This is a genomic window from Micromonospora carbonacea (genome assembly GCF_014205165.1).
Lineage (GTDB): Bacteria > Actinomycetota > Actinomycetes > Mycobacteriales > Micromonosporaceae > Micromonospora > Micromonospora carbonacea.
Genome location: NZ_JACHMZ010000001.1, coordinates 7169014 through 7224971, shown reverse-complemented (window position 1 = coordinate 7224971; position 55958 = coordinate 7169014). Strand labels below are relative to the sequence as shown.

Below are 55958 nucleotides of genomic sequence, written 5' to 3'. Positions count from 1 at the left end.
ATCAGGCCCAGCGGCATGGCCGCCCCGCCGAGCACCGCGTCCCTGGGCAGGCGTACCCCGTCGAGGTGGACGTCGGCGTGGCCGGCGGCCCGGCAGCCGAGCGGGTCGGCCACCCGCTCGATGCGGACGCCCGGCGCGTCCGTCGGCACCAGCACGGCCGCGGCCTCGTCGCCGAAGCGGCCGAAGACCACCAGCAGGTCGGCGTACGCGCCGACGGTGATCCACACCTTCTGCCCGTCGACCCGCAGGCCGGTGCCGTCCTCGCTGATCCGGGTGCTCATCGCGGACAGGTCGCTGCCCGCCCCCGGCTCGCTGAAGGCGACCCCGGCGAGGCTGCCGCTGGACAGCGCGGCCAGGTGGGCACGCCGCTGGGCGGCCGAGCCGAGGCGCAGGATGGTCCACGCCGCCATGCCCTGCGAGGTGAGGACGCTGCGCAGCGAGCTGCACCGGGCCCCGGTGGCGGCGGTCAGCTCGCCGTTGTCCAGGCTGGACAGGCCGAGGCCGCCGTACTCCTGGGGGATCTGCGCGCAGAGCACCCCCTTGGTGCCCAGCTCGCGCAGGGTCTCCAGCGGGATCCGACCGGTGCGGTCCCAGGTCTCCGCGTGATCGCCGACGGCGGCGGCGACCAGCGCCGCCGCCTCCGACCACCGCTCAGCCATCGGAGTCCCCGCGCAGCCGCAGGACCAGCTCGGTCATCCGGTCGACCGTCCGGAAGTTGTCGAGCCGCAGGTCGGGCCCGCCGATGACGACGTCGAACGTCGACTCGATGTGCACCACCAGCTCCAGCGCGAACAGCGACGAGACCAGGCCGGCGGCGAAGATGTCGAGGTTCGGTTCGATGTCCTTCTTGGTCTGCCGCTCCAGGAACGCGGTGAGCTGGCCGCGGATCGATCCCGGGCTGAGGGTGTGCTGGTCGGTGGTCGATGAGCTCACTTGGTCCCCCTGTGCTCGTAGAAGCCACGCCCGGTCTTGCGCCCGAAGTCGCCGTCGGCGACCTTGGCCAGCAGCAGCGCGGATGGCTCGTAACCCTGGTCGCCCGTGCGGTCGCGGAGCACCTGCAGCGAGTCGACGACGTTGTCCAGGCCGATCAGGTCGGCGGTGGCCAGCGGTCCGGTGCGGTGCCCGAGGCAGCCGGTGAACAGCAGATCGATCTCCTCCGGCGTGGCGAGCCCCTCGTCCGCGATCCGGGCCGCCTCGTTGATCATCCGTTGCAGCACCCGGTTGATGACGAAGCCCGGCCCGTCCCCGACCACCACGACCTCCCGGCCCATGCCGGTCAGGAAGTCCCGGGCGACGGCCAGCGCGGCCTCGGAGCTGCGCGGCCCCCGGACCACCTCCACCGTCTTGATCAGGTACGGCGGGTTCATGAAGTGGGCGCCGACGGTGCGCTCGGGGTGCGCGACCGAGCCGGCCAGCTCGTCCACCGGGATGGCGGAGGTGTTGGTGAGCACCAGCGCCTCCGGCCCGACGAGCGCGGACACCTCGGTGAGCACCTTCGCCTTGACGTCGGCCAGCTCGGTGACGGCCTCGACGACCACGTCGGCGTCGGCCACGTCGGCCAGGTCCACGGTGGTACGCAGCTCGGCCACGTCCGCCCCGGTCTGCGCCCCCATCAGCCGGGCCAGCCGCAGGTGGCGGGTGACCTCGCCCCGGGCCCGGTCCAGCACGGCCCGGTCGACGTCGACCAGGGTGACCGGCAGGCCGTTGCCGACGGCGAGGGCGGCGATGGCGCTGCCCATCACTCCCGCGCCCAGCACGGCGACATGTCGCTGCTTCATACCCGCTCCTCGATCGCGTTGACGTCATCGCCCCGCCGTCCCGCCAGGTCGGGCAGGAGCGCGGCGAACTCCTCGTGGCGTCCGGCCAGGAACTCCAGGCCCCGGCGCAGCTGCTCGGGGGTGACGGCGGCGGAGAGGCCCTGCTTGCGCAGCCAGGGCTGCCAGCCCCGGACCTGCACGTCGTCCTCGGCCAGCTCGTGCCCCTCCAACTCGTAGAGGGCGACGGCCGACATGACCTCGCTGCCGCCGTCCAGCGCCCGCTCGGCCACCCGCCGCTGCCACTGCGGCAGCGGCATCGGCTCGGTCGGCAGCCCGGCCCGACCGAGCATGTCGAACAGCTCCCGGGTGCTGATCGAACGCTCGTCGGCCAGGTGGTAGACCCGGCCGACCGACGACGGCGACAGCGCCAGCGACACGACCGCCCGGGCGACCACGTCGACCGGGGAGACCGGCTCGGCGCGCTCGTCGGTGGGGTGGGCGCCGACCGCGATGCCGCTGGCGAGCATCCGCCACACCAGGTCCTTGTTGTTGCAGGCCCCGGTGTCCCGGGCCGCCATGATCAGGCCGGGCCGGAACACCCGGCCACGGAGGCCGGCCTCCTCGGCCTTCTCCAGCAGCCGCTCGCCGACCCACTTGCTGACCCCGTAGCCGCCCAGGTCGGAGTGCAGGGGCTGCCTGCGGGTCTCCAGCCGGGTGCCCGCCGTGCCCGACCCCGCGCCCGTCGCGGCCAGCGTCGACACGTAGCTGAAGTCGCGGATGCCGTGCCGGCACATCCAGTTCAGCAGGCCCGCCATCGGCAGGACGTTGTCCTCCCGCAGCGTTCGGTACGGCTCGGTGAAGACCACCCGGGCCGCGCAGTGCAGCACGTGCCCGACCTGGTCGGCGAGTTCGCCGTCGAGGTCCCCGGCGTCCGTGCCGGCGAAGGCCCGCAGGTCCGCCGGGACGACGCGGACCAGCTCGGGGTCCGGCTCCGGCAGGGCCAGACGCGCGGCGGTCTCCCGCAGCCGCCGCATGCCCGCCTGCTCGTCGGCCGCCCGCACGACGCAGTGGACGCGCCGGCCGGCGCGCTGCAACTCGTGCAGCAGGAACGCGCCGAGGTAGCCCGCCGCGCCGGTGAGCAGCACGTCCCGGCCCGGGGCGCGACGCGGGGCCAGCGGCCCGATCGGCAGCGCCAGGTCCGCGTCGATCAGCTCGCCGTCCCGGTCGGCCGCGCTCTGCCGGTCGGGGGTGACGCCGGCCCGGACGATCCCGGCGAGCCGGCGTACGGTGGCCCGGCTGCCGCCGGCCCGGTGCAGGTTGATCAGCACGCCGTACTGCTGCTGGATCCGCAGCACCATCTGCACGGACAGCAGCGACGTGCCGCCCAGCGCGCCGAACTCGTCGTCCATCCCGACGTCGCCCCGGTCGAACAGCTCCCGCCAGATGCCGGCGATGCTCTCCTCGATCGAGTCCCCCGCCGCCGCCGGCTCCGCGCCGACGGGCGCGGGCGTCGGTTGCCGGCGGAACACGTCGAGGTGGTCCAGCGGCCAGTACCGCTTGCGCTGGAACGGGTACGTCGGCAGGCGCAGCCGCCGACCCCGGCCGCCGCTGACCGCCTCCCAGTCCACCGGCACGCCGTGCAGCCAGGCGGTGCTCAGCGCCTCGTCCCAGCCGTCGTCACCGGCGGGCACCAGGACGCCCCGCGAGTCGGCCAGGCCGGCGTCGTCACCGGTCCCGCCCAGCACCACCGCGTACCGGTCCCCGGCGAGGTCGAGCCGGTCGACCACGGCCGCGCCGGGCAGCGCGGCCCGCAGCACGGCCAGCCTCGCGGGCGTCGCCTGCTCCCCCGCCACGATGACGGCGGTGCGGCGGTCGGCCCGCACGGTGCGCACGGCCGGGGGGCGGGGCAGCCGCAGCGCCGCCGCGAGCCGGTCGGCGGGGGCGGTCACCACCCGCCGCTCGTCGAAGACCGCCCGCCCGACCCGCAGCGTGTACGCGACGTCCGCCGCCTGCGCGGGGTCGCTGTCGATCCGGTCGGCCAGCGCCCGGCACAGCTGGTCCAGCTCCACCCGGTTGCGGGCGGAGACGTTCAGCCGGACGACGGGCGCAGCCGGCGCGGGCCGCCGGACCGGCGCGGGCGGCGCGGCCACCACCATCGTGGCGTTGGTGCCGCCCACGCCCATCGAGTTGACCAGCACCAGCCGGTCCGGTTCGGGGCACTCGCGGCGGGTGGTGGTGACGAAGAACGGGCTCTTCTCCAGCTCCGCCGGGTCGCGGGCCACGTCGAACGTCGGGTGCGGGGGCAGCGAGCCGGTGCCGGCCACGTGGATCGCCTTGATCAGCCCGGCGATGCCGGCGGCCGGGCCGAGGTGCCCGATGTTGGACATCACCGAGCCGAGGCCGCAGTAGCCCACCTCGTCGGTGCTGCGCCGGAACGCCTCGGTCAGGGCCAGCAGCTCGATGTGGTCGCCCAGCGGCGTGCCGGTGCCGTGGGCCTCGACGTAGCGGACCGCGTCGGCGGAGACGCCCGCGACCGACAGCGCCGCCGCGATCACGTCGGCCACCCCGTCGAGGTTCGGGGCGGCGTAGCCGAGGCGCGCGCCGCCGTCGTTGCCGACCGCCGAGCCGCGCAGGACGGCCAGCACGGGGTTGCCGTCGGCGAGCGCGTCGGCGAGCCGGCGCAGGGCCACCACCCCGACCCCGGAGCCGTACGTGGTGCCGCTGCTGCTCGCGTCGAAGGAGCGGACGTAGCCGTCCTCGGAGACCCACGCCCCGGGGATCGGCTGGTAGCCGAGCAGCGGCTCCACGACGGTCGCGCCGCCGGCGAGCACCACGTCGCACTCCCCGGCGAGCAGGCTCAGCATGCCGTAGTGCACCGCGTACAGCGACGAGGAGCAGCCCGTCTGGACGCTGACGGACGGCCCGCGCAGGCCGAGCTTGTAGGCCGTCCGCGAGGTCATGAAGTCGGCCTGCCCGCCGACGGTCAGGTCGAGGTCGCCGATCGCGGCGGCGAGCCCGTGGTCACGGACCTTGGCGGCGAAGACGGCCGCCGAGTAGTTGCCGGCGGCGCTGCTGGCGAACACGCCGGTCACCAGGCGGTCCGCGCCGGGCGCCAGGCCCGCCGACTCCAGCGCCTCCCAGCAGGACTCCAGGAAGATGCGCTGCTGCGGGTCGATGGCGTCGACCTCGCGGGGGGTGTAGCCGAAGAAGTCGGCGGCGAAGTCGGCCACCCCCGGCAGGGTCGCGCCGACCCGGACGAAGCCCGGCTGGCGCGTCTCCTCCTCGGTGTGGCCGGCCGCGCGCAGTTGCTCGTCGGTCAGCTCCCGCATCGAGACGACGCCGGTGTCGATGTTGCGCCAGTACTGCTCGGGGTTCCACGCGTCGGGGAAGCGGCAGGCCGTCCCGACGACGGCGATGTCGGTGTCGGAGATCTCGGTCATGACGGTCGGGGCACCTCCGCCGTGCGGGCCCGGCCGAGCAGGGCGCGGCGCTGGCTGGCCCCGGTCACCTGCTGCCGGGGCTCCTCGCCGCCGCCGGCCAGCAGCCTGGCCTGCGCCCGGATCGTGGCGTGCTGGAACAGGTCGGCCACCCGCAGCGACCGCTCGGTGAGCTCGTGCAGGTCCTCCCAGAGCATGATGAGCAGCAGCGAGCTGCCGCCGGCCTCCAGGAAGTTCTGGTCCGGGTCGAGGCTGCCCGGATCGTCGACGTCGAGCACCTCGGCCCAGGCGGCCCGGACCCGATCGAACAGTTGGTCCTCCGTCAGGGTGGTCAATGTCCCTCCAGTGGTCGAGCGGTGGGCTGCCGGATGAGGTCGTCCGCCGCGGCGGTGACCGCGTGCAGGACGGCGTGCGCGGTGGCGGGGTCGAACAGGGCGGCGGAATAGAGCAGCTCCCACCGCAGGTCCTGCCGCCGGTCGACGACGGTGAGTTCGAGCTCGTACTTGAGGTGCAGCGGGTCGAGCGGGCGGACCGTGGCGGTGACGTCCGGCCCGAGGTCGGGGGGTGCCAGTTCGCCGTCGGAGGCGCTGAGGTAGACCGGCGTCACCGGGGGGCGGCCGAGGTCACGGTCGGGATGCAACGCGGCGGCGACCGCGTCGAACGGGGCCGCGGAGTGCCGGAAGCTGAGGTTCGCCGCGTCCCGCACCCGGGCCAGCAGCTCCTGCCAGGTCGGCTCGCCGCTGGTGTCGGCGCGCAACACGAGCGTGTCGATGAACAGGCCCACCGCGTCGGCGCTGCGCGCCCCCGTCCGCTGCGACCACGGGAAGGCGAACAGGAAGTCGCGCTGGCCGCCGACCCGGGCCAGCGCCACCGCCAGCAGCGCGGCCGAGACCATGAACATCGTGCAGCCGGCGTCCGCCGCGACCTTGCGCAGCCGGTCGGCGCGGGTCGGGTCGAGGTCGTACGTCAGCCGGCCCGCCCGGGTCTCCTGGGTGTCGCCGCGGCCCCTGTCGTACGGCAGGGCCACGTCGACCGGCGCGCCGGTGAGCGCCTGCACGACCGCCCGGGTGTCGGCCTGCGCGGCGTCGTCGGGGTCGGTGTGTCCCGTCCCGGCCACCGGCTCGGGCAGGTCCTCGCCCCGGTAGGCCGCCGCGATCTGGCGCAGCACCAGTTGCCGCGACCAGCCGTCGAAGACGATGTGGTGGACGACGACGACGAGGGTGACGCCCCGCCCGCCCCGGTCCAGCAGGTGCGCCCGGGCGGGGGCGGCGCGGGCCAGGTCGAAGCCGGCCCAGCTCCACTCCGCGACGGCCTCGCGCGCCTGCTCGTCGGTCCAGTCGGCGGCGTCCACCACGGTGACGTCACCGGCCGGGCCGTCCGTGCGGTGGTAGACCCGCCGCTGCCGGCGGTCGAGCTCGAAGCGGGCCCGCAGCGCCGGGTGCCGGGCGAGCACGGTCCCGACGGCGGCGCGCAGCCGCTCGACGTCGACCGGGCCGGCGAGGTCCACCACCGTGGGCACCAGGTACGCCTGCCGCAGCCACGGCAGGCGGTCGACGGACCAGAAGCGTTGCTGCGCGGGGCTGGTGGCCTGCCGGCCGTCGCTTCCCGTGGGCGGCGCGGCGGCGGCCCGGGGCGGGGCCGCGAGGAGCCGGGCCAGCCCGGCCACCGTCGGGTCGGCCAGGAACTCCCGCGCCGACAGGACGGTGCCGTCCTGGCGTTCGATGCGGCGCAGCATCGTGACGACCAGCAGGGAGTGGCCGCCGAGGGCGAAGAAGTCGGCCGCCGGGGTCAGCCCGGCGGCGACGGCCTCCGGCGGCTCGTCGACGAGGTCGGCCAGCGCCACGGCAAAGCACTCGGCGGCGCGGCGCAGCGCGGCCTCGGGCACCGGGGCCGCCCCGGCCGTGGCGGCCGTGGCAGGCGTCGGGGGCGTCGCGTCCGGCGCGGCCGTCGTCGCCCACGCCGGGTCCGGCCCGAACCGGGCCAGCTCCGCCAGGGGCACGGCGTACCGTTCCGTCACGGCCCCGAGCAGCCCGAGGTACGCCTCGGCCAGCGCCGTCACCACCGGCCGGGGATAGCGGGCCAGGTCGTGCTCCCAGCGGGCGTACCAGCCGTCGGCCCGCTCCTCGACGGTGAGCATCAGGTCGAACTTGGCGGTGCCGTTGGGCAGCACCTCGGGCAGCGCCCAGCGCACCGGCACCTCGGGGCCGGGCACGGGGAAGTTCTGCAACGCGAAGGCGACCTCGACCAGCTCGGCCCGGGCCGCGGCGGTGAGCCGGTGGTACGGCAGGCGCTGGTAGAGCAGGGTGCGGAACGCCTCGCCCCGGGCCTGGGCGCACAACTGCGCGAAGTCGTCCGCGCCGCCCAGCGCCGCCCGCAACGGCACGGTGTTGACGAAGAAGCCGACGACGTCGTCGGCCTCGAGGCCGGGCCGGTTGGCGGCGATCACCCCGTAGCGGAAGGTGTCCCGCCCGGACCAGAGGCTCAGCAGCACCTGGAACGCGGTGCCGAACAGCACGAACGGCGTGACGCGGTGTTCGGCGGCCAGTGCGGTGGTGCGGTCCCAGAGCCCGGCGGGGAGGGCGGTGACGACCTCGCCGCCCGCCCGCTCCACCGCGCGGCCGGGGGCGGCGGGCAGCGCCCCGGCGAGGGTGAGCCCGGGCCCGGCGGCGAGGAGTTCCGCCGCCCGATCCGTCACCGCGGCGCGCGTGTCGGGTCGGCTGCCCGCCTCCCGGTCGCGCCGGGCCAGCTCGGCGAAGCGGACCCCGACGGCGGGCAGCCGGGGCGGCCGGCCGTCGACGCCGGCCGCGTAGGCCGTGGCGAGGTCGGCGCAGAGCCGCCCCATCGACCAGCCGTCGAAGGCGATGTGGTGCAGGACGAGCAGCACCGCGTCCCCGCCGCTGAGCCCGGTGAACGCGACGCAGCGCAGCACCTGGCCGGTGGCGAGGTCGAGGGGCTCGGCGCAGAGCCGGCGTACCTCGTCCTCGACGTCGGCCCAGGACCCGCCGGGGGCCCGGACCACCCGGACCGGGACGTCGGCGGCTGGGCCGACGAACTGCTCCGGCTCGTCGCCGCGCAGCCGGTAGCCGGTGCGCAGGGGCTCGTGCCGGGCCACCACCGCGGTCAGCGCGACGCCGAGCACCGCCGGGTCGACCCGGCCCTGCCAGCGCAGCAGCACGGGGACGAGGTAGGTGGCCGCGCCGGGGGCGGCGGCGTCGATCAGCCACAGCCGTTCCTGCGCGAGGGACAGCGGGGCGCACTCCGGGCTGTCGGCCGCCGGGTGGCCGTTCTGTGGGAAGTCCGCGCGTGGGATATCGGTCTCCCGCGCCGACCCGGGCGCTCGGGTGTCCATTCGGGTTCCTTCCGTTGGCTGCGCTCGCCGGGGTCGACCCGGCGATCGGCTCCGCGCGTCGGCGTGCTCCGGACGGTCGCTCAGTGCGTGTGGTCGCTCAGTGCGTGCGGTCGAGCGCGACCCTGATCTGGTCGGCCAGGTGGGCGAACGACTCGGCCAGCAGCACGTCGTGCGGCTCGGACCGGACGCCGAGGCGGTCCTGGACCCGCCCGGCGAGCTGGACGGCCATGATCGAGTTGCCGCCCATCTCCAGGAAGTTGCGGGTCGCGGTGGGCTCGCTGCCGACCACGTCCCGCCAGATCCCCCGGAGGGCGGCGGTCACCGGATCGGCCTCAACGCCGCCGTCGGCGGTGTCGGTGCCGGCCACGGCGGTGCCGGCCCCCGGCGCGGCCGGGTCGGGGGCTGCGGCGTCCGGGCCGGACTCCGCCAGCAGCCGGGCGATCGCGGCCCGGTCGACCTTGCCGGTCGGCCCGGTCGGCGGCCGGTCGAGCGGCACCCACCGCGACGGCACCATGTAGTCGGGGACCCGCTCCGCCAGCCGGCGGGCCAGCTCGGTGCGGTCCCACCGCCCGGCCGCCGGCACCACGGCCACGGCGAGCAGCGCCTGCGGCCCGTCGCCGAGCTTCTCGGCGAACGCCGCGTCGGCCAGGCCGGTGGCGGTGATCGCCAGCTCGATCTCGTCCAGCTCGATGCGGAAGCCCCGCACCTTCACCTGCCGGTCCCGCCGGCCCAGCACCTCGACGAGACCGTCGGGAAGCCGGCGGGCCAGGTCACCGGAACGGTAGAGCCGCCCGTCGTCGCCCGGCCGGGTGACGAACCGCTCGGCGGTCAGGTCGGGACGGCCCAGGTAGCCCAGGGCGACGCCGGGCCCCCCGATGCACAGCTCGCCAACCTCGCCCGGGGGGACCTCGGCGAGGTCCGGGCCGAGCACGTGCAGGCTGGTGCGCTGGAGGGGACGGCCCACCGGCACCCGTTCCCGGCCCGCGAGGCTCTCCAGGGTGCAGTCGTGGTACGCGGCGAAGGTGGTGGTCTCGGTCGGGCCGTACCCGTTGACCAGCCGCGCGGGCGGCGAGCCGGCGAGCACCCGGCGCGCGGCGGACAGGTCGAGCTGCTCGCCGCCGACGAGGACGGTGCCGACGGTCCGCAGCGCGGCCGGCCGTTCCCGGGCGATCATGTGGAACAACGAGGTGGTCAGGAACAGCACGTCGATCGACAGGCCGGCCAGGTGCGCCGTCCACTCGTCGAGGGGCAGGTCGGTCACCGCGGGCAGGGGCACCACGCAGCCACCGGCGGCGAGCGCGCCCCAGACCTCGAAGGTGCTGGCGTCGAACGCCGGATTCGAGGTGTGGGCGACGCGGTCGCCGGGCGCGACGGTGCAGAACAGCGGCTCGACCACCAGCCGGGCCACCGCCCGGTGCGGGACCACGACCCCCTTCGGCTCGCCGGTCGAGCCGGACGTGAACATCACGTAGACCGGATCGTCCGCGTCGACCACCGGGTCCGGGTCGTCGCCGGCCACGGCCGGGCCGATCGGGTCCGGACCGGAACCGGTCGGGTCGCCGGCCACGGCCGGGTCGACGCGCCGGGCGGTGCCGAGCCACGGCTCGTCCCGGTCGGCGATCACCACGAAGACGCCAGCGGTGTCCAGCGTCCGGCGCACCCGGTCCACCGGTGCCGCCGGGTCGACCGGCAGGTACGCCGCGCCGGCACGCGCCACCGCGAGCATCGCCACGATCAGCGACCGGCCGCGTGGCAGGGAAAGGGCCACCACCGCGCCCCGGCCGACGCCCAGCCGGCGCAGGTACGCGGCCAGCGCGCCGGAGGACCGCCACAATTGCGCGTAGCTCGTCGCTTCTTCGCAGGTCGGATCGATAATGGCCGGGCTGTCCGGTCGACGCTGGACCCAGCGCTCCACGAGTGACGGAACCGACCGCGGACATTCTGCTGGCAACACATTCCCCCCTGAATGCGCTAGCGACAACGAGCAGGGGGCATCACGGACGACAATTGCTCCCCGCAGCAGTCCCGCGTCACGTTACCAAGATGCCACGGAGGGCAATAGTGATCCACCTCACAGCACTCCGCGCGGCGCGAGCGGGCCACCCAGGGGGAAAATAGCCGAATCGCACCGGATTCGGTGACCCAGCGTGAATGGCTGGAGTCGCTACGCATCGCGCCGACCACAGGTTCCGTCGCGCCACAAGACCGCCCCGAAACGGCCATGACCAGTAATTGTCCGCCACCGAAGCCGCCCTGCCCGGGCACCTCGGAACACGCCGCCAAGCCACATTACGGAGGGTAACGGGCCTTCGGGACTGGCCAGAGTCCGTTATCATCGCGGACACTTCAATCGTGGAGCGCACCCCGACACCGGCAATTCCGGACCATCCTCGAATGGTTCGTCGCGCCACCTGCATTAATGCTGGCCAAACCCGGCCTTGCGCTGACGTGTCACATTCACTTCGGCCAACGGGTCGATCGCCCCGTGCCCGCCCCAGGTGATCGCGCGGGCCGGCGGCGACCGGAACGGGAGGACAGGCTCGTGAACCCATCCACGTCAACGATCGATACAGCCCACTTCCGCTACGTACTGGGGCATTTCGCCACCGGCGTCACGACGGTGACGGCCCTCGACCCCGCGTCCCACCGGCCGGTCGGCCTCACCGTGAACTCGTTCGCGTCCGTCTCGTTGCGCCCGCCGCTGGTCTCCTTCTGCGTCAGCCGGGACAGCGGGAGCTGGCCGGTCATGCGCACCGCCGACCGGCTCTGCGTGAACATCCTCGGCGTCGAACAGCGGGCCGTCTGCGAACGCATGGCCGCCCCCCGGGTGGACCGGTTCCAGGGCCTCGACTGGGAGCTGTCCCCCGGCGGCGCGCCGGTGCTGGCCGGCGTCGTGGCCTGGGTGGAGGGCGCGGTGGAGGCCGAACACGACGCCGGCGACCACGTCATCGTGGTGCTGCGGGTGCACCACCTGCACGGCCAGCCGGACGGGCAGCCCCTGCTGTTCCTCGGCGGCCGGTACGGCCGCTTCACCCACTGAGCGCGACCGCGCGCGCACCCCGGGCGGCGGAGGCCCGACCGCCTCCTGCCCGGGGAGGAGGCGCAGGTCGTCCCTGGGCGGGAGCGGCCGCTGGCCGGCGCCGGATACGGTCGGTACATGACTGATGAGCACCCCGCGCTCGCGCTGCGTGGCCTCGCCAAGCGGTTCGACGGCAAGGTGGCGGTGGCCGGCGTCGACCTCGACGTGCCGGCCGGCTCGTTCTACGGGCTGCTCGGCCCGAACGGGGCCGGCAAGACCACCACCCTGTCCATGGCGGTCGGGCTGCTGCGCCCCGACGCGGGGGGCGCCTGGGTGCTCGGGCACGACGTGTGGGCCGACCCGGTCCGGGCGAAGCAGCTCCTCGGCGTGATGCCCGACGGGGTGCGCCTGTTCGACCGGCTCAGCGGGGCGGAGCTGCTGGCGTATCACGGTCTGTTGCGCGGCATGGACCCGGCGATGGTCGACCAGCGCGCGGCGGAGCTGCTCGACGTGCTCGCCCTCGGCGACGCCGGCCGGACCCTGGTCGTGGACTACTCGGCCGGCATGAAGAAGAAGATCGGCCTGGCCTGCGCGCTGCTGCACGGGCCCCGGCTGCTGGTGCTCGACGAGCCGTTCGAGGCGGTCGACCCGGTGTCGGCGGCCCTGATCCGGGACATCCTGCACCGGTACGTCGTCGGCGGCGGGACGGTCATCTTCTCCAGTCACGTCATGGAGGTCGTCGAGCGGCTCTGCTCGCACGTGGCGATCCTCGCCGAGGGGACGATCAAGCGGGTCGGCACGCTCGACGAGGTGCGCGGCGACCGCTCGCTGGAGGACGTGTTCGTCGAGGTGGTCGGTGGGCGCACGGCGACCGGCGAGGAGCTGGCGTGGCTGTCCCGGTGACCGGTCCGCCGCAGCGGGAGGCGGGCCCGGCCATGGCGGTGACCGGGCCGGCGGGTCAGCCGGCCGGGCGCGCCCGGCCCGTCTCCGCCCGGCACTTCGTCCGGCTGAAGCTGCGGGTGATGGGCAACAACTTCCGGGGCCAGGGCTGGCGGATCGCCATGTTCGTGGGCGGGGTGGTCGCCGGGCTCTGGTTCGCCGCCACCGGCTTCTTCCTGCTGGCCGCGCCGGGGCTGGCCGACGAGCCGACGTACGCGATGATGGCCGCGGCGTTCGGCGGCGGCCTGCTGGTCCTCGGCTGGCTGCTGCTGCCGCTGGTCTTCTTCGGGGTGGACGAGACGCTCGACCCGGCCCGGTTCGCCCTGCTGCCGCTGTCCCGGCGCACCCTGGTCACCGGGCTGTTCGCCGCCGCGCTGGTCAGCGTCCCGGCCGTGGCGGCGCTGGTCGCGGCCGGCGGGCTGGTGCTCACCTCCGGCCTGCTCGGCGGCGCGGTCGCGGCGCTCGTCGCGGCCGTCGGGGTGGTCGCCGGGCTGCTGCTCTGCGTCGCCGCCAGCCGGGCGATGACCAGCGCGTTCGCGACGATGTTGCGGTCCCGTCGGGTACGCGACCTGGCGGCCGTGCTGCTGGCGGTGCTCGCCGCGCTGCTCGGCCCGTTGCAGATCGTGGTGCTCGCCGCCGTGCAGCAGGCCGACTGGGACCGGCTGGCCGGGGTGGCCCGGATCGTCGGCTGGACCCCGTTCGGCGCGCCGTGGACGGTCGGCGTCGACGTGGCCGAGGGACGGGCCTGGGCCGTGCCGGTGAAGCTGCTGATCACCGCGCTGACGATCGGCGCGCTGCTGTGGTGGTGGTCCCGGTCGCTGGAGTCGGCGATGGTCGGCGCGGCCAGCGGCGGCCGGACCAGGGCGCGCGGCGGCGCGGCGAAGACCGGCGACGGTCCGGCGGGGGCCGGAGCCGGTGCGGTCGGGCAGCTCTTTCCGTGGGCGGTCGGCTGGGCGCGCCGGGACCGGTTCGGCGCGCTGGTGGCCCGGGAGTGCCGCTACTGGTGGCGGGACGCCCGCCGGCGGGCCAACCTGATCACGATCGCCGTGGTCGGCATCTTCGTGCCGGTGATGGTCAACTTCGGCGGGGCGAGCTTCTCCACCGGGGAGGGCGTGGAGTTCGCCACCCCCGACTCGTCCCCCGTGCTGGTCAGCATCTCGATGGTGTTCGTCGGCCTGCTCGCCTCGGTGACCCTGGCCAACCAGTTCGGCTTCGACGGCAGCGCGTACGCGGCGAACGTGGTCGCGGGCGTTCCCGGCCGGCTGGAGCTGCGGGCCCGGATGGCCGCCTTCTCGGTGTACGTCCTGCCGATGCTCGCCGTCGTCACGGTGGTCCTGGGGGTGCTGCTGGGTCGGCCGGCGTGGCTGGGCGTGATGGCGGGCAGCCTCCTCGCCGCCTACGGGGCGGGGCTGGCGATCAGCGCGTTCGTCTCGGTGCTGGGGGCGTACTCGCTGCCGGAGACGAGCAACCCGTTCGCGATGAACAGCGGGGCAGGCGTCGCGAAGAGCTTCCTCACCCTGCTGTCGATGCTCGGCACGGCGGTGGCGAGCGTGCCGATGGTGGTCGCCGCGGCGCTGTTCGGCGACGCCTGGCTCTGGCTGGCCCCGCCGGTGGGGCTGGCGTACGGGCTGGGCGCGGCGCTGCTGGGCGCGTACCTGGCCGGTGACGTGCTGGACCGGCGGGCCTCCGAACTGCTGACGGCCGTGACCCCGCGCCGCTGAGCCCAGTTCAGCGGCGGCGCAGGAACGCGTAGAACAGGGCGCTGTTGCTGGAGGAGCTGACGTTGACCAGTTCCCACCCGTAGTGGGTGAGGTATTCGACGGCCTCCAGCAGCTGGGTGACGCCGCTGGTGCTGAGTCGCGGACGGGCGGCGACGGCGAGGTGCCGGTGGGGATAACCCCGGAAGTCCACCTCGTTGCGGAGCACGGCGTCGGCGGCCACGACGCGGGCCTGGGCGAGCTGCTGCGGCGTCACGGGACTCATGCCCGGCACGATAGGAGCCCCCCGCACCCACGCCTGCGCCGGGCTCGCCCGGGACGGGGCGTGCCGGGGCGGGGCCGGCCTGGTCGGCGGGCGGCACAATGGGGCGATGCCTGTCGTCGAGTCGGTGATCACCGTCCCGGTGCCGCCCGAGCTGGCCTTCGCGGTGTCGCAGACCGTCGCGCCGGTGCGCTACCGCTGGGACCCGTTCGTCCGCGAGCAGCACTTCACCGACGGGGCCACGCGCCCGGGCAAGGGCGTGCGCACCTTCACCCGTTCCCGGCACGGCCTGACGATGGTCAGCGAGTACGTCTCCTTCGCCCCGCCGAGCCACGTCGGGATGAAGATGGTCCGGGGCCCGTGGTTCTTCGAGATGTTCGCGGGCGGATGGCGGTTCGCCCCCGGCCCGGATCCCGGCACGTCGGTCGCCACCTGGCGGTATCACTTCCGCTGCCGGCCGGCGTTCCTGCGCCCCGTCGCGCACCGGGTCGGCAGGTGGCTGCTCGGCCGGGACATCCGTCGCCGGATCACCGGGTACGCCGCCGGCTGCACCGACCCGGAGGTGCTGGCCGCCGCCCGCCGCACCCTGCGCTCCGACGAGTGACCCGGGGCCCCGCCCGGCGGGTCGCCACGCCCCGCCCCGCCGCTCTCCGTCCGGCGGGGGGCCGGGTGGGGTCACAATGTTTCACGTGAATCCAGAGCCGGGTGCCGAGATCCACCACGTCGACCCGTTCGCCGTACCGGCGGGACAGCGGTCCCCGGCCCGGCGGCTGCGGGGCCGGCTCGCCGCGCCGGTGACGCTGTGGACCGCGCCCGGCCCCGCCGGCCTGACCGTGTCGTCCACGCTGGTCGCCGAGGGGGAGCCGGACCGGCTGCTGGGCCTGATCGACGCGGAGTCGGACCTGTGGGCGGCGGTCGAGGCGGCGGGGCGGTTCGCCGTCGCGCCGCTGGGCCCGCCGCACCGGCAGCTCGCCGACCGGTTCGCCGGCCTGTTCCCGTCGCCGGGCGGCCTCTTCGCCACCGACGCCTGGACCGAGACCGAGTACGGCCCGGTGCCCGCCGACGCCGCCGGCTGGGCGGGCTGCCGGCTCGACACCGCCCGCGAGTACGGCTGGGCGCTGCTCGTCGAGGCCACCATCGAGCGCATCGACCTGACGGGGGAGAGCGACCCGCTGCTGCACTACCGCGGCCGGTACCACGAGTTGAGCTGACCAGCAGCTACCGGTCACCGGAGTGACCTGGGTCACTCGGCGCAGGCAGGCGACCGCTCGGCGCAGGTGGAGACCGCCGTCGATCCACGTCTTCCCGGGCGGGGCGTGCGGTTCCTACCGTGCGCGAAACCCCCACGCCTGTGAAGGTGGTGATCCACAGATGTCCACGGACACACCCCCGCCGGACGCACCGACCGAGCCGGAGACGCCGGCGTCGGCCGCGTCCACGGCGGACCGGTACCTCGCCGTACAGCGATCGGACGAGTTCGCCGGGTTGCGTCGCGCCCTGCGCGGCTTCATCTTCCCGATGACCGTCGCGTTCTTCCTCTGGTACGCGCTCTACGTGATCCTCTCCGCGTACGCGCGGGACTTCATGGGCACGCGGCTGTTCGGCAGCAACATCAACATCGCCCTGATCTTCGGCCTGCTCCAGTTCGTCTCGACGTTCCTGATCGCCTGGCTCTACTCCCGGTTCGCCGACCGGAAGATCGACCCGACCGCCGACCGGATCCGCGCCGAGATGGGGGAGGTGACCCATGGAGACGGTCCTCGCGGCTGAGGCGGGCAGTGGCACCGCCCGCAACCTGACCATCACGCTGTTCCTGGTGTTCGTGGCGGTGACCCTGGCCATCACCATCTGGGCCAGCCGGCAGACCAAGACCGCCACCGACTTCTACGCGGGCGGCCGCTCCTTCTCCGGCTTCCAGAACGGCATGGCGATCGGCGGCGACTACATGTCGGCCGCGTCCTTCCTCGGCATCGCCGGCATCATCGCCCTCTACGGCTACGACGGCTTCCTCTACTCGATCGGCTTCCTGGTCGCCTGGTTGGTGGCGCTGCTGCTCGTCGCCGAGCTGCTGCGCAACTCGGGCCGGTACACGATGGCGGACGTCCTGGCGTTCCGGATGCGCCAGCGGCCGGTGCGCACGGCGGCGGCGGTGTCCACCATCACCGTGTCGATCTTCTATCTGCTGGCCCAGATGGTCGGCGCGGGCGCGCTGGTGGCGCTGCTGCTGGGCATCAAGCCGGGCACCACGTTCCTCGGCATGGACGCCGACACCGCGAAGGTCGCCACGATCATCATGGTCGGCGCTCTGATGATCATCTACGTCACCGTGGGCGGCATGAAGGGCACCACGTACGTCCAGATCGTCAAGGCGTTCCTGCTGATGACCGGCGCGCTGGTGATGACCCTGCTGGTCCTGGCGAAGTACAAGTTCAACCTGTCGTCGCTGCTCGGCGACGCCGCCGCCTCCTCGGGCAAGGGCAGCGCCTTCCTCGAACCCGGCCTGCGCTACGGCGTCGAGGTGGCCGGCAACGCGACGCAGACCTTCTACAACAAGGTCGACCTGCTCTCGCTCGGCATCGCGCTGGTGCTCGGCACGGCGGGCCTGCCGCACATCCTGATCCGCTTCTACACCGTGCCGACCGCCAAGGCGGCCCGCAAGAGCGTGCTCTGGGCGATCGGCATCATCGGCTCGTTCTACCTGCTCACCCTGGCCCTCGGCTTCGGCGCGGCGGCCCTGGTGGGCGGCCCGGCGATCACCGCCCAGGACAAGGCCGGCAACACCGCCGCGCCACAGCTCGCCGAGGAGCTGGGCATCACCTTCCTCGGCGGCGACCTCGGCGGCGCGACCATGCTGGCGATCATCGCGGCGGTGGCCTTCGCCACCATCCTGGCCGTGGTCGCCGGGCTCACCCTGGCCTCGTCGTCCAGCCTGGCGCACGACTTCTACGCCAACGTCATCAAGAACGGGCAGGCGTCGGAGCGCCAGGAGGTCCGGGTGGCCCGGGTCTCGGCGCTGGTCATCGGCGCGGTCTCGATCGCCCTGTCGATCTACGCGCAGAGCCTGAACGTGGCCTTCCTGGTGGCGCTCGCGTTCGCGGTGGCCGCCTCGGGCAACCTGCCGGCGATCCTCTACAGCCTGTTCTGGAAGCGGTTCAACACCTCCGGCGCGGTCTGGGCGATCTACGGCGGCCTGCTCGCCGCCGTGCTGCTGGTGTTCTTCTCGCCGGTGGTCTCCGGAGCGCCGACGTCGATGTTCCCGGACCACGACTGGCACTGGTTCCCGCTGTCCAACCCGGGCATCCTCTCCATCCCGTTCGGCTTCCTGTGCGGGTGGATCGGCACGATGATCTCCAAGGAGAGCGACGAGGACAAGTACGCCGAACTGGAGGTGCGTTCCCTCACCGGCGCGGGCGCGCACTGACCCGATCCGCTCGGCCCCGCACCGGCTGAGCTGGTCGAGAAGGGCCCCCTGTACAACGTTTCGCGTTAACAGGGGGCCCTTCCTTCCCTCTCGTACCTGTATAGGCTGGTCGGTATGAAGGTTGCCCCGCGCTTCGGTCCCGGTCACCGCGTCCTCGTCACCGGCGGCGCCGGCTTCGTGCCGTCGCACCTGGTCGACACACTCGTCGCCCGTGGCTGCACGGTGGTGGCGCTGGACAACTTCGTCACCGGCTCCAAGGACAACGTGGCCCACCTGCACGACAAGCCGAACTTCACGCTGGTCGAGGCGGACATCTCCGACGGGCTGCCGACCCACCACCCGGCGCTGGCCGAGCGGTTCGACGCGATCATGCACATGGCGTCCCCGGCCAGCCCCACCGACTTCGCCACCCTGCCGGTGGAGATCCTCCGGGTCGGGTCGGTGGCGACCCTGCACCTGCTGGACCGCGCGGTCGCCGACGGCGCCCGGTTCCTGATGGCCTCCACCTCCGAGGCGTACGGGGACCCGAAGGAGCACCCGCAGCGCGAGACCTACTGGGGCAACGTCAACCCGATCGGCGTACGCAGCGTCTACGACGAGGCGAAGCGGTTCTCCGAGGCGGCCACGATGGCCTACCACCGGTACCGGGGGCTGGACGCCGCGATCGTGCGGATCTTCAACACGTACGGCCCGCGGATGCGGCCGGACGACGGCCGCGCGATCCCGACGTTCATCTCGCAGGCGCTGCGCGGCGAGCCGATCACCGTGCACGGCACCGGCAACCAGACCCGGTCGATCTGCTACGTCGAGGACCTGGTGCGCGGCATCCTGCTGCTGCTCGACTCGACGGAGACCGGCCCGGTCAACTGCGGCACCGAGCACGAGCTGACCATGCGGCAACTGGCCGAGTTGATCGTGTCACTCTCCGGCAGCACGTCCGAGGTGACGTACGTCACCCGGGCGGCCGACGACCCGGAGATGCGCCGCCCCGACCTGACCCTCGCCCGTGAACTGCTCGGATACGAGCCGGCGGTGGCGCCCGAAGACGGCCTCCGCCGCACGATCGAGCACTTCCGCGAGCGGCTAGGGTAGCCGGTCCGCGCGACGCGGCCCGCCGGCCGGCCTGCGATTGAGGGCGACACTCGACCGGGCTACGTACCCTCGGGTACATGTCAGCGACCGCTTCCGCCGGCGTTCCGGTCCCGCCCCTGCGTCGCAGCGCGGGGCGTGCCCCGGTGCCCGGCCCCGGCCAGGGCGGCCCGGGGCGCGCCAGCGTGCCCGGGGCCCAGTGGTATCCCACCCACGACGACCGGCCCCGCAGCGGCGGCTTCGGCGGGTCGGACGGCCCGGGTGGACCCGGCGGTCCCGGCGGGCCGGGCGCTCCCCGGCGGTCCGGCGGGCGCGGGCCGCGCCCGAGGTGGGGCCGGATCGGCCTGGTGGCCGGCGTGGCGGTGCTCGTCCTCGCGCTGCTCGGCGGGGTCGGCGCGTGGCTCTACACCCGCAACCTCAATCAGGACCTGGCCCGCACCGACCCGTTCTCCGAGCTGACCGGCGGCCGGCCGCCGAAGGCGGTCGACGGGGCGCTGAACATCCTGCTGGTCGGCAGCGACTCGCGGGACCCGGACGCCCCGGTGGACCAGCAGAGCCAGTGGCGGGCCGACACGATCATCGTCATGCACATCCCGGCCGACCACAAGTCCGCCTACCTGGTCTCCATCCCCCGCGACCTCTACGTGCCGATCCCGGAGAACGCCCAGGCCGACTGCGGCTCGGCGCAACGGGCGAAGATCAATGCCGCGTTCGCGTTCGGCGGCCTGCCGCTGGCCGTGAAGACGGTGGAGTGCTTCACCGACGTCCGCATCGACAACGTGATGGCGATCGACTTCGCCGGGTTCAAGCAGGTCACCGACGCGCTCGGCGGGGTGGACCTGAAGGTGGAGCGGTCGATCACCTCGATCCACAAGCCGTTCCGCAAGTTCACCAAGGGCACCATGCACATGAACGGCGCGGAGGCGCTGGACTGGATCCGGCAGCGCAAGCAGTTCCCCGACGGCGACTTCGCGCGCATGCGGCACCAGCAGGAGTTCCTCAAGGCCCTGCTGGACAAGGCGGCCAGCACGGGCACCCTGACCAACCCGAAGAAGCTCAACGGGTTCCTCCAGTCGGTGACGGACGCCGTGACCGTGGACCAGGGCTTCTCGCTCGTCGACATGGCGGTGCAGTTCCGCAGCCTGCGCGGGGAGAACCTGATCTTCATCACCAGCCCGAACTCGGGTAGCGACACGATCAACGGCGAGTCGGTGGTCGTCTCGGACCGGGAGAAGGCGCTGGCCATGTACCAGGCGATGACGGCGGACAAGATGGCCGACTGGGTGAAGGCCAACCCGCCGGAGGGCAGCTCGGGGTGACGACTTTCCGGTAACGAAGGCTGATCCCGCCTGGTCGTTACTTCGACACACGTCAGCGCCGGTCGGCGGCCGGACCCCGTTCCACCGGGGGCCCTACCGCCGACCGGCCGCATTCCTTTGACCGTTCGGGTGAATTCCGCAGGCAACTACGAAGATAACTGCGAATAGCCGGCGGACGAACTCGCCTTGACGGGAAGCGGTACGTACAGTGGTCCCGCCCCCCGATCACGCGAGCTGGAGCACGCATGCCGGTTCATACCAGCCGTCGCCCTCCGTCGCAGGAGCCCGTCGGCGCGGTCGCACGGGTTCCGTCGGCCATCCCGTCGCAGCCCCGCAGCGGCGGCCGACCGCCCACCGACGTCCCCGCCCGCAAGCGGAAGAAGAAGCGCCGCAAGGACCCCCTGTGGGCCCGCCTCACCGTCGTCTTCGGCGCGCTCCTGATGATGACGAGCGGGATCGCCATCGTCGGCAGCAAGGCGTTCATCAACCAGGCCACCGGCAACATCGCCCAGCGCAACCTGCTCGGCGACGCCGGCAAGTCCGACGCCGAGGGCGGGGCCAGCCTGGACGGCCCGATCGACATGCTGCTGCTGGGCGTGGACGCCCGCGAGCGCTGGGCCGCCGACGACGTCCGCGCCGACACGATCATCGTGCTGCACATCCCCGCCTCGCACGACCAGGCGTACCTGATCTCCATTCCCCGGGACACCGAGGCGCAGATCCCGGCGTTCAAGAAGAGCGGCTACGGGGGCGGCACCGACAAGATCAACGCGGCCTTCCAGGCGGGCGCCCGCAACGGCGGCGGCTGGGAGGGCGGCGCGCAGCTCATGGCGCAGACGATCAAGCGGATGACGGGGATCAGCTTCGACGGCGCGGCCATCATCAACTTCGGCGGATTCAAGGGCGTCATCGACGCCCTCGGCACCGTGCGGATCTGCGTGAGCCACGAGGTCAAGTCGCACCACATGTCGTACGTCGACGGCAAGCCGATGTGGAACGCCGACGCGAAGAAGACCGGCAAGCCGATGACCCCGGTGGTGCACAAGAAGGGCTGCCGGGACATGAAGGGCTGGGCCGCCCTCGACTACGCCCGGCAGCGCTACGGCCTGCCGAACAGCGACTACGACCGCCAGCAGAACCAGCAGCAGCTCATCAAGGCGATGGCGAAGAAGGCGACCGAGAACGGCACGCTGACCAACCCGGTGAAGCTCAACGGGCTGATCAAGGCGGCCGGCAAGGCGTTCGTGCTGGACACCGGCGGGGTGCCGATCATCGACTTCATCTACACGATGCGCGGGGTCACCGGGAACGACCTGACCACGCTGCGGACCAACGGCGGCACCTTCCACGCGAACGCCAGCGGGACGAAGGAGTCGCTGAGCCCGCAGACCATGGAGATGTTCCAGGCGATCAAGAACGACAAGCTGGCCGAGTTCGTCTACTCCAACCCGAACGTGCTGTCGACCCGCAAGTAGCACTCTGATCAGGGGAAACCCGCCCGGCGACCCGGCGCCCCCCGTAGCCTGACGTGAGGAACATTCACGTACGGCGGCGGGGGGCGTCACGGCCAAGTGGGGGGAAACCGGACGGGGGCGGCGGGGACCGGCCCGTCGACGCGTACCCCGGTGGAGCCGGATCCTGCTCGGGGCCGGCCTCGCCCTGGCGCTGCTGGCCGCTGGCGCCGTGGTCGGGCTCCGGGCCCTCGGCCACCGCTACGAGCGCACGGTGACGCGGGAGGACCTGCTCGACACCGACGCCCGGCGCGACCGGACGGACCTGGACGGGGCGCTCAACTACCTCCTCGTCGGCTCGGACCGGCGGCCCGGCGCGGCCGGCGACGACCAGCGCTCGGACACCATCCTGGTGGTGCACGTGCCGGCCGACACGAAGAGCGCCTACCTGGTCTCGTTCCCCCGCGACCTGCTGGTCGCCGTCCCGCCCGGCCCGAACGGCTACGGCGGCGGCAGCGACAAGCTCAACGCGGCCTACGAGCACGGCGGCGGCGGCGAGGCCGGCGTCCAGCTCCTCTCGGCCACCCTCACCCGGCTCACCGGGCTGCGCTTCGACGGGGCCGCCCTGATCGACTTCGCCGGGCTGCGGCAGGTGATCGACCTCCTCGGCGGGGTGCGCATGTGCGTCGACACCGAGGTCCGCTCGATCCACACGGGGACCCTGTTCAGCCCCGGCTGTCAGCAGATGGACGGCGCGCGGGCGCTGGACTACGTCCGGCAGCGCTACGACCTGCCCGGCGGCGACTACGACCGGCAGCGCCACCAGCAGCAGCTCCTGCGGGCGATGCTGGACCGGGCCGGCGCGACGAACCTGCGCCGCGACCCGGTGCGGCTCGACCGGCTCATCCGGGCGGTCGGCGCGTCGCTGACCGTCGACACCAACGGGGTGCCCCTGGAGGACCTGCTGCTCACCCTCCGGGACCTCCCCCCGAACGCGCTGGCGGGCATCCAGGTGCCCTCCCACCCGCAGACCATCGACGGCATCTCGTACGTCGTGCTCGACGCCGGGGGGAACGCCCTCTTCGACGCGGTCCGGGGCGCCCGCATGCCCGCCTGGGCGCAGGCCAACCCGCGCTGGGTGACCCACCTCTGAGCCCGCACCCACCCCACCGCGTCCACCCGCCGCTGACCTGCGCATTCGTCCCGACCCGCCCGGATTCGCACACCCCCGACGGGGCCGCCGGGCGAGGCTCTAGGCTTGGTGACCGTGTTCGGACCCCAGGTTCCCACCGTGCCCGTGACCGAGATCGCCGACGACACCTACCTGCTCGACGTCCGCGAGGACGACGAGTGGGCCGCCGGGCACGCCCCCGGCGCCCACCACCTGCCGATGATGGAGCTGCCCGCCCGGATGGCCGAGGTGCCCACCGACCGGGACGTGGCGGTCATCTGCCGCTCCGGCGGGCGCTCGGCGCAGGTGGTGGCCTACCTGCGGAACAACGGCTGGGACCAGGTGCGCAACGCCGACGGCGGCATGCGCCAGTGGGCGGCCGTCGGCCGACCCGTGGTGACCGGGGACGGCGGGCCGGGCCAGGTCATCTGAGAGCGACGGGCGACGGGCATGGGTGATCCCCTGGTCTTCGCGCACCGCGGCTCCTCGGCGGACCTGCCGGAGCACACCCTCGCCGCCTACCTGCGGGCCCTCGACGAGGGCGTCGACGGGCTGGAGTGCGACGTCCGGCTGACCCGCGACGGGCACCTGGTCTGCGTCCACGACCGGCGGCTGGAGCGCACCAGCAACGGCACCGGCCTGGTCAGCGTCCGCACGCTGGCGGAGCTGGAGGCGCTGGACTTCGGCTCCTGGCACCCGGGCTGCGGGCCCTCCGACGGCGACGAGCTGCCGGACGAGTCGCGCACCCGGCTGCTCACCCTGGCGCGGCTGCTCGACGCGGTGCTGGCCGCCGGCCGCCCGGTGCGGCTGCTGATCGAGACGAAGCACCCCTCGCGGTACGGCGGGCACGTGGAGCGCCGGCTGGTGGCCCTGCTGCGCCGCTACGGCCTGGCCGAACCGCGCCCCGACGCCCCCGTCCAGGTCACGGTGATGTCCTTCTCGCCGCTGGCCGTGCGGCGCGTCCGCGACCTCGCCCCCGGGCTGCCCACGGTGCTCCTGCTGGAGGTGCTGCCGCGCTGGCTGCGGCTCGGCCGCCTGCCGTTCGGCACCCGCATCGCCGGGCCGGGGGTCGCGCTGGTCCGGGCCCGGCCGCGCCTGGTGCCCGCGCTGCGGTCCGCCGGCCACCAGGTGTACGTCTGGACCGTCAACGAGCCCGCCGAGCTGGACCTGGTGCTCGACGTCGGGGTGGACGGGATCATCACCGACCGGCCGGCGCACGCGCTGGCCCGGCTGGGCCGGTGAACGGGTCGGGCGGCGTCGGCCGCCGAGGCCGCCACCCCGCCGGACGGGGCCGGTGAACCGGCGGGGCGGCGTCGTCCGCTGGCTGGTCAGGCCGGGTTCGCCGGGCGGCGCGGGTGCCGGGGCCGCCCGCGCGGGGGTGTCGGGGAGCGGGTCGGCACGGCACACTCGGGACATGCCGGACCGTACCGACCTCGCCGCCCTGATAACCGGCCATGGCAGGGTTATCGAGATGATCAACTCTGGTGAAGTCGGCCTGCCCGTCCTCGCCCAGCTGCTCCAGGTGGTCCAGCCGGCGATCGGGGCGGCCAGCACCGCCTTCGTGGAGTTCGCGCCCACCGGCGGCCGGGTGATCGCCGCGACCGGGGGCGCCGAGTGGGCCGTCGGCCGGCCCGTGTCGCCCACCGACCCGGCCACCGTCTGCCTGCTCTCCGGCCCGCGGGTCCGCGACATCCGGGTGGACCGCATCCCCGGCCCGATCGGCGCCGAGCTGGTCGACCGGGGGCTGCGCCGGATGGTGGCCGCCCGCGCCGAGATCGGCGGGCTGACCGTCGGCAGCCTGCACGCGTTCTATCCGGACGACGACGCGTCGACGGCCGCCGGGCAGCACGAGGTGGTGGCGTACATCGCCTCCTGCATCGCCCACATGTACAGCGACCAGAGCGGCCTGCCGGTGCACGGCGACGGCCCGGTGGTCGCGGCGCTGGCCGACGGGCTCGCCGTGGTCGACCGGGAGGGGCGCGTCCGGCTCTGGAACCCGGCCGCCGCCCAGGTGACCGGCCGGACGGTCGCGGAGTCGCTGAACCGGGCGCTGCCGTTCCCCCTCCCCCCGTCCGGGCAGGTCCTCGACCACCGGCTGCCGGACGGCCGCTGGATCAAGATCACCTCAGGCGAGCTGCCGGGCCCCGGGGCGCTGCGCGTGGTCACCTTCCGGGACATCACCGACCAACAGCTCCGCGACCAGGACCGGGACCTCTTCGTCGCGGTGACCAGCCACGAGCTGCGCACGCCGGTCACCGTCATCAAGGGGTACGCGGACACCCTCACCGAGCACTGGGACTCCCTGACCGACGCCGACCGGCGGCAGGCCGCCCGGGTCATCGGGCAGCGCGCCAACGAACTCGCCCGGCTGGTCGACCGGCTGCTCACCTCGGCCACCGAGGGTCGGCCCGGCGAGCCGTCCGTCCCCTTCGACCTGGGCGAGGCGCTCCGGGCCGCCGTCGCCGACCTGCCCACCGACCTGCGCCGCCGGGTCGTCCTCGACGTGCCCGAGGGCCTGCCCCGGGCGCTCGGCACCCGGCAGTCGCTGACGACGGTGCTGACCGAGCTGGGGACCAACGCCGACAAGTACTCCCCGCCCGACACCCCGATCGAGATCACCGCCGAGAGCAACGAGCGGACCGTCTCGTTCCGGGTCGCCGACCGGGGCATCGGCATCCGGCCGGAGCACGTCGAGCGGGCGTTCGACCGGTTCTGGCAGGGCGAGTCCGGCGACCGCCGGGGATACCCGGGTGCCGGGCTCGGCCTCTATCTCGTCCGCCGGATCGTTGAACAGCAGAATGGCTGGGTGTCGCTCCGGCCGAGGTCGGGCGGCGGTACGGTCGCAGAGGTCCGGCTGCCCCGCGGGTGAGCCCGGTCGGCGGGTCGGGCCGGGGCGTCGTGGGGCGAGAGAGGGCGGCGGTGGCGGGAGAGCCGGTCGAGCGGTCGTGGTGCGTGGTGGTGCCGCACCACCCGACCGGCGCGCGCCTGGCCCGGCACCGGCTCGCCGACGAGCTGGCCGACGTCGTGCCGCCGGTGCTCCTGGCCGACCTGGTGGCGGTCCTGGCCGAGCTGGTCGGCAACGCCGTCCGGCACGCCGACGCGCTTCCCGGCGGGGTGGTGCGGGTGGCCTGGCGGCTGCGCCGGACCCCCGACGGGCCGTTCGTCCAGCTCCGGGTCACCGACGGCGGGGCGGCCGCCGGGCCGCTGGTCCGGGTCGCCGGCCCCGACGCGGTCGACGGCCGTGGCCTGCACATCGTCGCGGGCCTGGCCAGCCGGTGGGGCGTCGACCGGGACGGCCTCGGGCAGAGCGTGTGGGCCGAGTTCGAGCCCGCCGCCACGCCCCGCACCGATCTCGTCGCCGCCGGCTGAGCCGCGCCGGACCATCCGTGCGGGGCGGGTCCTGCCCACCCCGGCCGGCAACGGGCTCTAGGCTGTCTCGCCGTGAGCAAGCGTAGAAGGATCCAGCGGGCCGCCGACGTCGCCGTCACCGGGAAGCGGGAGAAGGTGCGGGACGTCTTCGTGCCCCGACCGTTCGAGGGACTGGCCGACGAGCCGGAGTGGATCGCCCTGCGCGAGCTGGTCCCCGCCGCCTCCGCGCCGCTGCGGCTCGTCCCCGAGCTGGTCGAGGAGCACGGCGACCGGCCGGTCACCCTGGCCACCGTGCTGCCCATGGCGGCACCGGCGATGACCAAGGCCGACGGTCGCGTCTTCGTCGGGCTCCAGCGCCACCAGCAGTCGGGCGACGTCTCCCGGGACCTGGCCGAGGCGCTGCTCTGCGCGCTGCGCACCGAGCCCGGCCGGACGGTCACGGTGCCGCCGCTGCCCGGCCCTGGCCCCCGCCTCCAGGACATCCTGGTCGACGGGCCGCTGGACGTCAGCATGCACGAGGGCTTCGAGTTCTGGCTCGACCCGGGGGCGGCCGACGACCCGACCGTCCAGGCGTCGCTGGAGCGGGCCAACGCGGCCATCTACCCGACCGTGCGGCTGGCGGCGGCGCGGGCGGCGTACTGGTGCCGGGTGCCGGAGAAGGCGCACGTGCGCTGGGTGCTCCCGGACGACGAGGACGCCGCGCTGGACGCCCTGGCGCGGCTGAGCGCCGCCGGCACGCTGCCCCTCGCCGGGGGCACGAAGTTCGCCGGCATGTTCCGCGCGCACGGGCGTCTCGTGCCGGTCTGGGACCTGCCCGAGGACGTCCCGGCGGCCGACTGGGAGGAGCCGGTGCGGGAGTTCGCCGGGCGCTACGCCGGGGCCCTCGCCGAGAAGGAGCCGCTGGACGCGGCGGGCCGCCGCGCCCGGCACGGCCTGCTCGGCCGGCAGCTCACCCTGCGCTGAGCCGCGTGTTAGGAAGGGCCCCCTGTACAACGTTTTGCGTTAACAAGGGGCCCTTCCTTACTCCCGGACCAGGGGGCAGGACATGCATCGCGGGCCGCCCCGGCCGGAGCCCAGCTCGGAGCCCGCGATCGGGATCACCTCGATGCCGGCCCGCTCCAGCTGCGCGTTGGTGCCGGTGTTGCGCTCGTAGCCGACGCAGAGCCGGGGGGCGATGGCGAGGGTGTTGTTGCCGTCGTCCCACTGCTCCCGCTCGGCGGTGACCGGGTCGAGGCCGGTGTCGATCACCCGGAGCTGGTCGAGGTCCATCGCGTCGGCGGCGGCCCGCAGGAACGGCGCGGGCCCGTCCACCTGCGGTTCGCCGTCGGGGCCGGCGACCACCGTGTACGCGGCGAGGGTGCTCGCCACGTTCGCGTACATCAGCACGGCGTCGACGTCGACCATCGTGCAGATGGTGTCCAGGTGCATGGTGGCGCGCTCCTGGGCGATCGGCACCACCAGGATGGTGTGCGCCAGCCCGGCGGCGAAGACCTGCCGGGCGAGCCGTTCCGCGCCGGCCGGGGTGGTCCGCTCACCGACCCCGACCGCGAGCACCCCCGGGGCGAGCAGCAGCACGTCGCCGCCCTCCAGGTGCTCCAGCCCGGGGTGGTAGACGAACTCGGTGCCGACGAAGCGCGGGTGGTGCCGGTAGATGGCGTCGGTGATGCTCGTCTCTCTTCGGCGGGCGGGCATCGCCAGGCTGGTGACCCCGACCCGGTCGCCGATCCACAGTGACGAGTCGCGGGTGAACAGCAGGTTGGGCAGGGGGTCGATGACGAAGTCGTGCCGGTCCATCAGGGAGTAGACGAGCCCACCGGGCCGCTCCCTGCTGATCCGCAGCTCCTCGTGGGCGAGCCCGGCGACGAGCACGTCGGCGAGGGCGGCGGGGTCGAGGTAGGCGAGGTGGTCGGCCACCCGGCGGCGCAGGGTGTCGCCGAGCCGGGGCGAGCTGAGCACCTGCTCGGTCAGCTCGGCGCGGGCCTCGGCGACGGCGAGGGTCTCGGCGAGGAGGGTGGCGAGGTAGAGCACCTCCACCCCGCGGGCGCGCAGCTCGGCGGCGAACGCGTCGTGCTCCTCCTGTGCCCGTCCGACCCATGGGATAGCGTCGAACAGCAACGAGTCGTTGTTCCGGGGGGTGAGTCGGGCCAGTTCGGGGCCCGGCCGGTGCAGCAGCACGGTGCCGAGGCGGCCGACTTCACTGTCCACGTAGTGGGTCACCCGGCCAAGGGTAGGGCAGGGTTTGGCGGCATCCGGTAAAACGTCTGTGGATGAATATGGCATTCATCCACACTCACTCCGGCGCTCCGACTTGCCGGGTACCCGGTATGTCAACGTAGGGTAGTGAGGACATAACTTCGAGGGACCTTTTGCCGGAGGTCGCGATGACTGTCTTTCCCGCACGTCGAGCCGCACCCACCGCACGGGCACTGCCGCCCGTCTCGGTGCCACACCCCGGGGCGGATGCCCCCGGGGTGCTCGACCCGACCCGTCCGAGCCCCCTGGAGTGGGCCCGGCGGCGGCGCGCCGAGCGGGGGGCCCGCCGGTTGGAAGCGGCCGGGGCCCGCGCCCTGGGCCGGCTCGACCACCTCGGGCCGGGGTGGCACGTCGTCGAGTGGCCCCGCACGGACACCACGGACCTCCTCCTCGACCCCGCCCAGGACGACCGGGCCGGGTTCCTCGCCATCGGGCCGGGTGGCCTGTTCGCGGTGACCATCGCCGACCACGGCCGCGCCCGGGTGCTCGTGGCCGGCGACGTGGTGCAGATCAACGGCAAGCGCCCGCCCTACGTGGCCGAGGCCCGCCGCGACGCCAAGCGCGCGAGCAAGGTGCTGTCCCAGGCGGTGGGGCTGGCCATCCCGGTGACGCCGGTGCTGACCTTCGTCGGCTCGGGCGTCATCAGCGTGTACGGCCTGCCGAAGGACTGCCTCATGGCCACCCACCGCGAGCTGGACCGCCTGCTCGTGGCGGGCGGCAACCGGATCACCCCGGCCACGGCCGAGAAACTCGCCCGCGTGGCGCAGCACCCGGGGACCTGGATGAACGGCACCTACCGTCCCGCCGGCGACTACCGGTGGTACGACGGCGGCCGAACGGCGGCTGACAAGCCGGCCAACCGCCGGTAACGTCTCCCGCGACGCCACGCGGTCCGGCCCGTACCCGGAGCAACCACCCGGCCGCGCCGGCGCCGGACGCCCGGGTGAGGGCAACCGACCCCCGGCGGCCCGGCGGCCCCAGCGCGGTCGGCGGTGCCCAGACGACCGGTTAGCGTGGACAGACCGTCGGTGTACATAGGAGGCGCGGTGGCCCACGTCGAACTCTCGCTCTCGGAAGTGTTCGCGCCCACCGCCCGGACACCGCTGGAGCAGGGGTCCGACAACTTCGGGCAGTGGTCCGCCACCGTGGCCCGGGCCGACGAGCCCTGCCTCCTGATCGACACCGACACCCGGGTCGTCGCGGTGTCCGCAGCCGGCTGCGAGCTGCTCTGCCTCGGCCGCCCCGACGACGTGATCGGCCTGCCGCTGCTCGACGGCTGTCTGCGGCTGCTCGACTTCACCGCCCACCGGGGCGAGTTGACCGAGCAGGAGACCGACAAGATCCCGCCGCTGCTCGCCCTGCACTCCGGGCGGCTCGCCCGGGGGCTGCTGCGGGTGCAGGCCGCGACGGCGGGCCGGACGGACCCGACGGTCGACGCCATCTCGACGCCGGTGCTGACCGACGGGCAGGTCGCCGGGTCGCTGACCTTCTTCTCCGAGGTCTGATCCGCCTCCCACCGTCCGGTCCGCACAGTGCGGCCCTGACCTGGGCAGATGTGGCGTCCGCCGCACCCTCGGGGAGCTGTGACGGGCACCCGCCAGGCCGTAGGGTGCCCTCATGGTCGATGTCGCTCTGCTGCCGGGGGAGTACGCGGTGTGCCGGCTGGCCGCCGGCGCCGTCCTCGGGCCCGCCCTCTGGGGCGAACTGGGCGACGCCGAGGTGGTCAGCGTGAGCTGGGCCGCCGACGGGGTCTCCGTGATCTGCCCGACCCCCCGCGCGCCGGGCGAGGTGGAGACCGACTGGCGGTGCCTGCGGATCGTCGGCCCGCTCGGGCAGGCGGTGACCGGCACCCTGGCCGCGCTGATCGGCCCGCTGACCGAGGCGCGGGTCGATCCGGTCGCCTTCTCCACGTACGACACCGACCACGTGCTCGTGCCCGCCGTGCGGCTGGGCGAGGCGACCGCCGCGCTGCGCCGCGCCGGCCACCGCGTCCTCGACTGACGGCCGCCCTGGACGGTCGCCCCCGCGGGACCGGCCCGGTGGGCCTTCACGGCCGCGCCGATGGCTCCTACGATGGGCTCGGCCATCCCGGCCGCAACGACGTTCTCCGATGCAAGGATCGGCCCGTGCCGCCATCCGCACCGCACCGACCGGTGTCCCGCGCGCCCGGCGCCTCCGGCCCGTCCCGCGCGCCCGGTCGCTCCGGTCCCGCCCGGCTGCCCGGCCGCTCCTCCCGGCTGCCCGGCGCGATCGGGCTGCTCGCCCTCCTCGCCGTCACGCTCGCCGGCTGCGGCACGCCGCCGGAGCTGCGCCAGCCCGCCGCCCTGCCCAGCACCGGCCCGACCGGCCCACCCGGTCCCGCCGCGTCGGCCGCCGCCACGCCCACCGGCCCGACGGCGCCGGTCACCCCGCCCGCGGCGGTGCCGTCGACCACCCCGGGTTCCGACCTGGTCGCCGGCCCCTGCCGCGACGGCCCGTCGGTGGACCGGGTCGTCGCGCTGCTGCGCGGCCCGGCCGGGGTGCTGTCCGGCTCGGTCTCGGTGCGGGCGGGCGACGGCCCGTTCTGCGCCGGGGACTGGCAGTACACGGTGCTGCGGGTGACCGGGCACGAGGAGTTGCAGGTGGTGACCCGGGGCCGGCCGGGCGACCTGGAGCTGGTCACCGCCGGCACCGACGTCTGCACCATCGAGGTGCGCGTCGCCGGGCCGCCCGGCATCCGGGCACTCGCCTGCGACGCCGTCCCGGGCACCGTGCCGGGTGCGTAGGCTGGCGGCATGCCGGGAACACCGCCCACCCGTTTCGTCTACCTCGGCCCCGAGGGCACCTTCGCCGAGCAGGCCCTGCGCACCGTGCCGGCCGCCGAGCGCGGCACCCGCACGCCCGCCCGCAGCGTCGGCGAGGCGCTGGAGGCCGTCCGCGCCGGGGAGGCCGACGCGGCCCTGGTGCCGCTGGAGAACTCGATCGGCGGCGCGGTCGGGGTGACCCTGGACGAGCTGGCCGAGGGCGACCCGCTGGTGATCACCCGGGAGGTGATCCTGCCGGTCGAGTTCGTGCTCGGCGCCCGTCAGGGGACGTCGCCGGAGGAGATCCGCTCGGTGGCCGCCCATCCCCAGGCGTCCACCCAGTGCCGGGGCTGGCTGCGCACCCACCTGCCGGACGCGGTCGTGGTGGACGTGCTCTCCAACGGGGCCGCCGCGGCCGGCGCGGCGACGGGCGAGTTCGACGCGGCGATCTGCGCCCCGATCGGGGCCGCCCGGCACCGGCTGGCGGTGCTCGCCGACAAGATCGCCGACCATCCCGACGCGGTGACCCGGTTCGCGCTGCTGTCCCGCCCGGGCCCGCCCTCGCCCCCCACCGGGGACGACCTCACGTCACTGGCCGTCTACATCGCCCACGACCGGGTGGGCGCGCTGCTGTCGGTGCTGATGGAGCTGGCCGTGCGCGGGGTGAACCTGACCCGCATCGAGTCCCGCCCGACGGGCGAGGCGCTGGGTCGGTACGTCTTCTTCCTCGACTGCACCGGCCACGTCGCCGAGCCACGGCTCGGGGAGGCGTTGCAGGGGTTGCGGCGGGTCTGCGCCCAGGTGCGGTTCCTCGGGTCGTACCCCCGGCACCGGTGGGCGCAGCCGGCGGGCGACCGGCCCGTGCCCGCGCCGGCCGGGCTGTCGGACGCCGACTACGCCGACGCGTCGGCCTGGCTGGCCCGGTTGCGTGCCGGCGAGCTGAGCTGAGCGCGGCCTCGTCGGCCCGGCCCGCGTCGGCGGGTCGACACCGGGGCGCCCCGTGTCGGGGCGCCCCCGCCCGGGCCAGTTCGTCGCCTGCGCGGCGACGGGTCAGCTCAGCAGGCCGCCGAGCAGGCCGCCCTGCTGCTCCTGGGCGCCGCTGCCCGCGATCGGCGGCTCCTCGGAGGGCTGCACCACCACGAAGCCCTGCCCGGCGAAGCTCATCGTGAACGCCTCGCCGGTGCTGCGCCCCAGCAGCGTGCCCAGGCCGAACTGCTCGGCCCGGTGGTAGCCGGTCTGGAGGTTGGCCGACCAGCACACGGCGGCCTGCGGGTCGACGTAGGTCGGCGCGTCGACGTTGAGCACCACCGGGGTGCCCTTCGTGGTGATCGCGATCCGGCCGTGGCCGGTGAAGACGCAGTTGAACAGGCCGGACGAGGAGGCCATCCCGGCGCCGCCGACCATGCGGATGTCGTATTGCAGGGTGGAGTCGAAGGCCAGCACGCTGGATCCGTTGATCGACAGCGCGTCGCCGGGCTCCAGGTCGATGATGTGCACGTCCTTGGCCAGCTCGGCGAGGAAGACGTCGCCCCGGCCGCTGAGCTTCATCAGCGGGACGCCCTCGCCGGTGAGCTTCTGCTTGAGGAACTTGCCCAGGCCGCCGGAGCCGAGCGCCTGGAACTGCACCTGACCCTGGTAGGCGACCATCGACCCGACCCGGGCCATCGCCTCGCCGTTCAGCTCGATCTTCAACATCTTGGAGTTCTGCAGCCGCATGCCGGGCTGGGCGGACTCCTTCTCCAGGTTCTCGGCGGAGAACAGCGCGCTGCGCATGGAAAAGCCTCCTGACTCGGGGTGTCTGCCCGGAGGGTAGGTGACCAGCGCAACCGGTGACATCGGCCGAGCGGGGCCGGCCCGTCGTCGCGCGGCGCGGACCGGACGGACGGGGACGAGGACGCCGGCGCGGACCGGACGGAGGGGCGGTAACGCCGCCCGTCAGCCCCAGCCGAGGTCGTGCAGCCGGTCGTCGTCGATGCCGAAGTGGTGGGCGATCTCGTGCACCACCGTCACCGCCACCTCGTCGACGACGTCCTCCTCGCTGTCGCAGATGCGCAGGATGGGGCGGCGGTAGATGAAGATGCGGTCCGGCAGGACGCCCGCGTAGTCCCAGCCCCGCTCGGTGAGGGCGTGGCCCTCGTAGAGGCCGAGCAGGTCACCGTCGCCGGGGGGCGGGTCGTCCTCGACCAGGATCACCACGTTGCTCATCAGCCCCAGCAGCTCCTCGGGGACCTCGTCGAGGGCGTCCCCGACCAGCTCCTCGAAGCGCTCCCGGCTCATCTGGACCGCCACGCACCCATTGTCCCAGAGTCGGCCCGACGCCCGGTGCCCAAGATCCTGCTTGCACGGAAAAGTCCCCATCCGGTGCGGACGGGGACCGTTCCGTGTCAGGTGGGCGCGGAGGCCCTCAGGAGGCGAGCCGGGCCGTGAGGCTGATCTGCGCGCCCGGGGAGAGCAGGCGCGAGATCGGGCAGTTCTCCTTGGCGGTCTCGGCCAGCTTGGCGAACTGGGCCTCGTCCAGCCCCGGGGCCTGGCCGACCGTCTCCAGGTCGATCCGGGTCACGGTCATCCCCGCGTCGGTCTTGTCGAAGTGCACCTTCGCGGTGGTCTCCACCGACGTGCCGGTCGCGCCGGCGTCGGCGAGCTGCTTGGAGAACGCCATCGAGAAGCAGGCGGCGTGGGCCGCCCCGATGAGTTCCTCGGGGTTGGTGCCCTCGCCCTCCTCGAACCGCGACTTGAAGGAGTAGTTTCCCTGGAGCCCGCCCTTGCCGGTGCGGACCGTGCCGGAGCCCTCGGTGAGGTCACCCTGCCAACGTGCGGAAGCGGTACGGATAGGCATGAGCCGACGCTAACCGAAAGCCGGGCGGCGGGCGACCCGCTGCCCGGGATCCGTCCACGCCGATCGCGGCGGGTCGCGTTCCCGGCCGCGCCGTGTCTGCTGTGTCATGATTCGGCTCAGGCCCACGGGGTCCAGGCCCGCGAACGCGGAGAGGTGGCCGATGTCCGAGGAGCTTCCCATCCCCCGGCAGGACAGCCGGTCCGGCGACGCCACCGTCCTGGAGTGGGGTGGGTCCGAGCCCGGCCCGCCGGGGCGGGTGGGTCGCCCGCTGTCCCGGCTCGGGCGGGACCGGCGGATCCCGCTGGTGGCGGCCGGCCTCGGCGCGGTGGCCGCGTTCGCCTCGCTGGTCGGGGAGTGGCTGGTGATGACCGTGCCGACCGGGGGCCCCGAGGGCGACACGCTGCGGGTGCCGGGCGGGGTGTCCGACGTGGGTGGCTTCGGCCTGGGTTACCTGGTGGGCCTGTTCGCGCTGGTCACGGCTGCCGCCCTGGCCCTGCGGGGCAGCGCCGCCGTGCGGCACGACGCGCGGGTGGCCGGCCTCGCCCTGTCGACGGCCCTGATCGGCGTCCTGGTCGCCGCCTCGTTGTCGCTGGACGACTCGGGCCGGCAGGCCCTCTACTCCTCCGAGGACGGCTTCCAGGTGGAATACGGCCGGGGGCTGGTGGCGGCCTTCGCGGCCTGCGTGCTGCTGGCGGCGGCGCTCTACCTCGCCGGCCGGGCCGACGCCGGGCCACCGGCCGAGGGCGCGCCACGCGCGGAGCGCCCGACCGCCGAGGAGACCGACGCGCTGCCCGGGCCGGTCGACCTCACCGTGCAGCCGACGGCCCCCTTCGCCCGCCCGGAGTAGCGCCCGGAGCACGGAAGGGGCCCGGTCGACGCCCACGGCGGAGAAGGGGCCCCTGCTCACCAGGAGGTCCGGCCCCGGCCGTGGCCGGACCGGGGGTCCGCCCCGGCCAGGAGCCGCGCAACCTGGGCGTGGTGTCGAGTTGCCGCCCGGTTCGTCGGGAAGCCATGGTCGCGCCCGGTTGCGCGAGGTACGGTAGCTGCCCGCCGTCACTGCCGGTCGAGGCACCGACGACCCAGAGACAGGGCCGGCGCGACGGCGGCGGGCGAAGGAGGAGCCATGACCCGCCCGGGGCTGCCCAAGCTGATCGCCACCGACCTCGACGGGACGCTGGTCCGCAGCGACGAGACCGTCTCCGCGTACACCCACGAGGTGCTCGACCGGGTGCGGGCCGCCGGCATCCCGGTGGTCGGCGCGACCGGCCGGGGGCCACGGCTCACCGAGCTCACCCGCAACGACATCCGGGCCGCCGACTTCCTGGTGCTGGCCGGCGGGGGCTGGGTGGTCGACCAGAGCGACCCGGCCGGGCCGGAGGTGCTGCGCGAGGAGCGGCTCCCCCGGGAGGTGCTGGCGCGGCTGCTCGCCGAGCTGGAGGCCGAGGTCGGCCCGCTCACCGTGATGGTCGAGGCGTCCGGCGAGGCCGGCGCCCCGCTCTGGGGCGACTACCACCCGAGCTGGCCGTACCCGGACCTGTTCGAGCCGCGCACCCGCGACGAGTGCCTCGCCACCGACGTGATCAAGGCGTTCGCCCGGACCGCCGACCATCAGATCGACGCGCTGCTGGAGACCGCCCGCCGGATCATCGGCCCCGAGGTGGCCGCGCTCACCCAGGCCGGGCTCGGCTTCGTCGAGATCTCCCCGCCCGGGGTCGACAAGGCGTCCGGGCTGCACGTCGTGGCGCAGCGGCTCGGGGTGGACCCGGCCGACGTGCTGGTCTTCGGCGACATGCCCAACGACCTGCCGATGTTCGAGTGGGCCGGGTGGTCCCGGGTGGCCGTCTCCAACGCCCACCCGACCGTCCGCGCCGCCGCCGACGAGGTGACGCTGCGCAACGACGACGACGGAGTCGCGGTCTACCTGGACCGACTACTCTCCCGGTGATGGGAGAGACACCTCGGCTGGTCGCCACGGACATCGACGGGACCCTGCTCACCGACGAGCGGACGCTCAGCCCCCGCACCCGCGACGCGCTGGCCCGGATGTCCGCGCGGGGCACGCCGGTCGTGCTGGTCACCGGCCGCCCGATCCGCTGGCTCCAACTGGTGTACGAGCAGCTCGCCGAGCCGCTGCCGGCGATCTGCGCCAACGGCGCGGTGGTGTACGACCCGGTGGCCGACGAGGTGCTCCGGGCCGACCCGCTCGCGCCGGAGCTGCTCGCCGAGGTGGCCCGGCGGCTGCGGGCCGAGGTGCCCGGGGTCAGCTTCGCGGTGGAGATCGTGGACAGCCGGGAGATGCGGCACGAGGCCGGCTATCCGCTGCGCTGGGACGCCGACGCGGAGGCGATCCGGGCGATCACCTCGCCGGAGGAGCTGCACTCGGTGCCGGCGGTGAAGCTGCTGGCCCGCGCCAGGGAACAGGACCCGGACGTGTTCCTGGAGGTGGTCGCCGGGGCGCTGCGCGGGCTGGCCGAGGCGACCCACTCGTCGTACACGGGGCTGGTGGAGATCTCGGCGGCCGGGGTGACCAAGGCGGCGGGCCTGGCATGGTATTGCGCCCGGCTCGGGATCGACGAGCGGGACGTGCTGGCCTTCGGCGACATGCCCAACGACGTGCCGATGCTGACCTGGGCCGGCCGGGGGGTGGCGGTGGCGAACGCGCACCCCGCCGTCCTGGCGATCGCCGACGAGGTGACGGCGGCGAACTCCGCCGACGGCGTGGCCGCGTACCTGGAGAAGGTCTTCGGGGTGGGGTGAGACGCGCGCCGGGCCCGCGCGGACCCGGCGCGCGACGGTCAGAGGTACTGCCCGGTGCTGTGCCCCTCGCCGCCCTGCGGGTGGCCGATGCCCGGCATGCCCGGCATCATCCCGGCGGGCCCGCTGGGCAGCGCCTGCCGGCCGGAACGCATCTGTTCGAGCTGGACGCGGGCGGCCATCTGCTGCGCCACCAGGGCCGCCTGGATGCCGTGGAACAGCCCCTCCAGCCAGCCGACGAGCTGGGCGTGGGCGATCCGCAGCTCGCCCTCGCTGGGCGCCTTGTCCTCGGTGAAGGGCAGCGAGATCCGCTCCAGCTCGTCGCGGAGCTCGGGGGCCAGGCCCTCCTTCAGCTCGACGATCGACCGTTCGTGGATCTCCCGCATCCGGTGTCGGCTCGCGTCGTCGAGCGGGGCGGCCTTGACCTCCTCCAGCAGCTGTTTGATCATGCTGCCGATCCGCATCACCTTGGCGGGTTGCTCGACCAGGCGGGTCGGGTCCTCGCCTGCGGCGTCGTCGGTCTGCACGGTGCCGACCGGGCGGCCGTCCGGGCCGACCACCACCACGGTGCCGGATCGCCCGGTGCCGTCGTGGCCCGGCTCGTCGTCTTGTCCAGCGGAGTGCGCTTCGGTCATGCGTTCCATCTTGACCCAGGCGGTGGGCCGCCCGCTCGTCGGGACCGGCACCTAGTGACGGGTGTCCCCCGGCGGGGCCGTCCGCCGCGCTACCGTCGCCGGCATGCCCGCCGACCCCCGCTCCGTGCTCGACCGCCCCGCCCCCGCGCCGGACGCCACCGTCGCCTACGGCGGGCACCCGGACCAGGTCGCCGACCTGCGCCGCCCGGCGGGGGACGGCCCGCCGCTGCCCCTGGTCGTGGTGGTGCACGGCGGCTTCTGGCGGGCCGAGTACGACCGTGGCCACACCGGGCCGCTCGCGGCGGCGCTGGCCGCGCTCGGCTACCCGGTGGCCCAGCTGGAGTACCGGCGCACCGGCCAGCCGGGCGGCGGCTGGCCGGGCACCCTGGCCGACGTGCTGGCGGGGGTCGCGGCGTTGCCCGGGCTGGCCGGGCCGGTGCTGGGCGACCGGGTGCGCCCCGGGCCGCCGCTGCTGGTCGGCCACTCGGCCGGCGGCCACCTCGCCCTGTACGCCGCCGCCACCGCGCCGGGGACGGTGGCGGGGGTGCTGGCGCTCGCCCCGGTCGCGGACCTGGCCGAGGCTCATCGGCTGGACCTGGACGGTGGGGCGGTGGCCGCGCTGCTCGGCGGCGGGCCGGCGGAACACCCGCGGCGGTACGCCGCCGCCGACCCCCGCCTGCTGGTGCCCACCCCGACACGGACGGTGATCCTGCACGGCCTGCTGGACCGGCAGGTGCCGGTGGGGATGAGCCGGTCGTACGCCGCCGCCGCGCGGGCCGCCGGCAGCCCGGTGCAGCTCGTGGAGCTTCCCGGGTGCGAGCATTTCGGGCTTATCGACCCGGAGTCGGCCGCCTGGCCGGAGGTGGCCCGTGGGCTGCGAACCTTGCACTTTGATCACTGAACATTGACGCAGCGTCGTCGAACCGGTAGAACGCCGAGGGGACGGTATCGGCCCAGCTCAGCTCCCGGAAGGAACTCGGTGTCCCAGATGAACCGCAGGCGGGCACTCCAACTGTTGGCCGCCCTCGGTACCACGGGCCTGACCGCCGCCTGCGCCACGGACGGCGACGAAGGGCCGGCGGCCCCCACCGGCAAGCCGGTCAAGATCGGTCTCATCGCACCGCAGACCGGTGGCTTCAAGGCCATCGGCGACGAGATCGTCAACGGCTTCCAGCTCTATCTCACCCTCAACGGCCAGCAGCTCGGCGGGCATCCCGTGACGGTGGTGACCGCCGACGAGGGCGAGACCGCCAAGACCGGCCAGGCGGCCGTCGACAGCCTGCTCAAGCAGGGCGTGCTGGCGCTCACCGGCGTGGTCAACTCGGCCGTCATGGTGGGCATCCGGGACACCGTGGAGAAGGCCCGGGTGCCGCTGATCGGCTCCAACGCCTCGCCGAAGAGCCTCCAGAGCGTCGTCTACATCTGGCGCACCTCCTACGTGCTGGACGAGCCGGGCCGGGCGATCGGCCCGTACATGGCGCAGCGCCTGCCCGCCGGCAGCCGGGTCGCCATCGTCGCCCCCGACAACCTCGGCTCGCGGGACGTGATCCAGGGGCTCCAGGCCCAGTTCAGCACGGCCGGGTCCAGCGACCCCCGGATCGCCGACCCGGTGATCTGGACCGACGCCACGAGCACGCCCGGCGGCACCGCGTACGCGGCCGACATCCGCACGGCGTTGGCCCGCCAGCCGGACGCGATCTTCTGCCACTTCGCCGGGCCGGCGGCGGTGCAGTTCATCAAGCAGCTCTACCGCGAGGGATGGACGGGCCCGGTCTACGCGCCCGGCTTCCTCACCGAGGGCACGGTGCTCGACGAGGTGCAGGAGGTGGAGGCGCGCAACATCGTGACCTCGCTCAACTACTCCGCCGACCTCAACAACACCGCCAACCGCACCTTCGCGTCGGCGTACCGCAAGACGCACGGCGCGTCCCCGACCACCTACGCGATGGCGTCGTACGACGCGGCGCAGGTGCTGGACAAGGCGATCCGGCTGGCCGGGGGCGACCCGACCCCGCAGCAGGTCAACCTGGCGCTGGGCAAGATCGGCCAGATCGACAGCCCGCGCGGGGCGTGGCAGTTCAACCAGCCGCGAACACCCCAGCAGAAGTGGTACCTGCGCAAGGTGCAACGCGACGGCCAGGTGCTCTCCAACGTCCTGATCAACGAGCTGGCCACGCTGGGCTGAACGCCCGCCCGACCACACCGCACGGGCCGGCCTCCCCCCAGGCGGGACCGGCCCGTGCGCGGGCGGGCCGCCCCGGTCAGGCGCGCAGCTCCGCGATGCAGCACTTCACGCTGCCGCCGCCCTTGCGCACCTCGGTCAGCTCGACCGGCACGGGGGTGTAGCCGGCCGCCTTCAGCTTGCCGGCAAGCCGGGACGCCTCGCTGTTCAGGACCACGTTCGCGCCGTCGCTGACCAGGTTCAGGCCGAACGCCAGGGCGTCGATGTCGTCCGCGACGATCGCATCGGGGAAGAGCTGGGCGAGGACCCGCTGGCTGGCCGCCGAGAAGGCACCCGGGTAGTAGACGACGTTCCCGTCGTCGATCGAGGCCAGCGCCACGTCGAGGTGGTAGAAGCGCGGATCGACCAGGTGCAGCGACACCACCGGCCGGCCGAGCGCCTCCTGCGCCTCGGCGTGCGCCGGCAGCTCGGTGCGGAAGCCGTGGCCGGCGAGGACCAGCCCGCCGTGCGCGTCCGGCAGGTAGGCGAAGTCGCCCTCGCCCTCGTTGGTCTCGTTCGGGGCGATGAAGTGCCAGCCCCGCTCCTCGTAGAAGGCGCGGTGCGCGGCGGCCTCGGCGGCCCGCTGCTCGTGCTTGAACCGGGCGCCGTAGACCGTCCCGTCGACGACGAACGCGCCGTTGGCCGCGAACACCATGTCGGGCAGGCCGGGCTCGGGGGTGAGCAGGTGCACGTCGTGACCGAGGCCGAGCAGCGCCTCGCGCAGCCGGTCCCACTGCCTGACCGCCAGCTCCGCGTCGACGGGCGTGCTGACGTCCATCCACGGATTGATCGCGTACGCGACGGCGAAGTGCTCGGGCGAACACATGAGATATGTCCGCTTTCGGGGGATCCGGTGCTGGTTCACGGACACCAAGAGTAGGTAGCCTTCAACCTTGGTAACAGCCACAACCATTGCTTCCTGAGGGCGGAACGTTGCAGATAGACGCGGTGGATCAACGAATCATTGCGTTGCTCGTGGCCGACGCCCGCGCCTCGTACGCCGACATCGGCGGCCGGGTCTCGCTCTCCGCCCCGGCCGTCAAGCGCCGGGTGGACCGGCTGCGCGCCGCCGGGGTGATCCGGGGATTCACGGCCGTCGTCGACCCGGCCGCCGTCGGCTGGACCACGGAGGCGTTCGTCGAGCTGTTCTGCGCCGGGCGGACCACCCCGGCCCAGATCGGGGTCGCCGTCCGCCGGCATCCGGAGGTGGTCGGGGCGTACACGGTCTCCGGGGAGGCGGACGCGCTGGTGCACCTGCGCGCGGCGGACATCTCGCACCTGGAGGAGGCCCTCGAACGGCTGCGCGCCGAGTCGTTCGTGACCTCCACCCGCAGCACCATCGTGCTCTCCCGCCTCGCCGACTCCCCCGGCGTCGGCCCCTCCACCTGAGGACGCCGACCTGAGCGGCCCGGCCGGGCGCGGGAACCGGAGTCGGGCACGGGGCGTCGAAGCGGGCATGACCCGGGCAACCGTCACCGCCGCCGCCGGCACGCTGGCCGCCCTGACCCTGCTGGCCGGCAGCGCCGCCGCGTGGCCGGCCCCGGAACCGGAGCCACCGACCGCCGCGCCCCGGCTGGTCTCCTTCGACACCTGCGCCGACGCGCTGGCCCGGCTGCGCGCCGCCGCCTCCGCCTCGGTCGGGCCGTGGGGCTTCCAGCCCGGCTGGCGGACCAGCTTCGCCGCGGGCGGGGCCGGCGAGCCGCTGCCGACGCCCGGGGTGGGGGACGGGGCGCGGGCGGCGCAGGGCGCGACGCCGGAACACTCCGGCACCAACGTCCACGAGCCCGGTGCCGACGAGCCGGACCTGGTCAAGACCGACGGCCGGCGGATCGTCACGGTCACGGGGGGCGTGCTGCGGGTCGTCGACCCGGCCACCCGGCGCACGACCGGGCGGCTCGACCTGACCGGCGACGACGCGCGCCTCGGGTCCCGGGGCAGCAGCCTGCTGCTGCACGCCGACCGGGCGCTGGTGCTGCTCGGGGACGGCACGCCGATGCTCCCGAACGGCACGTCGGCCCGCCGGCCGGCCGGGGGACCCCCCGGGGCCAGGCTGCTGCTGGTGGACCTGGCCGGGCGGCCCGCGCTGGTCGGGACGTACCGGATCGACGGGAGCCTGCTCGACGCGCGGCTGACCGGCCCGACGGCCCGGGTCGTGGTCCGTTCCCAGGCCCGGCTGGCCCTCCCCGAGCTGGGCGACGGGGTCACCGAGGCGCAGCGGCTGGCCGCGAACCGGGCGGCGGTCGGCCGGGCCGACCTGGACGCGTGGCTGCCGGCGTACGACTGGACCGAGGGCGACCGGCGCGGCGACGGCCGGGTCGGCTGCGACCGGCTGGCCGCCACGGCCGACAGCACCGGCACGGCCCTGCTGACCGTGCTCAGCTTCGACCTGGCCGCCGGCCGCCTCGGCGACGGCGACCCGGTGAGCGTGGCCGGCGACGCGGAGACCGTCTACGGCACCGCCGGCAGCCTCTACCTCGCGGGGCAGCGGCAGCGGCCGGGCCAGCTCCGGCCGCGCGGCTGGGGCGGGCCGGCGGGACGCGACCCGGGCACAGCGATCTACCAGTTCGACACCCGCGCGCCGGGCCGCCCCCGCTACCTGGCCGCCGGCACCGTGCCGGGCACGCTACTCGACCAGTACGCCCTGTCGGAGTGGCAGGGCCACCTGCGGGTGGCCACCACCAGCGGCGACGACCGGGGCACCCGGCCGGCGACCGAGTCGGGGGTGTACGTGCTGACCCGGCGGGGCGACCTGCTGACCCGGGTCGGCGCGGTCACCGGCCTGGGCCGGGGCGAGCGGATCCACTCGGTGCGCTACCTGGGCCCCACCGGTCACGTGGTGACCTTCCGGCGCACCGACCCGCTCTACACGCTCGACCTGACCGACCCGGCGACGCCCCGGGTCACCGGCGAGCTGAAGATCACCGGCTACTCGGCGTACCTGCACCCGGCGGGGCCGGGGCGGCTGCTCGGGGTCGGGCAGGAGGCGGACGCCGACGGGCGGGCGCAGGGCCTCCAGGTCTCCCTGTTCGACGTGGCCGACCCGGCCCGGCCCACCCGGCTGGCCCGCTACCACGTGCCGGGGGCCGGCTCGGCCGTGGAGTTCGACCCGCACGCCTTCCTGCACGACCCCCGGACGGGGCTGGTGGCGCTCCCCGTCCACGACGGCGGGCTGCTCCTGCTGCGGGTCGCCGGGGCGACCGTCGCGCCGGCCGGCACGGTCACCCACCCCGGTCGCGCGCCGGTCAGCCGGTCACTGCTGGTCGACGGCGTCCTCTGGACCGTCTCCGACGCCGGCCTGCGGGCCGACGACCCGGCCGGCGTCGCCGGGCCGGTCAGGCTCGCCTGGCTCCCGGCGACCTGACCCACCGAGCCGGCGGGTGGGGCCCGGCACTCGGGCCGACCGGGCCCCACCCGCCTTCCGTCGTCGTGGCTCCGCGGCCGGCAGAGCTGCCGCCGCCTCGGGGCTGCCGGCGGCCGGCCGGCCTCAGAGGTACATGCCGGTGCGGTGCTCGCCCTGGTCCCGCCGGCCGGGCTTGTCGCCCTCGCCGAAGAACCGCTTCCCGCCGAACTCGCCGTGCAGCCGGTCGTCCAGCTCGTCGGCGAGGCCGGTCATCACCTGCACGGCCAGCATCAGGTGGGTGGCCTGGAAGTCGCGGCCGAACACCGGGATGGACGCCCACACCGTGTCGTCGGCGCAGTAGAGCCGCCCGATCGGCATCCGGTTGGTCAGCTCGGACAGCTTCACGTAGAGCCGCTCGGTGGGCTCGACCTCCGTGAGCACCGGCGAGAAGACGTCGACCAGCGGTGGATTGTCGCGGACCCGGACGAAGACCATCGCCGACCCGGCCCGGATGTTGATGTCGCCGTCGGAGTCGACCTGCAACTTGTCGGAGTCGGACTTGAGCATGGCGGAGACCACGGTCCGCACCTGCTCGGCCAGGGCCAGCACGTCGGTGCGCGGCCCCTGGGCGGCGGCCAGCGCCTCGTCGAGGTCCGCCTCGACGTCCTGGTCCGGGCCGAACTCGCTGCGCGCGGTGCCCAGCGGCTCCACCGGCACGGGCCCGCCCTCGGCGTCGTGCACCAGGTAGACCAGGAACGCCGGGTGCGGTGCCCCGTAGACGTCCCGCAGGGTGCGGGAGAGCAGGGCGGCCAGCCGGGTCGCCTCGGCGGTGTCGCCGGTGAGGCCGAAGTTCTCGCCGGAGCCCTCGACCACCCCGGGCGGCGACCAGCCGAGCGCCACCATGTCGGCGACGGCCGCCCGGTCCAGCCGGTAGCCCTGCGGGAGGGTCGCGTTGCCGACGGCCCACGCGGAGAGCCGGCCGTCGTCGGCGAGGTCGATGCTGATGGAGTAGATGGCGTCGCCCGTGCCGGAGGCGGTGGGGTCGAGGGTCAGCTCGACGTGCGTGCCGGCGGGCAGCTCTTGCAGCCGCTCGGCGAGGGCCCGGGCGAACTCGCGCCATGCCTGGGTCACCTTCGCCCGCAGGTCGGCCGTGGTCGGCTCGTCCAGCAGGATCGACTCGTGCTGGTGCTCCGACGGGCCGCCGGACGCCGACGGACCGCCGTGCTCCGGGGGGCCGCCGGGCGGGTCCGAGGCCGGCGTCGAGGGGTGGCCTACCGTCATGATCGCCTCCGTCCGTTGCGATCACCCTACCCAGCTCGCCCGGAACCCGGATCGGGCCGGACCGGGATCGGACACCGTTGCCCGGGGCAGCCGTCGGCCCGGGACCGTCGGGCCGGGGTCCGGCCGTCGGGCCGGGGTCCGGCCGTCGGGCCGGGGTCCGGCGCAGCCGTCAGGCCGGGGCCACCACGGCTGTCAGGCCGGGGGCCGGTCGCCCAGCTCGACCGGCCAACCGCCGGCCAGCGCGCCGAGCCGGTCGGCCGCCACGGCCGGGTCGGCCCCGCGCCCCACGGCCAGCCCCAGCAGGTACGCGGAGACCGGCGCCCCCGGCCGCAGCACCTGGTGCGCGACGTCCCGGGCCAGGTCGAGCACGACCGCCACCGGCACCTCGGCGGGGTCGAGGCCCAGCTCCGCGCAGGCCGCCGTCACCCAGTCCTCCAGCACCGTCATCGTGTCCACTCCTCCGCCCGGCGTACGTCCTCGTCAGTGTCGCAGTCGAACCAGGGCGGCGGGCCCGTCCCGGACCAGGGCACGTCGCGCACCGTCAACCCGGCGAGCAGGGCCCGCACCGCCGCGCCGTCGAGCGAGCCGCCCCGGGCGGCGGCGAGGCGACCGAGCGCGGCCCGCAGTGGCGCGACCCGCCACATCCCGCAGAGCTGCTGCCGCCGGCCGTCGCCGTCGACGAGGCACACCCCGTCCACGGCCGGATCGGCGAGGTGCTCGCGCAGCAGGTGCACCGCGTCCCGGGTGAGCAGGGGAAGATCGGCGGCGAGCAGCGCCACGGCCGTCGTGCCGGCGGGCAGCAGGGACACGCCCGCAGCGGCGGCGGCCACCGGCCCGCCGCCCGGGGGGCGTTCCCGGGTCGACCGGACGCCCGGCGGCACCGGTCCGGCCGGGCCCACCACGATCCGGACGTCGGCGTCGGCGACGGCGTCGAGCACCCGGTCGCGCATCGACCGGCCGCCCACCGGCACGCCGGGCTTGTCCACGCCGCCCATCCGGCGCGCGGCCCCGCCCGCCAGCACGACCGCCGCCCAGTCCCCCACGCGGTCACCGTACCGCCAGGTGGGGCCGTGGGAGCATGTCGCGCAGTCGACAGGCGAAGCGCCGGAGGTCGATCCGGCGGGCCTGTAAATCTTGTTACTTACTTCCTAGAGTGACGGCTCAGGAACGTTACGTTCCGATGTCCGCCCCACTCCTCGGGTCCGGCCGGTCACGACCGCTCCTTCAGCCGGGCGGGACGTTCTTCGAGGTGGACGGAAGGTGCACATGTCAGCAGGTGACCACCACCCGGAGCTGCCCGTGCTGGTCGGCCGGGACTCCGAGCATGCGCTGCTGCGCGAGGCGCTGGAGCAGGCCCGCGCGGGTTGCGGCGGAGCGATCTTCCTGGTCGGCGGCGACGGCCTGGGGAAGTCCCGGCTGACGTTGGAGGCGACGCACCACGGGCGGCAGGCCGGCATGGCGGTGCTGTTGGGCCGTGCCGGCTCGACCGGCCGGGCCGTGGCGCTGCGCCCCCTGACCGAGGCGCTCGCCCCCCTGTCCCGCACCGGGCCCGTCCTCGAACACGCGAGCCTGCGGCCCTACCGGTCCGCCCTCGGCCGGCTCATCCCCGTGGACCTGGCGGCGGGTGCGGCGGGTTCCCCGTCGCCCGTGCTGCTCGCCGAGGCGGTGCTGCGGCTGCTCTCGGTCACGGGGGCCGGGCGGGGCTGCCTGCTCGCCCTGGAGGATCTGCACGACACCGACCCGGCGACCCTGGCCGTGGTGGAGTACCTGGCCGACAACCTCGCCGACCAGGGCACGCTGCTGCTGGCCACCCTCCGCGCCGAGCCGGGGCCGGCGTGGGACCTGGCGCAGGCCCTGGGCCGACGGTACAGCGGCACGGTCCTGCGCCTCGGACCGCTGGGCCGGCACGCCGTACGCCTGCTGGTGGCGTCCCGGCTGGGCCTCGACGCCGAGCGGATAGCGGAGCCGGTCCTCGACCGGCTCTGCCGCGACAGCGCCGGCAACCCGTTCCTGGCTGCGGAACTGCTCCGCGCCATGCTGGACAGCGGCAACCTGGTGGTGCAGGCCGACGGGTGCCGGCTGGTCGACGGCGTACGCACCGAGGTGCCGACGACCGTGCGGCGCAGCGTCACCGACCAGGCCGAACGACTCGGCCCCGCCGGGCGGCACCTGCTCACCGCCGCGGCCGTGATCGGCGGGCGGTTCCCGGTCTCCGTGCTCGGCCTGGCGCTGAAGATGGGGCAGGACGACCTGCTCGGGCACCTGCGCGCGGCGGTCACTGCCGGCCTCGTCACCGCCGAGGGCGGCGACCACGACTGGTACGCGTTCCACACCACCACCACCGCTGTCGCCCTGCTCGGCCAGCTCACCCCCACCGACCAGGCCACTCTCGCGGATCAGGCGGTGGACGCGGTGAACGAGCTGCACCCGGGCCTGCCCGGGGAGTGGTGCCGGTTCACGGCCAGGCTCACCCGGCTGGCGGGCGACGTGCCGGGCGCCGTACGGCTGCTCGCCCTCGCCGGCCGTCGGGACCTCAACGCCGGGCGGCTCGGGTCGGCCGCCGCGACCCTCGACGAAGCGTGGCGGCTGGCGACGGCGGGCGTCGACGTCGCACTGCGCGCCGACGTGCTGCACGAGCTGCTGTGCGCGCTGCTGGAGAGCGGCGAGGCCGGGCGCGGGCTGCGGCTGCTCGACAGCCTCGACGACCTGTGCCACCCGGCGGTCCCGCCCGAGCGGCTGGCGGCCGTGCACGTCCTGTTCGCCAGGCTCGCCCTGCTCGCCGGGCGGCGCGCCGACGCCGCCGCGCAGCTCGAATCCGCCCGGACGCTGCTCGGTCCCGGTGCGTCCGAGCGGCAGACCGCGCCGGTCGACGCCGTCGCCGCACACCTGGGCCTGGACGCCCCGGGGCGGGCCACCCGGCTCGCCACGCGCGCCGCCGCGGCGGCGGAGAGCGCCGGGCTGCCCGGCGTCGCCTGCCTCGGCTGGCAGGCGCGGGGCGTGCTGGCCCGCCGGACCGGGCCGGAGGGGGCCCAGCCCTGCTTCACCCGGATGCGCCGGATCGCCGAGCGGCACCACCTGCCGCTGTGGCGCACCCGGGCCGCCGTCCTGCTCGCCGAGCAGCGGTGGCTGCTGACCGGGGACGCCGACGGGCTGGCCCGCGGCGCGGAACGGGCCCGGCAGCTCGGTGCCCACGCGCTGCGCCACACGGTCGAGGTCCGGCTCGCCTGGGACCTCGCCCTGCGGGCCGAGTACGCCGAGGCCGAGCGGCTCGTCGGGGAGTGCGCGGCCGAGGCGCAGCGGCTCGGGCTGGGCGAGTCCGGGCCGCTGCTGTCGCTCGTCCGGGCCGTCTGCGCGGGGCACCGCGGGCGACGGCACGAGCTGGACGCGGTGCTGGCGGGCCTGCCGGGCGACGGCGGGGAGGCGGCGGCCCTCGCGTACGGCATGGCCGGGGCGGTGTGCGCGCTGCTGGAGGAGGACCCGGTGCGGGCGCGCCGGGAGCTGGACCGGGCGGCGGCGTACGACGCCGGCTGTCCCGCGCCCTATCCGCTCGCCGGCCAGCACGGGCTGGCCCTGCTGCTGGCCGTGCTGCGCGGCGACGCCGACGGGGTGCGCTGCGGCGACGCCGGTGGCACGCCCGCCGGGCGGCTGCACTGGAACCGGCAGTTCGCCCTGCTGGCGAGGGCGGTGCTGCTGGGTCGGCGGGGCGACCGGGAGGCCGCCGGCGCGACGGTGGCGGCCCTCCGCCGGGCCCCTGCCCACCCGGTCGCGCTCCACCTCGGGCTGCGGCTCGTCGCACCCTGTGCGCACGCCGACCGGTGGGGTGAGCCGGTCGACTGGCTGCGCGGCGCGGAGGAGTACTTCCGGCTGGCGGGGGTGCCGGCGCCGGCCCGCGCCTGCCGGGCCCAGCTACGCGACCTCGGGGTGGTGGTGCCGCACCGGCGCACCGGGAGCCGGGTCCCGCAGCCGCTGCGGATGATCGGCGTGACCGAGCGGGAGTACGAGGTGCTCCAGCTGATGGCGGACTGGTCCGACAACCGGCGCATCGCCAGCGAGCTGTTCATCTCGCCGCGCACCGTGGAGAAGCACGTGGCGAGCCTGATCGCCAAGACCGAGCAGGCCAACCGGGCGGCGCTGAGCCGCTACGCCGCCCGGGTCCGCGAGCAGGTCAGGCCGGACTGACCGTCCGGTAGCGGCCGCCGAGGAAGACGGCGGGGTCGGCGTCGCCCGTGGCCTCGCACCAGTACGGAGTGCCGAGCACCAGCACGTGGTCGGCGGCGGCGATCAGCTGGGTCACCGCGCACACGGCCGCCGCCATCGCCCCGTCGAGCAGCGGCATCCCGTCGAGGACGCGGTACGCCACCCCGGCGAACCGGTCCTCGACGACGCCGGTGGCGAACCGGTCGGCCAGCACGCGCTGCCGGCGGCCCAGCAGGTTCACCGCGAAACCGCCCTCGGCGGTGATCGCGGCGAGGGTGCGGCTGGTCCGGGCCAGCGAGACGAGCAGCAGCGGCGGACGCAGCGACACGGACGTGAACGCGTTGACGGTGCAGCCGACGGGGTGCCCGGCCGCGCGACTGGTGACCACCGCCACGCCGGTGGCCCAGTTCCGCATGAACTCGCGCAGCTCCGGCCCACCGACCGGGACGGCCCGGTCCGGCCCCGGGCCGCCGGCGGGGACGGCCCGGTCCCGTTCGGTCGTCGCGCGGTGGGGGACCGTGGTGGTCATCGCGCGCCGGCCAGGTCCGGCCGCCCGACCGCCCCGCCGGGCCCGCCGGCGACGGTTCCGTCGAGTTCCGCCTGGCAGCGGGCGCGCCGGCCGATCAGCTCCGCCCGGTCCGCGCCGGGCAGCTCCAGGGCCCGGTCGTAGTCGGCGACCGCCTCCGCCCACCGGCCGGCCGCCTCGTGGACGAACCCCCGGTTGTAGAGCAGGTCCGGATTGTCGCCGTCCGCCGCGAGCGCGGCCGTGAGGTCGGCGACGGCCCTGCCGTGGTCCCCGCCGTCGAACGCGAGGGCGGCCCGGCTGGCCAGCGCGGCGACCAGCCCCGGGTCGGCCGCCAGCGCCTCGTCGAGGTAGCGGCGGGCGTCCGCCTCCGCCCCGTCGGCCAGCGCCAGCACGCCCCGCAGGTGCAGCAGCCGGGCCTCGGCGGGGTGCCGCCGCAGCCCCTCCTCGACGTGCGGGCGGGCGGCGTCGACGGCCCCGTCGTCGAGCAGCAGGCTGACCAGGTTCACCCGGGCGTCGAGCTGGTCGGGCTCCAGCTCCACCACGTAGCCGAAGTCGGCGATCGCCCCGGCCGCGTCGCCCAGCTCGGCCTTGAGGTCCGCCCGGTTGTAGTACAGCTCGAAGAACGGCGGCGACAGGCTGATCGCCGTGTCGCAGTCGGCCACCGCGCCGGTGAGGTCGCCGAGCCGCCGCCGCACGTCGGCCCGGTCGAAGTAGTAGTCGGCGTAGTTCGGGTCCAGCTCGATGACCCGGGTCAGGTCGACCAGGGCCTCCTCCAGCCGGCCCAGGGCCAGGTACGCCTTGCCCCGGTTGTGCACCAGCACCGAGCGGTGCAGCCGGTGCTTGTCGCCGGGCAGCTCCCGGTCGAGCCGGTCGAGCCCGTCGTCGACCAGCCGCAGCGCCGCCGCCACCCGGCCGAGCCGCATCTCGATCAGCGCCAGCCCGTTGTTCTGGAACACCGAGTGGAAGGCGCGCTTCTGCGGGTCGGGCAGGAGCGAGGCGATCGCGATGGAGTTGTTGATGTAGCCCCGGGCCAGGTGGTGATCCTTCAGCTCCTCGGGATGAAAACGGGTGTAGAGCATGGCCAGCGCGTACCCGGTGGACATCTGCAACTCGGGGTCCGCGTAGCGGCTGCGCAGGTCGAGGTACGTCGGCTCCGCCTCGACGGTGCGGCCGAGCACCACCATGGCCGAGCTCGCCCGCGTGCTGAGCAGCCAGAACCGCTCCATCTGCGTGTCCGGGTCGACGACCGCCCGGCCGCGGGTCCCGTAGTCGATCACCGCGTGGTAGTAGCCCAGCGCGCCGCAGTGCCGTGCCGCCTCGTACAACGCCTCCGCGCCGGCCCCGGCGGGGTCGCTGCCCCGCTCCAGGTGCCAGGGGATCGCGCCGAGCTCCAGGCTCCACTCGCCCCGCTCGCGCAGCAGCGCGGCGCGCGCGTCGTGCAGCGCCGTCCGCGCCTGCGGATCGGCCCGCCGGTACGCGGCCGACTCCGCCGGGTCGGTGGAGGTGCCGTCGGCGTCGACGTACGCCCGCAGCAGCTCCTCCGGCCCGCGCCCGGCCGGGCCGACGGCCCGGGGCAGCTCCGGCAGCCGGTCGGCGTACCGGTCGAGGGCGCCGGTCAGCTCGGGCTCCAGCGGTGCGCCGTCGGTGCCGACGAGCACCCGCACCACGTCGGGTCGCACCCGTCGCAGGAAGATGGCCAGGAACTCCTGGTCGGTGGGGTCCGCCTGGTCCACCCGGTCGAACGCGAGCCGCAGCGGGAGGCGGCCGGCGCGGGTGGCGTGGCCGGCGAGGAACTCCGTCGCGCCGTGGGCCAGCCGGCGGGTGCGGTTGGCCGGGTAGATCCGGGTCCGCTCCTCGGGCACCGCCAGCGAGGTGAGCGTCTCGGGGGCCGCGTCGAGCGTCCCGCGCAGCTCCGGGGCCGCCGACAGGATCTCGGTCAGGTGCCGCTGCACGAGGTCGGGCCAGCGTTCGTACGCCTGCGGCACGAGCTGCCGCAGCACGCTGCCCAGCCCGGTGTAGGGGCCACGCAGGCCCCGGTGGCAGTCGACCGCGAGATCGACCTGCTCGCCGTCGACCGGCGCCGGCCCGATCCGCCATTGGTGTGCAGTCATGCCGTTGCTCCTCGCTTGGGTGGGGCCTTGGTTCGCGGTGGGGTGTCGGAGGGGAGGCGGCCGGGCGGGGCCCTCAGCCGGCCGGCGTCGGCTCCGTGGCGGGGGCGGCCCGCCGTCGGGTACGCCCGGCGAGCAGCGGCAGCAGCACGATCTCGAACGTGACCAGCAGCAGCGAGCCGACCGAGTCCCAGAAGCCGGGGCCGGTGGGCGAGCCGTGCGCCAGGGCGGTGAAGACCCGGGAGGCGAACTCCAGCACCAGCGGCGCGGTCCACAGCGTGACGGTGATCAGCAGCGCCGCCACTCCCCCGCAGGTGATCAGCGCGAACCAGGGGGCGAGCTGCCGGTCGCGCGGGGACCAGTCGTCGTCGGGCCGCCCGGCGGGGCGCACCCCGGGCAGCCAGGCGAGCCGGTCGCGCAGCCAGGCGCGGCTCACCTCGTCCAGGTTGGTGCAGCCCAGCGCCGTGGTCGCCACGTAGTAGAGGTCGGTGCGCAGGAAGACGTAGCACTGCCAGGACATCCGCAGGAGCACCGTGTACGCCACCGCCAGCGCGAGCCGCCCCGGCCAGGACAGGCCGTCGGACAGGCCGGCCCAGGCCACGAGCACCAGCGCGCCGAAGAGCACCGCGTCGGCCAGCAGCCCGGCCAGCATCGGCAGGTAGCGCTGCCGGGCCGGCACGGTGAGCAGGGCGTCCAGCTCGGTCTCGACCACCGCGTAGTAGAGCCGGCGGCCGACCCGCAGCTTCGTCGGCAGGCCGAGCCGGCGGGCGGCGAGCAGGTGGTACCACTCGTGCCACAGGATCGCCGGTGACTGGCACAGGGCCAGCCCGAGCTGCACGGCCAGCAGCGACGGGACGAAGAAGACGTTCGAGGCGTGCGGCCGCAGCTCCGGCCGGGACACCATGGCCACGGCGGCGGCGACCACGATCAGCGCGTACGCCACCCAGGCCGGCGGCGAGAAGGCGGCCCGGCCGAGGCGGCGGAAGCGTACCTCCGGCGCGGTGGCCGGCGGTTCCCCGTCGGCGCGGACGAAGCCGAGTTCGCGCAGCGTGTCGACGAAGTCGGCCATGTCGACGGGCTCGCCGAAGGTGTGCCGGTACCACTGCTCGGCCTCACCGACCGGCATCCCGTCGGCGAGCCGGCGCAGCAGCGCGACACCGTCCTCGGGCAGCAGGGCGAAGGACGTGGCGTCGACCCGGCCGACCGTCACCCCGTCCCGCTCCGGCACGTAGGTGAGCGGATGGAACTCCAGGCGGGTGCTTGACATCGCTCCTCCAGCGCGTGGACCGGGCCTTGCGGGTGGGGCCTCCCAGGGTCGACCCGGCGACGGCCGTCCCGGCTCGGGGGCCGGGACGGCCGGACCGGTCAGCAGCAGTCGGTGCAGTACAGCGGCGCCGACGTGGTGAGCTTGATGGAGCCCGTCTTGCGGATCGTGATCTTCTTCATTCCCGTTCACCTCCTCGGCCGGCTGGTCGTTGGGGCGGCCGGCTGAGGACGAACCTGCCAGCCGGGCGCGGCCGGCGGCATGGGGGACGACCCCCAAACTCCCGCCTGTGGGCGGGGGCGAAGATGGGGTCGTTCCCCCATGTCCCCGGCGTCCCCGCGCCGCGACGCTGTCCGGATGCGAGACGACGCGCTTTCGGTGATCATCTGCGGCTCCAGCGCCGCCATGGCCACCTCCGGTTACCTCTCCTGGCTGCGCCAGGAGATCGACCTGCCGCTGCGGGTGCTGCTCACCGCCAGCGCCGAGCGGTTCGTGCAGCCCCAGGTCGCCGCCTGGTACGCCGACGAGGTGTACGCCAGCGGCGACCCCGCGCTGAACCCGACCGAGTTCGCCCGGCGCTCGCTCGGCATCGTGGTCCTGCCGGCGACCGCCGGCACGATCGCCGCCGCGGCGCTCGGCCTGGCCGGCACCCCCGCGCAGACCGCCCTGCTGGCCAGCGAACGCCCGGCGATCTTCTTCCCGAGCATGAACAGGTCGATGTGGACGAAGAAGACCACCCAGGGGCACGTGGAGACGCTGCGCGACGGGGGCCACACCGTCGTCGAACCGCAGGAGCGGGTGATCTTCGAGCTGTGGCGACGCGAGAACGCCGTCGGCATCGCCATGCCCCCGCCGGACGCGGTCGCCGAACTCGTGGCGAGCTGGCTGGAGAGCGTCCTGGCCGGTGAGGCCGAGGCCCCCTCCGCCGAGGCGGAGGAACCGACCGGCAACCAGAATCATTAGGAAAAGTCAATGTTAAATGCGCGTCCCACCAAAATCGGACGCCCCGCTAGGCTCCAGCCTCAGTTCCATCTCTATCGGAGCCGAGAGGGGATCGACATGAGAATCACCCGGATGGCCGCGCGATTCACGGCCGTCGCAAGCACCGTTCTCGGGCTGAGCCTGGCTACGGCCGGCCCCGCCGCAGCCACGGAAGCCGGCTCCTGGCGTGCCTACGGCAACACCAACCCGATCACCTCCAGCCCCAGCACGTGGCATTGCGCCAGCACCAAGACGGTGGTCACCGACGTGCTCGCGCAGGTCTGCGCGATCAGGTCCTCGGGCGGGGGAGCCGTCCAGGCGGCGGTCATCGTGCGCAACAACCGCTCCAGCCTCTACTCCGTGACAGCGGCGATGGACCTGTACACCTCCTCGGGCGGCTACCTGGGCGACTGGGTCTGCTCGTCGTCGGGGGTCGGGGCGAACTCGTGGTCGGTCTGCTTCGGGCGGACCCTCACCCAGAGCAGCCCGGTCAACTCGGTCGGAGCGGCCAACGGTGTGGGCCTCGGCAAGTCATCGAACGTCTGACCCGAACCTCGAGGTCCGTCGAGGCGCTGGCCGCCGTGCAGGCTGGTGGATCAGCCGCCCACGGTCTGCGCGTCGGCGGTGACGGTGATGCCCTCCGCGAAGCGGACGATCTGGTCGTCGCCGAGGCCCAGCGCCGCCGGGACCTGCACCGGGCTGTCACGAACTCGGTGAACTCGCGATCCCGTTCGGAAGGCCGCTTCACAGGCCACCCACCTCTTCTCGTCCCCGCTTGCCACTCGGACACCCCTGCTACGGGATCGCCGCCGGATCCGTTGCATCCCCGGCGGCGAGCGCCGCCGCCACCGCCGCGGGCATCCCCGGCGGCCAGGGTCCGCGCCTCGCCACGGCGGCCGGTCGGGCAGGATGGCGGGATGGGACGGGCGACTGACCGGCGGAACGTGCTACGGATCGACCTCGACGCCGCCGAGCCGGCCCGCGTCGCGACCCGCCGGCCGGACAGCCTCTCCGTCGAGGAGCCGTTGGAGATCCGGGTCGGGCCGGGCGGGCCGGGGCGGCGGCGGCCGCTGGCGGTCACCATGCGCACCCCGGGCGACGACCTGGACCTGGCGATCGGCTTCCTGCTCACCGAAGGGCTGATCCGCGGCGACGCGGACGTGCGCACCGCCCAGCTCTGCGCCGGCCCGGACACCCCGAACACGTACAACGTGGTCGACGTGGTGCTCGCCCCCGGCGTGCCCGAGCCGGCCGCCGACCCGACCCGCAACTTCTACACCACCAGCTCCTGCGGGGTCTGCGGCAAGGCCAGCATCGACGCGGTGCGCACCCGTTCCCCGTACGCCGTCGCGGACGACCCGCTCACCGTGCCGGCCGCCCTGCTGGCCGAGCTGCCGGAGCGGCTGCGCGCCGCCCAGCGCCACTTCGACCGCACCGGCGGGCTGCACGCGGCCGGCCTGTTCACCGGCGACGGGGAACTGGTGGTGCTGCGCGAGGACGTCGGCCGGCACAACGCCGTCGACAAGGTCGTCGGGTGGGCCGTCCGGCAGGGCCGCCTGCCGCTGGCCGGGCACCTGCTGCTGGTCTCCGGGCGGGCGAGCTTCGAGCTGACCCAGAAGGCGTGGATGGCCGGGGTGCCGCTGCTCGCGGCGGTCTCCGCCCCCAGCACCCTGGCCGGCGACCTGGCCGAGGAGGCGGGCATGACCCTCGTCGGCTTCCTGCGCGGCCGGACCATGAACGTCTACACGGGCGCCCACCGCATCGGGCCGCCGGGGCAGGCCGACGCCGGCAGGGCCTGATCGGCATCGCCGGCGTCGGCCGGTTACTCACCGGTTGTTATGGCGATGCTCACGCCACTGTGGATACCGCCGCGCCAAAGCACCGTGCCACGATCGACACACGCTCAGTGAGCGCGGACGTGTCAGCGGTTTGGGGGAACATGCGCGTCGGCATGCAACATCGAGCTGGTTTCGGGCAGTGGCTCCGGGCGCTGCGGGGCACCCGCGGCCTGACCCAGGAGGAGCTGGCCGAGGCGTCCGGCTCCAGCGTCCGCACCATCCGGGAGATGGAACGCGGCCGGGTCCGGACACCCCAGCGTCGTACGGTCGCGCTGCTCGCCGACGCGCTCGGCCTCGCGGGCGTGGACCGCGACCGCTTCGTCGGGCTGGCCCGCGCCGGCCACCGCCCGCCACCCGGCCCCGGGGGCGTCGCCGCGTCCCCGGTGGTCCCCTCGGAGCTGCCCGCCGCCGTGCCGAGCCTCGTCGGCAGGCAGGCCGAACTCGCCGTGCTGGCCCAACTCACCAGCGGGGTCACCGACGGCAGCGCCACCACCGCCTCCGTCGTCGTGCTGCACGGCCCGCCCGGCACCGGCAAGAGCACCCTCGCCGTCGCCGCCGGGCACCGCCTCGGCGCCGCGTTCACCGACGGCCAGCTCTTCCTCGACCTGCACGGCACCGCGCCCACCCACACCGGGCCCGC

At 74.7% G+C, this 55958-nt stretch carries 52 protein-coding genes and 1 pseudogene (2 of these 53 only partly in view); 33 read left to right on the top strand and 20 right to left on the bottom strand.

Annotated features, from left to right (window positions below):
• The 7 genes from HDA31_RS30445 to HDA31_RS30415 form a co-directional block, all read right to left on the bottom strand.
• Positions 1-659: the 5' portion of an acyl-CoA dehydrogenase family protein gene (locus HDA31_RS30445; protein WP_178066912.1), read on the bottom strand. 451 nt of this gene lie to the left of the window's left edge; only the first 659 of its 1110 coding nucleotides appear in the window; the start codon lies at positions 657-659; its stop codon lies beyond the left edge, outside the window.
• On the bottom strand, positions 652-933 hold the full coding sequence (locus HDA31_RS30440; protein WP_178066913.1) for an acyl carrier protein: 282 nt from the start codon (positions 931-933) through the stop codon (positions 652-654). The genes HDA31_RS30445 and HDA31_RS30440 overlap by 8 nt, the downstream gene beginning before the upstream one ends.
• Positions 930-1778, bottom strand: coding sequence for a 3-hydroxyacyl-CoA dehydrogenase family protein (locus tag HDA31_RS30435; RefSeq protein WP_178066914.1), 849 nt, complete (start codon positions 1776-1778; stop codon positions 930-932). The genes HDA31_RS30440 and HDA31_RS30435 overlap by 4 nt, the downstream gene beginning before the upstream one ends.
• The gene (locus HDA31_RS30430) at positions 1775-5197 is read right to left on the bottom strand and encodes a thioester reductase domain-containing protein (RefSeq protein ID WP_178066915.1); all 3423 of its coding nucleotides are present in this window, start codon (positions 5195-5197) and stop codon (positions 1775-1777) included. The genes HDA31_RS30435 and HDA31_RS30430 overlap by 4 nt, the downstream gene beginning before the upstream one ends.
• Positions 5194-5529 (bottom strand): acyl carrier protein, encoded by a 336-nt coding sequence (locus HDA31_RS30425; RefSeq protein ID WP_178066916.1) that lies wholly within the window; start codon positions 5527-5529, stop codon positions 5194-5196. The genes HDA31_RS30430 and HDA31_RS30425 overlap by 4 nt, the downstream gene beginning before the upstream one ends.
• A complete protein-coding gene (locus HDA31_RS30420; protein WP_178066917.1) occupies positions 5526-8543 on the bottom strand; it encodes a condensation domain-containing protein in 3018 nt (1005 codons plus the stop codon). Before HDA31_RS30420 ends, HDA31_RS30425 begins: the two co-directional genes overlap by 4 nt.
• A gap of 97 nt (positions 8544-8640) precedes the next feature.
• Positions 8641-10458: a non-ribosomal peptide synthetase gene (locus HDA31_RS30415; RefSeq protein WP_178066918.1), complete on the bottom strand. Its 1818-nt coding sequence runs from the start codon at positions 10456-10458 to the stop codon at positions 8641-8643.
• A gap of 570 nt (positions 10459-11028) precedes the next feature.
• Between HDA31_RS30415 and HDA31_RS30410 the strand changes: the two genes are divergently transcribed.
• From HDA31_RS30410 to HDA31_RS30400, 3 genes are all read left to right on the top strand, one after another.
• Positions 11029-11583, top strand: a complete 555-nt coding sequence (locus HDA31_RS30410) for a flavin reductase family protein (protein ID WP_376701479.1) — start codon at positions 11029-11031, stop codon at positions 11581-11583.
• 117 nt (positions 11584-11700) lie between these two features.
• Positions 11701-12465 (top strand): ABC transporter ATP-binding protein, encoded by a 765-nt coding sequence (locus HDA31_RS30405; protein WP_178066920.1) that lies wholly within the window; start codon positions 11701-11703, stop codon positions 12463-12465.
• A 32-nt stretch (positions 12466-12497) separates the two neighbouring features.
• On the top strand, positions 12498-14222 hold the full coding sequence (locus tag HDA31_RS30400) for an ABC transporter permease (protein WP_178067942.1): 1725 nt from the start codon (positions 12498-12500) through the stop codon (positions 14220-14222).
• A gap of 7 nt (positions 14223-14229) precedes the next feature.
• Here the strand turns inward: HDA31_RS30400 and HDA31_RS30395 are convergent, their stop codons facing one another.
• Positions 14230-14484, bottom strand: coding sequence for a hypothetical protein (locus HDA31_RS30395; protein WP_221486727.1), 255 nt, complete (start codon positions 14482-14484; stop codon positions 14230-14232).
• Positions 14485-14590: 106 nt separating this feature from the next.
• Between HDA31_RS30395 and HDA31_RS30390 the strand changes: the two genes are divergently transcribed.
• The 13 genes and pseudogenes from HDA31_RS30390 to HDA31_RS30330 all read left to right on the top strand — a co-directional run bounded on the left by HDA31_RS30390 (position 14591) and on the right by HDA31_RS30330 (position 27264).
• Complete coding sequence (locus HDA31_RS30390; RefSeq protein WP_178066922.1) at positions 14591-15085, top strand: SRPBCC family protein; 495 nt, start codon at positions 14591-14593, stop codon at positions 15083-15085.
• Positions 15086-15140: 55 nt separating this feature from the next.
• Positions 15141-15718 (top strand): annotated as a pseudogene (locus tag HDA31_RS30385) (flavin reductase family protein); the annotation flags it as partial.
• Positions 15719-15852: 134 nt separating this feature from the next.
• Positions 15853-16251 carry a DUF485 domain-containing protein gene (locus HDA31_RS30380; protein ID WP_178066924.1) on the top strand — a complete coding sequence of 133 codons (399 nt, stop codon included), beginning with the start codon at positions 15853-15855 and terminating at the stop codon, positions 16249-16251.
• Positions 16229-17902: a monocarboxylic acid transporter gene (locus HDA31_RS30375; protein WP_178066925.1), complete on the top strand. Its 1674-nt coding sequence runs from the start codon at positions 16229-16231 to the stop codon at positions 17900-17902. The genes HDA31_RS30380 and HDA31_RS30375 overlap by 23 nt, the downstream gene beginning before the upstream one ends.
• 114 nt (positions 17903-18016) lie before the next feature.
• Positions 18017-18994 carry an NAD-dependent epimerase/dehydratase family protein gene (locus tag HDA31_RS30370; protein ID WP_077935279.1) on the top strand — a complete coding sequence of 326 codons (978 nt, stop codon included), beginning with the start codon at positions 18017-18019 and terminating at the stop codon, positions 18992-18994.
• Positions 18995-19071: 77 nt separating this feature from the next.
• Entirely contained in the window at positions 19072-20310 is a 1239-nt protein-coding gene (locus tag HDA31_RS30365) for an LCP family protein (protein WP_178066926.1), read from the top strand.
• 245 nt (positions 20311-20555) lie between these two features.
• Positions 20556-21785, top strand: coding sequence for an LCP family protein (locus HDA31_RS30360; protein WP_178066927.1), 1230 nt, complete (start codon positions 20556-20558; stop codon positions 21783-21785).
• 208 nt (positions 21786-21993) lie between these two features.
• A complete protein-coding gene (locus HDA31_RS30355; protein WP_439822723.1) occupies positions 21994-22914 on the top strand; it encodes an LCP family protein in 921 nt (306 codons plus the stop codon).
• Between the two features lie 114 nt (positions 22915-23028).
• A complete protein-coding gene (locus tag HDA31_RS30350; RefSeq protein ID WP_074478287.1) occupies positions 23029-23364 on the top strand; it encodes a rhodanese-like domain-containing protein in 336 nt (111 codons plus the stop codon).
• A gap of 18 nt (positions 23365-23382) precedes the next feature.
• A complete protein-coding gene (locus HDA31_RS30345) occupies positions 23383-24174 on the top strand; it encodes a glycerophosphodiester phosphodiesterase (RefSeq protein ID WP_178066928.1) in 792 nt (263 codons plus the stop codon).
• Between the two features lie 172 nt (positions 24175-24346).
• On the top strand, positions 24347-25801 hold the full coding sequence (locus HDA31_RS30340; RefSeq protein ID WP_178066929.1) for a sensor histidine kinase: 1455 nt from the start codon (positions 24347-24349) through the stop codon (positions 25799-25801).
• An 83-nt stretch (positions 25802-25884) separates the two neighbouring features.
• Positions 25885-26301, top strand: coding sequence for an ATP-binding protein (locus tag HDA31_RS30335; protein ID WP_176735029.1), 417 nt, complete (start codon positions 25885-25887; stop codon positions 26299-26301).
• Between the two features lie 72 nt (positions 26302-26373).
• Positions 26374-27264, top strand: coding sequence for a DUF5926 family protein (locus tag HDA31_RS30330; protein WP_178066930.1), 891 nt, complete (start codon positions 26374-26376; stop codon positions 27262-27264).
• A gap of 57 nt (positions 27265-27321) precedes the next feature.
• Here HDA31_RS30330 and HDA31_RS30325 read toward each other — a convergent pair whose 3' ends face one another.
• On the bottom strand, positions 27322-28518 hold the full coding sequence (locus HDA31_RS30325; RefSeq protein WP_074478116.1) for an arginine deiminase: 1197 nt from the start codon (positions 28516-28518) through the stop codon (positions 27322-27324).
• A gap of 164 nt (positions 28519-28682) precedes the next feature.
• Here HDA31_RS30325 and HDA31_RS30320 point away from each other — a divergent pair, with 164 nt between their 5' ends.
• From HDA31_RS30320 to pheA, 5 genes are all read left to right on the top strand, one after another.
• Positions 28683-29423, top strand: coding sequence for a hypothetical protein (locus tag HDA31_RS30320; protein ID WP_178066931.1), 741 nt, complete (start codon positions 28683-28685; stop codon positions 29421-29423).
• 177 nt (positions 29424-29600) lie between these two features.
• Positions 29601-30059 (top strand): hypothetical protein, encoded by a 459-nt coding sequence (locus HDA31_RS30315; RefSeq protein WP_178066932.1) that lies wholly within the window; start codon positions 29601-29603, stop codon positions 30057-30059.
• 112 nt (positions 30060-30171) lie between these two features.
• A complete protein-coding gene (locus tag HDA31_RS30310; protein WP_074478122.1) occupies positions 30172-30555 on the top strand; it encodes an ACT domain-containing protein in 384 nt (127 codons plus the stop codon).
• 215 nt (positions 30556-30770) lie between these two features.
• Positions 30771-31319: a hypothetical protein gene (locus tag HDA31_RS30305; RefSeq protein WP_376701478.1), complete on the top strand. Its 549-nt coding sequence runs from the start codon at positions 30771-30773 to the stop codon at positions 31317-31319.
• Positions 31320-31328: 9 nt separating this feature from the next.
• Positions 31329-32285, top strand: coding sequence for a prephenate dehydratase (gene pheA / locus HDA31_RS30300; RefSeq protein ID WP_178066933.1), 957 nt, complete (start codon positions 31329-31331; stop codon positions 32283-32285).
• A 102-nt stretch (positions 32286-32387) separates the two neighbouring features.
• On the opposite strand, the gene HDA31_RS30295 is transcribed toward pheA, so the two are convergent.
• The 3 genes from HDA31_RS30295 to HDA31_RS30285 form a co-directional block, all read right to left on the bottom strand.
• Positions 32388-33110 carry an AIM24 family protein gene (locus HDA31_RS30295; protein WP_178066934.1) on the bottom strand — a complete coding sequence of 241 codons (723 nt, stop codon included), beginning with the start codon at positions 33108-33110 and terminating at the stop codon, positions 32388-32390.
• A gap of 162 nt (positions 33111-33272) precedes the next feature.
• Positions 33273-33614, bottom strand: coding sequence for a metallopeptidase family protein (locus tag HDA31_RS30290; protein ID WP_178067947.1), 342 nt, complete (start codon positions 33612-33614; stop codon positions 33273-33275).
• Positions 33615-33741: 127 nt separating this feature from the next.
• Complete coding sequence (locus tag HDA31_RS30285) at positions 33742-34173, bottom strand: OsmC family protein (RefSeq protein WP_043960915.1); 432 nt, start codon at positions 34171-34173, stop codon at positions 33742-33744.
• A 160-nt stretch (positions 34174-34333) separates the two neighbouring features.
• Between HDA31_RS30285 and HDA31_RS30280 the strand changes: the two genes are divergently transcribed.
• The 3 genes from HDA31_RS30280 (at position 34334) to HDA31_RS30270 (ending at position 36930) form a co-directional block, all read left to right on the top strand.
• Entirely contained in the window at positions 34334-35020 is a 687-nt protein-coding gene (locus HDA31_RS30280) for a hypothetical protein (RefSeq protein ID WP_178066935.1), read from the top strand.
• Between the two features lie 276 nt (positions 35021-35296).
• A complete protein-coding gene (locus HDA31_RS30275; RefSeq protein ID WP_178066936.1) occupies positions 35297-36118 on the top strand; it encodes an HAD family hydrolase in 822 nt (273 codons plus the stop codon).
• On the top strand, positions 36118-36930 hold the full coding sequence (locus HDA31_RS30270) for an HAD family hydrolase (protein WP_178066937.1): 813 nt from the start codon (positions 36118-36120) through the stop codon (positions 36928-36930). Before HDA31_RS30275 ends, HDA31_RS30270 begins: the two co-directional genes overlap by 1 nt.
• A gap of 38 nt (positions 36931-36968) precedes the next feature.
• Here the strand turns inward: HDA31_RS30270 and HDA31_RS30265 are convergent, their stop codons facing one another.
• Positions 36969-37571 (bottom strand): bacterial proteasome activator family protein, encoded by a 603-nt coding sequence (locus HDA31_RS30265; protein WP_074478295.1) that lies wholly within the window; start codon positions 37569-37571, stop codon positions 36969-36971.
• 94 nt (positions 37572-37665) lie between these two features.
• Here HDA31_RS30265 and HDA31_RS30260 point away from each other — a divergent pair, with 94 nt between their 5' ends.
• A complete protein-coding gene (locus HDA31_RS30260; RefSeq protein ID WP_178066938.1) occupies positions 37666-38463 on the top strand; it encodes an alpha/beta hydrolase family protein in 798 nt (265 codons plus the stop codon).
• Between the two features lie 78 nt (positions 38464-38541).
• On the top strand, positions 38542-39747 hold the full coding sequence (locus HDA31_RS30255; RefSeq protein ID WP_178066939.1) for an ABC transporter substrate-binding protein: 1206 nt from the start codon (positions 38542-38544) through the stop codon (positions 39745-39747).
• A 76-nt stretch (positions 39748-39823) separates the two neighbouring features.
• On the opposite strand, the gene ddaH is transcribed toward HDA31_RS30255, so the two are convergent.
• Positions 39824-40657, bottom strand: a complete 834-nt coding sequence (gene ddaH, locus HDA31_RS30250; RefSeq protein WP_347405232.1) for a dimethylargininase — start codon at positions 40655-40657, stop codon at positions 39824-39826.
• Between the two features lie 59 nt (positions 40658-40716).
• On the opposite strand from ddaH, the gene HDA31_RS30245 reads away from it, so the two are divergent.
• Positions 40717-41172: an Lrp/AsnC family transcriptional regulator gene (locus HDA31_RS30245; RefSeq protein ID WP_178066941.1), complete on the top strand. Its 456-nt coding sequence runs from the start codon at positions 40717-40719 to the stop codon at positions 41170-41172.
• A 67-nt stretch (positions 41173-41239) separates the two neighbouring features.
• Entirely contained in the window at positions 41240-43144 is a 1905-nt protein-coding gene (locus tag HDA31_RS30240; RefSeq protein ID WP_178066942.1) for a beta-propeller domain-containing protein, read from the top strand.
• A gap of 123 nt (positions 43145-43267) precedes the next feature.
• On the opposite strand, the gene HDA31_RS30235 is transcribed toward HDA31_RS30240, so the two are convergent.
• The 3 genes from HDA31_RS30235 to HDA31_RS30225 all read right to left on the bottom strand — a co-directional run bounded on the left by HDA31_RS30235 (position 43268) and on the right by HDA31_RS30225 (position 45537).
• Positions 43268-44404, bottom strand: a complete 1137-nt coding sequence (locus tag HDA31_RS30235; RefSeq protein ID WP_074478141.1) for a T3SS (YopN, CesT) and YbjN peptide-binding chaperone 1 — start codon at positions 44402-44404, stop codon at positions 43268-43270.
• 192 nt (positions 44405-44596) lie between these two features.
• The gene (locus tag HDA31_RS30230; RefSeq protein ID WP_074478143.1) at positions 44597-44851 is read right to left on the bottom strand and encodes a DUF6457 domain-containing protein; all 255 of its coding nucleotides are present in this window, start codon (positions 44849-44851) and stop codon (positions 44597-44599) included.
• Positions 44848-45537: an NTP transferase domain-containing protein gene (locus tag HDA31_RS30225; protein ID WP_376701477.1), complete on the bottom strand. Its 690-nt coding sequence runs from the start codon at positions 45535-45537 to the stop codon at positions 44848-44850. Before HDA31_RS30225 ends, HDA31_RS30230 begins: the two co-directional genes overlap by 4 nt.
• A 133-nt stretch (positions 45538-45670) precedes the next feature.
• Here HDA31_RS30225 and HDA31_RS30220 point away from each other — a divergent pair, with 133 nt between their 5' ends.
• Positions 45671-48583: a helix-turn-helix transcriptional regulator gene (locus HDA31_RS30220; protein WP_178066944.1), complete on the top strand. Its 2913-nt coding sequence runs from the start codon at positions 45671-45673 to the stop codon at positions 48581-48583.
• Here the strand turns inward: HDA31_RS30220 and HDA31_RS30215 are convergent.
• The 3 genes from HDA31_RS30215 to HDA31_RS30205 form a co-directional block, all read right to left on the bottom strand.
• On the bottom strand, positions 48570-49130 hold the full coding sequence (locus tag HDA31_RS30215; protein ID WP_178066945.1) for a flavin reductase family protein: 561 nt from the start codon (positions 49128-49130) through the stop codon (positions 48570-48572). The genes HDA31_RS30220 and HDA31_RS30215 overlap by 14 nt on opposite strands.
• Positions 49127-51238 (bottom strand): tetratricopeptide repeat protein, encoded by a 2112-nt coding sequence (locus HDA31_RS30210; protein ID WP_178066946.1) that lies wholly within the window; start codon positions 51236-51238, stop codon positions 49127-49129. The genes HDA31_RS30215 and HDA31_RS30210 overlap by 4 nt, the downstream gene beginning before the upstream one ends.
• Before the next feature lie 73 nt (positions 51239-51311).
• A complete protein-coding gene (locus tag HDA31_RS30205; RefSeq protein ID WP_178066947.1) occupies positions 51312-52502 on the bottom strand; it encodes a hypothetical protein in 1191 nt (396 codons plus the stop codon).
• Positions 52503-52856: 354 nt separating this feature from the next.
• On the opposite strand from HDA31_RS30205, the gene HDA31_RS30200 reads away from it, so the two are divergent.
• From HDA31_RS30200 to HDA31_RS30185, 4 genes are all read left to right on the top strand, one after another.
• Positions 52857-53462, top strand: a complete 606-nt coding sequence (locus tag HDA31_RS30200; protein ID WP_221486723.1) for a flavoprotein — start codon at positions 52857-52859, stop codon at positions 53460-53462.
• Between the two features lie 111 nt (positions 53463-53573).
• On the top strand, positions 53574-54026 hold the full coding sequence (locus HDA31_RS30195; RefSeq protein WP_219824974.1) for a hypothetical protein: 453 nt from the start codon (positions 53574-53576) through the stop codon (positions 54024-54026).
• 371 nt (positions 54027-54397) lie between these two features.
• On the top strand, positions 54398-55279 hold the full coding sequence (gene fdhD, locus HDA31_RS30190) for a formate dehydrogenase accessory sulfurtransferase FdhD (RefSeq protein ID WP_178066949.1): 882 nt from the start codon (positions 54398-54400) through the stop codon (positions 55277-55279).
• A gap of 152 nt (positions 55280-55431) precedes the next feature.
• Positions 55432-55958: the 5' portion of a helix-turn-helix domain-containing protein gene (locus HDA31_RS30185; RefSeq protein ID WP_178066950.1), read on the top strand. 835 nt of this gene lie beyond the right edge of the window; only the first 527 of its 1362 coding nucleotides appear in the window; it begins with the start codon at positions 55432-55434; the stop codon falls past the right edge of the window.

What these genes read in the sequence shown, in the direction of transcription:
- HDA31_RS30210 (WP_178066946.1), bottom strand. Translation starts at nt 51,238, where the DNA reads ATGACTGCACACCAATGGCGGATCGGGCCGGCGCCGGTCGACGGCGAG.
- HDA31_RS30365 (WP_178066926.1), top strand. Translation starts at nt 19,072, where the DNA reads ATGTCAGCGACCGCTTCCGCCGGCGTTCCGGTCCCGCCCCTGCGTCGC.
- HDA31_RS30340 (WP_178066929.1), top strand. Translation starts at nt 24,347, where the DNA reads ATGCCGGACCGTACCGACCTCGCCGCCCTGATAACCGGCCATGGCAGG.
- HDA31_RS30215 (WP_178066945.1), bottom strand. Translation starts at nt 49,130, where the DNA reads ATGACCACCACGGTCCCCCACCGCGCGACGACCGAACGGGACCGGGCC.
- HDA31_RS30360 (WP_178066927.1), top strand. Translation starts at nt 20,556, where the DNA reads ATGCCGGTTCATACCAGCCGTCGCCCTCCGTCGCAGGAGCCCGTCGGC.
- pheA (WP_178066933.1), top strand. Translation starts at nt 31,329, where the DNA reads ATGCCGGGAACACCGCCCACCCGTTTCGTCTACCTCGGCCCCGAGGGC.
- HDA31_RS30220 (WP_178066944.1), top strand. Translation starts at nt 45,671, where the DNA reads ATGTCAGCAGGTGACCACCACCCGGAGCTGCCCGTGCTGGTCGGCCGG.
- fdhD (WP_178066949.1), top strand. Translation starts at nt 54,398, where the DNA reads ATGGGACGGGCGACTGACCGGCGGAACGTGCTACGGATCGACCTCGAC.
- HDA31_RS30235 (WP_074478141.1), bottom strand. Translation starts at nt 44,404, where the DNA reads ATGACGGTAGGCCACCCCTCGACGCCGGCCTCGGACCCGCCCGGCGGC.
- HDA31_RS30295 (WP_178066934.1), bottom strand. Translation starts at nt 33,110, where the DNA reads ATGCGCAGCGCGCTGTTCTCCGCCGAGAACCTGGAGAAGGAGTCCGCC.
- HDA31_RS30405 (WP_178066920.1), top strand. Translation starts at nt 11,701, where the DNA reads ATGACTGATGAGCACCCCGCGCTCGCGCTGCGTGGCCTCGCCAAGCGG.
- HDA31_RS30285 (WP_043960915.1), bottom strand. Translation starts at nt 34,173, where the DNA reads ATGCCTATCCGTACCGCTTCCGCACGTTGGCAGGGTGACCTCACCGAG.
- HDA31_RS30275 (WP_178066936.1), top strand. Translation starts at nt 35,297, where the DNA reads ATGACCCGCCCGGGGCTGCCCAAGCTGATCGCCACCGACCTCGACGGG.
- HDA31_RS30195 (WP_219824974.1), top strand. Translation starts at nt 53,574, where the DNA reads ATGGCCGCGCGATTCACGGCCGTCGCAAGCACCGTTCTCGGGCTGAGC.
- HDA31_RS30400 (WP_178067942.1), top strand. Translation starts at nt 12,498, where the DNA reads ATGGCGGTGACCGGGCCGGCGGGTCAGCCGGCCGGGCGCGCCCGGCCC.
- HDA31_RS30205 (WP_178066947.1), bottom strand. Translation starts at nt 52,502, where the DNA reads ATGTCAAGCACCCGCCTGGAGTTCCATCCGCTCACCTACGTGCCGGAG.
- HDA31_RS30290 (WP_178067947.1), bottom strand. Translation starts at nt 33,614, where the DNA reads ATGAGCCGGGAGCGCTTCGAGGAGCTGGTCGGGGACGCCCTCGACGAG.
- HDA31_RS30320 (WP_178066931.1), top strand. Translation starts at nt 28,683, where the DNA reads ATGACTGTCTTTCCCGCACGTCGAGCCGCACCCACCGCACGGGCACTG.
- HDA31_RS30375 (WP_178066925.1), top strand. Translation starts at nt 16,229, where the DNA reads ATGGAGACGGTCCTCGCGGCTGAGGCGGGCAGTGGCACCGCCCGCAAC.
- HDA31_RS30345 (WP_178066928.1), top strand. Translation starts at nt 23,383, where the DNA reads ATGGGTGATCCCCTGGTCTTCGCGCACCGCGGCTCCTCGGCGGACCTG.
- HDA31_RS30270 (WP_178066937.1), top strand. Translation starts at nt 36,118, where the DNA reads ATGGGAGAGACACCTCGGCTGGTCGCCACGGACATCGACGGGACCCTG.
- HDA31_RS30230 (WP_074478143.1), bottom strand. Translation starts at nt 44,851, where the DNA reads ATGACGGTGCTGGAGGACTGGGTGACGGCGGCCTGCGCGGAGCTGGGC.
- HDA31_RS30260 (WP_178066938.1), top strand. Translation starts at nt 37,666, where the DNA reads ATGCCCGCCGACCCCCGCTCCGTGCTCGACCGCCCCGCCCCCGCGCCG.
- HDA31_RS30380 (WP_178066924.1), top strand. Translation starts at nt 15,853, where the DNA reads ATGTCCACGGACACACCCCCGCCGGACGCACCGACCGAGCCGGAGACG.
- HDA31_RS30395 (WP_221486727.1), bottom strand. Translation starts at nt 14,484, where the DNA reads ATGAGTCCCGTGACGCCGCAGCAGCTCGCCCAGGCCCGCGTCGTGGCC.
- HDA31_RS30265 (WP_074478295.1), bottom strand. Translation starts at nt 37,571, where the DNA reads ATGGAACGCATGACCGAAGCGCACTCCGCTGGACAAGACGACGAGCCG.
- HDA31_RS30420 (WP_178066917.1), bottom strand. Translation starts at nt 8,543, where the DNA reads ATGGACACCCGAGCGCCCGGGTCGGCGCGGGAGACCGATATCCCACGC.
- HDA31_RS30200 (WP_221486723.1), top strand. Translation starts at nt 52,857, where the DNA reads ATGCGAGACGACGCGCTTTCGGTGATCATCTGCGGCTCCAGCGCCGCC.
- HDA31_RS30390 (WP_178066922.1), top strand. Translation starts at nt 14,591, where the DNA reads ATGCCTGTCGTCGAGTCGGTGATCACCGTCCCGGTGCCGCCCGAGCTG.
- HDA31_RS30370 (WP_077935279.1), top strand. Translation starts at nt 18,017, where the DNA reads ATGAAGGTTGCCCCGCGCTTCGGTCCCGGTCACCGCGTCCTCGTCACC.
- HDA31_RS30280 (WP_178066935.1), top strand. Translation starts at nt 34,334, where the DNA reads ATGTCCGAGGAGCTTCCCATCCCCCGGCAGGACAGCCGGTCCGGCGAC.
- HDA31_RS30310 (WP_074478122.1), top strand. Translation starts at nt 30,172, where the DNA reads ATGGTCGATGTCGCTCTGCTGCCGGGGGAGTACGCGGTGTGCCGGCTG.
- HDA31_RS30430 (WP_178066915.1), bottom strand. Translation starts at nt 5,197, where the DNA reads ATGACCGAGATCTCCGACACCGACATCGCCGTCGTCGGGACGGCCTGC.
- HDA31_RS30240 (WP_178066942.1), top strand. Translation starts at nt 41,240, where the DNA reads ATGACCCGGGCAACCGTCACCGCCGCCGCCGGCACGCTGGCCGCCCTG.
- HDA31_RS30435 (WP_178066914.1), bottom strand. Translation starts at nt 1,778, where the DNA reads ATGAAGCAGCGACATGTCGCCGTGCTGGGCGCGGGAGTGATGGGCAGC.